This is a genomic window from Luteimonas huabeiensis HB2 (assembly GCF_000559025.1).
In the GTDB taxonomy this organism is placed as follows: domain Bacteria; phylum Pseudomonadota; class Gammaproteobacteria; order Xanthomonadales; family Xanthomonadaceae; genus Luteimonas; species Luteimonas huabeiensis.
In genome coordinates, this window is the sequence record NZ_JAAN01000014.1 from 1 (window position 1) to 57,217 (window position 57,217).

Annotated in this window: 45 protein-coding genes, 1 tRNA gene and 1 pseudogene (1 of these 47 cut by a window edge); 20 read left to right on the top strand and 27 right to left on the bottom strand. The window is 68.8% G+C overall.

The features are described from left to right. The coding region (locus tag Z164_RS23220) for an RHS repeat-associated core domain-containing protein (protein WP_236621743.1) at positions 1-661 on the top strand (661 nt) is incomplete at its 5' end. Positions 662-1,319: 658 nt separating this feature from the next. Here Z164_RS23220 and Z164_RS19995 read toward each other — a convergent pair. The 3 genes and pseudogenes from Z164_RS19995 to Z164_RS0104045 all read right to left on the bottom strand — a co-directional run bounded on the left by Z164_RS19995 (position 1,320) and on the right by Z164_RS0104045 (position 4,108). Then, positions 1,320-2,353 (bottom strand): annotated as a pseudogene (locus Z164_RS19995) (IS481 family transposase). Positions 2,354-2,579: 226 nt separating this feature from the next. Continuing rightward, positions 2,580-3,416 (bottom strand): S1/P1 nuclease, encoded by an 837-nt coding sequence (locus Z164_RS0104040; RefSeq protein ID WP_024889456.1) that lies wholly within the window; start codon positions 3,414-3,416, stop codon positions 2,580-2,582. Between the two features lie 71 nt (positions 3,417-3,487). After that, the gene (locus tag Z164_RS0104045; RefSeq protein ID WP_024889457.1) at positions 3,488-4,108 is read right to left on the bottom strand and encodes an OmpW/AlkL family protein; all 621 of its coding nucleotides are present in this window, start codon (positions 4,106-4,108) and stop codon (positions 3,488-3,490) included. Positions 4,109-4,290: 182 nt separating this feature from the next. Here Z164_RS0104045 and gap point away from each other — a divergent pair, with 182 nt between their 5' ends. The 5 genes from gap (at position 4,291) to Z164_RS0104070 (ending at position 10,300) form a co-directional block, all read left to right on the top strand. Beyond that, positions 4,291-5,295, top strand: coding sequence for a type I glyceraldehyde-3-phosphate dehydrogenase (gap, locus tag Z164_RS0104050; protein WP_024889458.1), 1,005 nt, complete (start codon positions 4,291-4,293; stop codon positions 5,293-5,295). A 411-nt stretch (positions 5,296-5,706) separates the two neighbouring features. Then, on the top strand, positions 5,707-6,882 hold the full coding sequence (locus tag Z164_RS0104055; protein WP_024889459.1) for a phosphoglycerate kinase: 1,176 nt from the start codon (positions 5,707-5,709) through the stop codon (positions 6,880-6,882). Further along, positions 6,879-7,523: an HAD hydrolase-like protein gene (locus tag Z164_RS0104060; RefSeq protein WP_024889460.1), complete on the top strand. Its 645-nt coding sequence runs from the start codon at positions 6,879-6,881 to the stop codon at positions 7,521-7,523. Before Z164_RS0104055 ends, Z164_RS0104060 begins: the two co-directional genes overlap by 4 nt. 97 nt (positions 7,524-7,620) lie before the next feature. After that, complete coding sequence (pyk, locus tag Z164_RS0104065) at positions 7,621-9,090, top strand: pyruvate kinase (RefSeq protein ID WP_024889461.1); 1,470 nt, start codon at positions 7,621-7,623, stop codon at positions 9,088-9,090. Between the two features lie 199 nt (positions 9,091-9,289). Beyond that, entirely contained in the window at positions 9,290-10,300 is a 1,011-nt protein-coding gene (locus tag Z164_RS0104070; protein ID WP_024889462.1) for a class I fructose-bisphosphate aldolase, read from the top strand. A gap of 364 nt (positions 10,301-10,664) precedes the next feature. Here the strand turns inward: Z164_RS0104070 and cysK are convergent, their stop codons facing one another. Continuing rightward, on the bottom strand, positions 10,665-11,624 hold the full coding sequence (cysK, locus tag Z164_RS0104075; protein WP_024889463.1) for a cysteine synthase A: 960 nt from the start codon (positions 11,622-11,624) through the stop codon (positions 10,665-10,667). A 242-nt stretch (positions 11,625-11,866) separates the two neighbouring features. Between cysK and Z164_RS0104080 the strand changes: the two genes are divergently transcribed. The 5 genes from Z164_RS0104080 to Z164_RS0104100 all read left to right on the top strand — a co-directional run bounded on the left by Z164_RS0104080 (position 11,867) and on the right by Z164_RS0104100 (position 19,178). Then, positions 11,867-12,919 carry an efflux RND transporter periplasmic adaptor subunit gene (locus tag Z164_RS0104080; RefSeq protein WP_024889464.1) on the top strand — a complete coding sequence of 351 codons (1,053 nt, stop codon included), beginning with the start codon at positions 11,867-11,869 and terminating at the stop codon, positions 12,917-12,919. Next, positions 12,916-16,050: an efflux RND transporter permease subunit gene (locus Z164_RS0104085; RefSeq protein WP_024889465.1), complete on the top strand. Its 3,135-nt coding sequence runs from the start codon at positions 12,916-12,918 to the stop codon at positions 16,048-16,050. The genes Z164_RS0104080 and Z164_RS0104085 overlap by 4 nt, the downstream gene beginning before the upstream one ends. A gap of 84 nt (positions 16,051-16,134) precedes the next feature. Beyond that, complete coding sequence (locus Z164_RS0104090) at positions 16,135-16,692, top strand: GNAT family N-acetyltransferase (RefSeq protein ID WP_024889466.1); 558 nt, start codon at positions 16,135-16,137, stop codon at positions 16,690-16,692. A 111-nt stretch (positions 16,693-16,803) separates the two neighbouring features. After that, positions 16,804-18,300, top strand: a complete 1,497-nt coding sequence (locus Z164_RS0104095) for an alanine/glycine:cation symporter family protein (protein WP_024889467.1) — start codon at positions 16,804-16,806, stop codon at positions 18,298-18,300. After that, positions 18,276-19,178, top strand: a complete 903-nt coding sequence (locus Z164_RS0104100) for a TrmH family RNA methyltransferase (protein ID WP_425477211.1) — start codon at positions 18,276-18,278, stop codon at positions 19,176-19,178. The genes Z164_RS0104095 and Z164_RS0104100 overlap by 25 nt, the downstream gene beginning before the upstream one ends. A gap of 15 nt (positions 19,179-19,193) precedes the next feature. Here the strand turns inward: Z164_RS0104100 and Z164_RS0104105 are convergent, their stop codons facing one another. The 4 genes from Z164_RS0104105 to Z164_RS0104120 all read right to left on the bottom strand — a co-directional run bounded on the left by Z164_RS0104105 (position 19,194) and on the right by Z164_RS0104120 (position 22,188). Next, positions 19,194-20,585 (bottom strand): M28 family peptidase, encoded by a 1,392-nt coding sequence (locus Z164_RS0104105; RefSeq protein ID WP_024889469.1) that lies wholly within the window; start codon positions 20,583-20,585, stop codon positions 19,194-19,196. 74 nt (positions 20,586-20,659) lie between these two features. Further along, positions 20,660-21,097 carry a large-conductance mechanosensitive channel protein MscL gene (gene mscL / locus Z164_RS0104110; protein WP_024889470.1) on the bottom strand — a complete coding sequence of 146 codons (438 nt, stop codon included), beginning with the start codon at positions 21,095-21,097 and terminating at the stop codon, positions 20,660-20,662. Positions 21,098-21,128: 31 nt separating this feature from the next. Further along, positions 21,129-21,842 carry a fumarylacetoacetate hydrolase family protein gene (locus Z164_RS0104115; RefSeq protein ID WP_024889471.1) on the bottom strand — a complete coding sequence of 238 codons (714 nt, stop codon included), beginning with the start codon at positions 21,840-21,842 and terminating at the stop codon, positions 21,129-21,131. A gap of 58 nt (positions 21,843-21,900) precedes the next feature. Further along, positions 21,901-22,188, bottom strand: coding sequence for a hypothetical protein (locus tag Z164_RS0104120; RefSeq protein WP_024889472.1), 288 nt, complete (start codon positions 22,186-22,188; stop codon positions 21,901-21,903). Positions 22,189-22,297: 109 nt separating this feature from the next. On the opposite strand from Z164_RS0104120, the gene Z164_RS0104125 reads away from it, so the two are divergent. Next, complete coding sequence (locus Z164_RS0104125; protein WP_024889473.1) at positions 22,298-22,621, top strand: Rieske (2Fe-2S) protein; 324 nt, start codon at positions 22,298-22,300, stop codon at positions 22,619-22,621. A gap of 30 nt (positions 22,622-22,651) precedes the next feature. On the opposite strand, the gene Z164_RS0104130 is transcribed toward Z164_RS0104125, so the two are convergent. The 3 genes from Z164_RS0104130 to Z164_RS0104140 form a co-directional block, all read right to left on the bottom strand. Continuing rightward, a complete protein-coding gene (locus Z164_RS0104130) occupies positions 22,652-24,490 on the bottom strand; it encodes an SLC13 family permease (protein WP_024889474.1) in 1,839 nt (612 codons plus the stop codon). Positions 24,491-24,655: 165 nt separating this feature from the next. After that, complete coding sequence (gene trmB, locus Z164_RS0104135; RefSeq protein WP_024889475.1) at positions 24,656-25,414, bottom strand: tRNA (guanosine(46)-N7)-methyltransferase TrmB; 759 nt, start codon at positions 25,412-25,414, stop codon at positions 24,656-24,658. After that, complete coding sequence (locus tag Z164_RS0104140; protein ID WP_024889476.1) at positions 25,414-26,202, bottom strand: thiazole synthase; 789 nt, start codon at positions 26,200-26,202, stop codon at positions 25,414-25,416. The genes trmB and Z164_RS0104140 overlap by 1 nt, the downstream gene beginning before the upstream one ends. A 149-nt stretch (positions 26,203-26,351) precedes the next feature. On the opposite strand from Z164_RS0104140, the gene Z164_RS0104145 reads away from it, so the two are divergent. Then, positions 26,352-28,835 carry a TonB-dependent receptor gene (locus Z164_RS0104145; RefSeq protein ID WP_024889477.1) on the top strand — a complete coding sequence of 828 codons (2,484 nt, stop codon included), beginning with the start codon at positions 26,352-26,354 and terminating at the stop codon, positions 28,833-28,835. Between the two features lie 44 nt (positions 28,836-28,879). Further along, positions 28,880-30,355 (top strand): CehA/McbA family metallohydrolase, encoded by a 1,476-nt coding sequence (locus Z164_RS0104150; RefSeq protein WP_024889478.1) that lies wholly within the window; start codon positions 28,880-28,882, stop codon positions 30,353-30,355. A 148-nt stretch (positions 30,356-30,503) separates the two neighbouring features. Here the strand turns inward: Z164_RS0104150 and thiS are convergent, their stop codons facing one another. Then, on the bottom strand, positions 30,504-30,704 hold the full coding sequence (gene thiS / locus Z164_RS0104155) for a sulfur carrier protein ThiS (RefSeq protein WP_024889479.1): 201 nt from the start codon (positions 30,702-30,704) through the stop codon (positions 30,504-30,506). A gap of 164 nt (positions 30,705-30,868) precedes the next feature. Here thiS and Z164_RS0104160 point away from each other — a divergent pair, with 164 nt between their 5' ends. The 3 genes from Z164_RS0104160 (at position 30,869) to Z164_RS0104170 (ending at position 34,966) form a co-directional block, all read left to right on the top strand. Continuing rightward, positions 30,869-32,674 carry an autotransporter domain-containing esterase gene (locus tag Z164_RS0104160; protein ID WP_024889480.1) on the top strand — a complete coding sequence of 602 codons (1,806 nt, stop codon included), beginning with the start codon at positions 30,869-30,871 and terminating at the stop codon, positions 32,672-32,674. Between the two features lie 89 nt (positions 32,675-32,763). Then, a tRNA-Gly gene (locus Z164_RS0104165) sits at positions 32,764-32,837 on the top strand. Between the two features lie 224 nt (positions 32,838-33,061). Next, positions 33,062-34,966 (top strand): tyrosine-type recombinase/integrase, encoded by a 1,905-nt coding sequence (locus tag Z164_RS0104170; RefSeq protein WP_024889481.1) that lies wholly within the window; start codon positions 33,062-33,064, stop codon positions 34,964-34,966. Here Z164_RS0104170 and Z164_RS21720 read toward each other — a convergent pair. After that, positions 34,941-35,546 carry a LysR family substrate-binding domain-containing protein gene (locus Z164_RS21720; RefSeq protein WP_081770062.1) on the bottom strand — a complete coding sequence of 202 codons (606 nt, stop codon included), beginning with the start codon at positions 35,544-35,546 and terminating at the stop codon, positions 34,941-34,943. The genes Z164_RS0104170 and Z164_RS21720 overlap by 26 nt on opposite strands. 105 nt (positions 35,547-35,651) lie before the next feature. Here Z164_RS21720 and Z164_RS21725 point away from each other — a divergent pair, with 105 nt between their 5' ends. Further along, positions 35,652-35,945: a helix-turn-helix domain-containing protein gene (locus Z164_RS21725; RefSeq protein ID WP_081770063.1), complete on the top strand. Its 294-nt coding sequence runs from the start codon at positions 35,652-35,654 to the stop codon at positions 35,943-35,945. Between the two features lie 19 nt (positions 35,946-35,964). Here the strand turns inward: Z164_RS21725 and Z164_RS0104180 are convergent, their stop codons facing one another. The 14 genes from Z164_RS0104180 to mobH form a co-directional block, all read right to left on the bottom strand. Then, on the bottom strand, positions 35,965-36,855 hold the full coding sequence (locus tag Z164_RS0104180) for a LysR family transcriptional regulator (protein WP_024889483.1): 891 nt from the start codon (positions 36,853-36,855) through the stop codon (positions 35,965-35,967). A 204-nt stretch (positions 36,856-37,059) separates the two neighbouring features. Continuing rightward, positions 37,060-39,537 (bottom strand): heavy metal translocating P-type ATPase, encoded by a 2,478-nt coding sequence (locus tag Z164_RS0104185; protein ID WP_024889484.1) that lies wholly within the window; start codon positions 39,535-39,537, stop codon positions 37,060-37,062. 114 nt (positions 39,538-39,651) lie between these two features. Beyond that, positions 39,652-40,233, bottom strand: coding sequence for a cation efflux transmembrane domain-containing protein (locus Z164_RS0104190; RefSeq protein ID WP_024889485.1), 582 nt, complete (start codon positions 40,231-40,233; stop codon positions 39,652-39,654). Continuing rightward, positions 40,230-43,469, bottom strand: a complete 3,240-nt coding sequence (locus tag Z164_RS0104195) for an efflux RND transporter permease subunit (RefSeq protein ID WP_024889486.1) — start codon at positions 43,467-43,469, stop codon at positions 40,230-40,232. The genes Z164_RS0104190 and Z164_RS0104195 overlap by 4 nt, the downstream gene beginning before the upstream one ends. A gap of 10 nt (positions 43,470-43,479) precedes the next feature. Beyond that, complete coding sequence (locus Z164_RS0104200) at positions 43,480-44,742, bottom strand: efflux RND transporter periplasmic adaptor subunit (protein WP_024889487.1); 1,263 nt, start codon at positions 44,740-44,742, stop codon at positions 43,480-43,482. After that, positions 44,739-45,998 (bottom strand): TolC family protein, encoded by a 1,260-nt coding sequence (locus Z164_RS0104205; RefSeq protein ID WP_024889488.1) that lies wholly within the window; start codon positions 45,996-45,998, stop codon positions 44,739-44,741. Before Z164_RS0104205 ends, Z164_RS0104200 begins: the two co-directional genes overlap by 4 nt. Positions 45,999-46,055: 57 nt before the next feature. Next, positions 46,056-46,565, bottom strand: coding sequence for a hypothetical protein (locus Z164_RS22340; RefSeq protein ID WP_152540855.1), 510 nt, complete (start codon positions 46,563-46,565; stop codon positions 46,056-46,058). A 127-nt stretch (positions 46,566-46,692) separates the two neighbouring features. Next, positions 46,693-48,297, bottom strand: coding sequence for a phosphoethanolamine transferase (locus Z164_RS0104210; protein ID WP_024889489.1), 1,605 nt, complete (start codon positions 48,295-48,297; stop codon positions 46,693-46,695). 131 nt (positions 48,298-48,428) lie between these two features. Further along, positions 48,429-48,767, bottom strand: a complete 339-nt coding sequence (locus Z164_RS0104215) for a lipid-A-disaccharide synthase N-terminal domain-containing protein (protein ID WP_024889490.1) — start codon at positions 48,765-48,767, stop codon at positions 48,429-48,431. Further along, positions 48,764-49,495 (bottom strand): glycosyltransferase family 2 protein, encoded by a 732-nt coding sequence (locus Z164_RS0104220; RefSeq protein ID WP_024889491.1) that lies wholly within the window; start codon positions 49,493-49,495, stop codon positions 48,764-48,766. The genes Z164_RS0104215 and Z164_RS0104220 overlap by 4 nt, the downstream gene beginning before the upstream one ends. Before the next feature lie 112 nt (positions 49,496-49,607). Continuing rightward, complete coding sequence (locus Z164_RS0104225; RefSeq protein ID WP_024889492.1) at positions 49,608-50,780, bottom strand: nucleotide sugar dehydrogenase; 1,173 nt, start codon at positions 50,778-50,780, stop codon at positions 49,608-49,610. Further along, positions 50,777-51,769 (bottom strand): NAD-dependent epimerase/dehydratase family protein, encoded by a 993-nt coding sequence (locus Z164_RS0104230; protein WP_024889493.1) that lies wholly within the window; start codon positions 51,767-51,769, stop codon positions 50,777-50,779. Before Z164_RS0104230 ends, Z164_RS0104225 begins: the two co-directional genes overlap by 4 nt. 220 nt (positions 51,770-51,989) lie before the next feature. Beyond that, on the bottom strand, positions 51,990-53,690 hold the full coding sequence (locus Z164_RS0104235) for an ArnT family glycosyltransferase (protein ID WP_024889494.1): 1,701 nt from the start codon (positions 53,688-53,690) through the stop codon (positions 51,990-51,992). 755 nt (positions 53,691-54,445) lie between these two features. Beyond that, positions 54,446-56,224: a MobH family relaxase gene (gene mobH / locus Z164_RS0104240; protein ID WP_024889495.1), complete on the bottom strand. Its 1,779-nt coding sequence runs from the start codon at positions 56,222-56,224 to the stop codon at positions 54,446-54,448. Positions 56,225-56,489: 265 nt separating this feature from the next. Here mobH and Z164_RS0104245 point away from each other — a divergent pair, with 265 nt between their 5' ends. Next, a complete protein-coding gene (locus tag Z164_RS0104245) occupies positions 56,490-56,810 on the top strand; it encodes a type II toxin-antitoxin system PrlF family antitoxin (protein WP_024889496.1) in 321 nt (106 codons plus the stop codon). Continuing rightward, positions 56,810-57,217: the 5' portion of a type II toxin-antitoxin system YhaV family toxin gene (locus Z164_RS0104250; protein ID WP_024889497.1), read on the top strand. It continues 51 nt past the right edge of the window; 408 of the gene's 459 nt are visible here — the first part of the coding sequence; its start codon is at positions 56,810-56,812; the stop codon falls past the right edge of the window. Before Z164_RS0104245 ends, Z164_RS0104250 begins: the two co-directional genes overlap by 1 nt.

Below are 57,217 nucleotides of genomic sequence, written 5' to 3' on the forward strand. Positions count from 1 at the left end.
CCTGGTGTACATGCAGCAGCGGTATTACGATCCGATGCTGGGGGTGTTCCTCAGCGTCGATCCGGTGACGGCATACGAGCAGCCGATCGGCCAGTTCCACCGCTATCGGTACGCGAACAACAATCCCTATCGCTTTATTGATCCAGATGGGCGGCAAGCTTGCGGATCGAGTCCGGATTGCATTGAGGCGAAAAACTACAATGCAAGTAAGGCCGGAACGCAGACTGTCGTGCAGAGCCAGAATATTGATGCGGCGGCCGTAATTAATCTTCCTAGCTACGAGAGTACCGGCAACGTTGAGAATGCAGTGCGCTTCGATGAAAGTTTTTCCGGAAGCGTAACTACGACTCCACTTTCCGTAACGTCAGCAGTAAATGGCGGTGTAATCGAGTCAACGATTAGCGGTACAGCAGGGGCTGATGCAATTGGGCATAGCCACCCTGTTGGAACATCCGATCCTAGCCCGGGGCCTCGCGATGACATCGCAGTAAACGCGAACTTCCCAAACAACATCGTTAACAACGGCAATGTGGTGGTAGTGGAGAAGGTGAGCGGGCAATTCAGAGTTCGAGTTCTCAATGACGCAAATCTGTCTCCAAAGGATCGAACGGAAATTCAAAGAGATGTCAATCGATTCCAAAAGAGGGCCCAATCACCATGAGAATGATTACTCTTGTGCTTCCATTGCTCGGGGCGGTTTCATGTTCATCCACGGGTCAAGCTGTGGGCAAAGAATGTGAAAGTGTTACGCAGGTGCTATCGAATTCAGCCTCTGTGAGCGGCGCCGATGTGGCTGTCTGTGGCGTTATAAAGTACGAATTTGAGGACAAGAATTTGTATGCATCCAATGCGGAAGCGGAAGAGCAATCGGATATGAATTGCATATCTCTCGGTAAGGATGACGACTTTGTGGGAGATCTAGAGAGATTTAGTGGGAAATGGGTAAGAATTTCTGGGAAGATTGTTACAAACTTTTGCCCTGAAGGGGTGCTCTGCACGTCTTCATGTTCGGATACGGGCATTCTCGTTAAAGAAATATCGGTTAAGGGGTAGCGGATTCGGTTCATTTCGTGCAGCCCAATAAAGCACACGGCCAAAATCGCTGCGGATCTTATTGTTGTTACAGCGCGCCCCACTGGGGCACCCAATCGACGGTTGGAACCAATATCAGGGAGCCTCGGGAGGCTCGTGCACGACACTATCTGGCGGCTGTTGACCTCGTTCCCTGTTGCGCTCCTCTTCGTTGGATGCGCTCACGACATCGCGCGTGCGTTTACAAGTTGAGTAATTACCCGACACTGGGCCGTCGGTAGCAGCGGTCAGGCGATGAGTTTCTCAGCTTCGTTTTCGGTTGTCTGCTCGGGCTCTGGAACGATCGGTGGCAGGGTCTTGCGCTTGAGCGCCTCGCGCAGGGCTTGAGCCGGCGTGCGGCCCTTGAGGCGGTAGCCCTGATGGCTGCGTTCGAGGTTGTAGTAGCGCAGGAAGGTGTCGAGGTCGCGCTGGATCTCGGCGGGGGGGGTGTACCAGGTCTGGCGTCCGGCGATGCAGGAGCACGCGTCCAGCAGCGTACGGTTCATGCGCTCGACGAATCCGTTGGTGCGCGGGGTGGCGATCTTGGTGGTGCGATGCTCGATGCCCTCCATGGCCAGCAGCAGCTCGTAGGGATGGCTGTCGGGCTTTCCGCAGAACTCGCGGCCGTTGTCGGTCAGAATCGCCTGCACCGGCACGTCGAGCGCCTCGTAGAACGGCAGCACGCGCTCGTAGAGGGTATCGGCGGCGGTCACCGGCATCTTGCTGGTGTAGACCTTGGCGAAGGCCAGCGAGCAGAAGGGTATCGACCACGACTTGGACGTAGACCTTGCCCACGCCCTTGAGGGTGCCCCAGTAGAAGGTGTCCTGGTTGAGCAGTTCCCCAGGGCCATTGGACTCGACGTGCTGTGGCAAGGCGTCGCTGCCGGCCTTCTCCAGCAGGCGCATCTGCTCGTCGGACAGGACGAAGGTGGTGTCGCGGGCGGCGGCTTCCAGTCGAAGCAGGCGCTGGCGGCGTCGCAGTAGATTCGTGACGCTGCCAGACGCCGCGCACGCCGGACTGGCTGACCTCGACGCCTTGCGGGCGCAACTGGTTGGCGACGAACTGCGAGCCCTTGGTGGGGTGGGCCAGGCAGAAGTCGAGGATGGCTTGCTCGACATCGGGCGAGGCCCGATTGGGGTGCGGCCCGCGCGGACCTCGTCGCTGTTCGACCAGGGCGGCGACGCCACCGGTTTGGCAGGCGGGCTTGATCTCGTAGAACGAGTCTCGGTGGTAGCCCATGATCTGGCAGGCCTTGGAGACGTTGCCGAGCTCCTCGGCCAATTACAGCAGGGACAGCTTGCGCTTGGTCCGCTGGGATGCAGCGGACATCTGGGTTCTCCGGTGAGGTTGATCGGTGTGGTAACCCCAATCTACCGAAGACCCAGGTGTCCGCCCCTCAGGAAGCTATGAGGGGCGGACTTTCGGATAAATACTCAACACAAACAGATTGATTTTTCGCGGCAATGCGAGGGTCTGATCCTGTGTGCGGTCCCGACCCAATCCTCATTTACGGCCCCCGCGCTGCCGGATCCAGCGCAGCATTGAGCAGCGCGGCCAGCCGCGAGCCGCCGAGCGCGATCTGGCGCTCGGCGACGGGGCGCCAGGTGGCGATGTAGCGGCCGTCGATCCGCGGGCGGGGCGGGTACACGCCTTGAGTGGTGGCGATGCGGCAGGCGGCCTCGGCCCAGGCCGCGGGATCGCCGGGGGCGGCGGCGACCGGGCCCTGGGACGGGCCGAGCAGGCGGGTGCGCTGGTCGGCCTCGCGCTCGTCCATGCCGCGGAACAGGCCGCTGTCCCACAGCGCGTGCAGGTTGGTGCCGTAGCCGTCGCGGGTGCCGTCGGGCTGGTTGATCTGCACGGTGTTGCCGCCGCGGTCGCGGGCGTAGCCGGCGTGCATGGGCTGGTGGACGTCGCCGACGAAGTGCACGACGAACTTCAGCGCCTGCCGGCGCGCTTCGACGGGCTGCGCGGCATCGCCCAGGATCGCGGCCTGGGCACGGATCGCCTCGACCACGCAGTCGCCGCCGGGGCAGTCGCGCGCGGCGTCGTAGCGGCAGCCGGACTCGGCGATGTTGACGTAGTGCCAGCGCGCGCTGCGGCGGCCCAGGTCGGGATCGTGCTCGCGCAACTGGTCGGCCCAGTTGGCGACGCCGGCGAGGGTCGGCTCGGGTTCGCCCTTCAGCAGCGCGTCGACCTGCACGCGGGCGGTGGGGGTGAGTCCGGCTTCGGCGATGCCGGCGACCAGGCGGTGGCCGCGCGGGCCCCAGGCCAGGGCGTCGCCGCAGGCCAGGGCGAGGCCGCACAGGACGAGGGCGGCGGTACGGAACGGAAAAGGACGGGTCATGCCGGCAAGTGTACCGGCACGACCCGCCCAGCCCCTTGTCGGAGCCGCCCGGCGCAGGCCGGGCGGAGCGGTCAGAACGTCATCACGTAGGCGGCGCCGTAGACCCACGGGTCGATGTTCACGGTGCCGATCTTGGCGCCGTCCAGGCGCACGCTGCTGTCGATGTCCATCCAGCGCACGTCCACGCGGATCGCGCCGCGCTCGCCGACCTTGAAGTCCAGGCCCGCGTGCGCGGCCAGGCCCCAGGAGTCGCCCAGCTCGAGCTCGCTGCCGGCCAGCGCGCCCTCGGTGTCCTCGCTGAAGAACTTGGTGTAGTTGACGCCGAGGCCGAGCAGCGGCGAAACGGCGCCGCCCTGGTTGAAGTGGTACTGCAGGCTGACCGTCGGCGGCAGGTGCTTGGTGCTGCCCACGGTGCCGAGGCCGTCGATGTCGATGTCGTGCTGGAACGGCAGCGCGGCCAGCACTTCCAGGCCGAGGTTGTCGCGCAGGAAGTACTCGAAGGCGATGGTCGGGCGCACGCTGGAATCCACCGAGACCGGCAGGGTGCCGTCGGCGAGGCTGCCGTTGTCGGACTTGGGGTCGACGCTGTGGGCGCCGATGGCGAGGGTCCATTCGCCTGCGGACTGGGCGGCGGCCGGCAGCGCGGCGCCTGCGGCGAGGAGGGCGAGGAGGGAGGCGGAGAGCAGTCGCATCGTCGGTGGCTCGTGGTTGGGGGTAACGCCAGTGTCATCTTGCGCGCGCCCGTTCACCTTGATCGGGATCAAGGCGCGGGCACGGCGAACCTGCCGGGGCTGCTAAAATCCGCGCTCCCCGGCGGTCCCCCGCCCGCCTCCACCCATCGTGCCGCGCCGCGCGGCTGCAGGAGTCATCCAACATGGCGATCAAGGTAGGCATCAACGGCTTCGGCCGCATCGGCCGCAACGTGCTGCGTTCTGCGGTCCAGAACTTCGCGGACGACATCGAGATCGTCGCGATCAACGACCTGCTCGAGCCCGACTACCTCGCCTACATGCTGCGCTACGACTCCGTGCACGGCCGTTTCGACGGCAGCGTGGAGGTGGACGGCGGCACGCTGGTGGTCAACGGCAAGCGCATCCGCCTGACCCAGGAGCGCGACCCGGCCAACCTCAAGTGGGACGAGGTCGGCGCGGACGTGGTGATCGAGTCCACCGGCCTGTTCCTGACCAAGGAAACCGCGCAGAAGCACCTGGACGCCGGCGCGAAGAAGGTGATCCTGTCGGCGCCGTCGAAGGACGACACGCCGATGTTCGTCTACGGCGTCAACCACGAGACCTACGCCGGCCAGGCGATCGTTTCCAACGCCTCGTGCACCACCAACTGCCTGGCGCCGGTGGCGAAGGTGCTCAACGACAAGTGGGGCATCAAGCGCGGCCTGATGACCACCGTGCATGCCGCCACCGCCACCCAGAAGACGGTGGACGGCCCGTCGAATAAGGACTGGCGCGGCGGCCGCGGCATCCTCGAGAACATCATTCCCTCGTCCACGGGCGCGGCCAAGGCGGTCGGCGTGGTGATCCCGGAACTCAACAAGAAGCTCACCGGTATGAGCTTCCGCGTGCCGACCTCCGACGTGTCGGTGGTGGACCTGACCGTGGAGCTGGAGAAGCCGGCGACCTACGAGGAGATCTGCGCGGAGATGAAGGCGCAGAGCGAGGGCGCGCTGAAGGGCATCCTGGGCTACACCGAGGACAAGGTGGTGGCCACCGACTTCCGCACCGATCCGCGCACCTCCATCTTCGACGCCGACGCCGGCATCCAGCTCGATCCCACCTTCGTCAAGGTGGTGAGCTGGTACGACAACGAGTGGGGCTACTCGAACAAGTGCCTGGAGATGGTGCGCGTGGTGGCGGCCGGCTGAGCGCGCCGCACCGCCGAACCGAAGAAGCCCCGCGCAAGCGGGGCTTCTTCGTTCCGCGCCCGGATCGGGCGATGTGGGCGCAGGAGGACCGTCGCCGTCGGAGGCGAGCGGCGTCTCCGCGGTTTGCCGTGGCGTGCGGGGCGGCCGACAATGCGCGTCCGCAAGGCGCCCACCCATCCGAGAGGGAACCGATTCCATGTCCATCCTCCGCATGACCGACCTCGACCTGTCCGGCAAGCGCGTGCTGATCCGGCAGGGCGAGCCGGGCTGACGCGGACCGCCCTATCGGCGGTCCGCGCCGGCGAGCGCCCGGCCAGGGATGGCCGGGCCGGGCGTTCCGAAGCCGGGATGCATCGCCAGGGATGGCATGTGTCCGTGGATCTTTTCCCCAATTCGAGAGCGAGCGATTCCATGTCCATCCTCCGCATGACCGACCTCGACCTGTCCGGCAAGCGCGTGCTGATCCGCCAGGACCTCAACGTCCCGATCGAAGACGGCCGCGTCGCGTCCGACCAGCGCATCGTCGCCTCGCTACCCACGCTCCGGCACGCGCTGGACCAGGGCGCGGCGGTGATGGTGATGTCCCACCTGGGCCGCCCGAAGGAGGGCGAGTGGAGCGAGGCCGATTCGCTGGCGCCGGTGGCGGCGCACCTGGGGGCGCTGCTGAAGCGCGAGGTGCCGCTGGTGCGCGACTGGGTCGATGGCGTGGACGTGCAGCCGGGCGAGATCGTGCTGCTGGAGAACTGCCGCATGAACGTCGGCGAGAAGGCCGACGACGAGGTGCTGGCGAGGAAGTACGCCGCGCTGTGCGACGTCTTCGTCATGGACGCCTTCGGCACCGCGCACCGCGCGCAGGCCTCCACCCACGGCGTGATCCGCTTCGCGCCGGTCGCCGCCGGCGGCCCGCTGCTGATGGCCGAGCTGGACGCGCTGGCGCGCGCGCTCGACGAGCCGGCGCGGCCGCTGCTGGCGATCGTCGGCGGCAGCAAGGTCTCCACCAAGCTGGAGCTGCTGACCCGCCTAGTGGACCAGGTGGACCAGCTGATCGTCGGCGGCGGCATCGCCAACACCTTCATCGCCGCGCAGGGCCATGCCGTCGGCAAGTCGCTGCACGAGCCGGAGCTGCTGGAGACCGCGCAGCGCATCCTCGCCGAGGCCCGCGCCAAGGGCGCCGAGATCCCGATCCCGGAGGACGTGGTGGTGGCCCGGCAGTTCCTGCCCGATGCCGAGGCCACGGTGAAGCCGGTGGAGGCGGTGGAGGCGGACGAGCTGATTCTCGACATCGGCCCCAGGACCGCGCGCCGCTACGCGGAGATGGTCGGCGAATCCGGCACGGTGGTGTGGAACGGGCCGGTCGGCGTGTTCGAGTTCGATGCCTTCGCCAAGGGCACCGAGGCGGTGGCCAAGGCCATCGCGCACAGCCATGCGTTCTCGATCGCCGGCGGCGGCGACACCCTGGCGGCGGTGGACAAGTACCGCATCGCCGGCGACCTGAGCTACATCTCCACCGGCGGCGGTGCGTTCCTGGAATTCCTGGAAGGCAAGACGCTGCCGGCGGTCGCGGCGCTGGAGGCCCGTGCGGGGTGAGCCGCGACACGCTGTTCTTCGATCTCGACGGCACCCTGGTCGATTCCGAGGCCGGCATCCTGGGCGGCATCGCCCACGCGCTGGCGGCGATGGGCGAGCCGGCCCTGCCGCGCGAGGTGTTGCGGGGCTGGATCGGGCCGCCGCTGGTGGACAGCTTCGACCGCCTGTTCGCCGGCGACGCCGCCCGCACCCGGCGCGCGCTGGCGCTGTACCGCGAGCGCTACGACCGTCAGGGCTGGCGCGAGGTGCGGGTCTACCCGGGCATCGCGGCGGCGGTCGAGGCGCTGCGCGCGGCCGGCCACCGGCTGGCGGTGGCGACCTCCAAGAACGAGCGCTTCGCCCGCCGCATCGTCGAGGCGCTGCCGTTCGGCGCGGCGTTCGAGACGGTCGTGGGCGCGAGCGAGGACGGCAGCCGCCGCTACAAGGATGCGCTGATCGCCGAGGCGCTGTCGCGGCTGTCGCTGGCGCCGGCCGCCTGCCGGATGATCGGCGACCGCCGCATGGACATCGAGGGTGCGCGCCACCACGGCATGCGCAGCATCGGCGTGCTGTGGGGCTTCGGCGACGAGGCCGAGCTGCGCGCGGCGGGCGCCGACGCGCTGGCCGCAGCGCCCGCGGAACTGCCCGCGCTGGCGGTCTGAGCGCGGCGCCGGCCCCGGCGGCTCGACATCCGCCGGGGTACTGAATCGGCGACATCGGCCTGTGCTAGCTTTCCCGGTTCGCCGGAGAAGAGCGCCCATGACCCCGATCCAACGCCGCCGCACCCGTATCCTCGCCACCCTCGGCCCCGCCACCGACGCGCCCGGCGTGCTCGACGCGATCCTGCGCGCCGGGGTCGACGTGGTCCGGCTCAATTTCTCGCACGGCGATCCGGCCGCGCAGAAGGCGCGCGCGCAGGCGGTGCGCGAGGCGGCGCAGCGGGTGGGCACCGAGGTCGGCATCCTCGCCGACCTGCCGGGGCCGAAGATCCGCATCGAGCGCTTCGCCGAGGGCAAGGTGCAGTTGCGCGCGGGCGAGCGCTTCGACCTGCTTGCCAGCGAGGACGCGCCGCCCGGCGACGCGCGCCAGGTGGGCGTTAGCTACCTGGGCCTGCCTGCCGATCTGCGCGCCGGCGACATCCTGCTGCTCGACGACGGCGTGGTGCAGCTGCGGGTGGAGTCCATCGAGGGCCCGCGGATCGTCACCACGGTGCTCAACGACAGCGTGCTGTCGGACCGCAAGGGCCTCAACCGGCTCGGCGGCGGGCTGTCGCTGGGCGCGCTGACCGACCACGACCGCGCGCTGATCGCGGTCGCCGCGGAGCTCGACGTCGATTTCATCGCCGTGTCGTTCTGCCGCAACGCCGCCGACATGGAGGAGGCGCGGACGCTGGCGCGCGCGGCCGGCAGCGACGCCGCGCTGGTGTCCAAGATCGAGCGCGCCGAGGCGATCGAGAACCTGGGCGAGATCATCGACGCCAGCGACGTGGTGATGGTCGCGCGCGGCGACCTGGGCGTGGAGATCGGCGATGCCGAACTGCCGGGCCTGCAGAAGAAGATCATCCGCGAATCGCTCGCCCGCGACCGCGTGGTCATCACCGCCACCCAGATGCTGCAGTCGATGGTGGATTCGCCGATCCCGACCCGCGCCGAGGTGCTGGACGTGGCCAACGCGGTCATCGACGGCACCGACGCGGTGATGCTGTCGGCCGAGACCGCCGCCGGCAGCTTCCCGGTGCGCGCGGTGGAGGCGATGGCGCGGGTCTGCCTGGGCGCCGAGCGGCAGTTCAGCCACGACACCGATTTCGAGCACGCGCCGCGCAACCTGGAGCGCGCCGACCAGGCGATCGCGATGGCGGCGATGTTCCTCACCGAGCACATCGGCGTGCGCGCGATCGTGGCGATGACCGAGTCCGGCGGCACCGCGCGCTTCCTTTCCCGTTTCCGCTCCAACGCGCCGGTGTACGCGTTCTCGCGCCATCCGGGCGCGCGCCGACGCATGCGGCTGATGCGCGACGTGTTCGCGTTCGACTACGACAGCCGCGGGCAGACCCCGCGCCAGGCCGCGCGCGGCAGCATCCAGCAACTGGTGGAGGCTGGCATGCTGTCGGCGGGTGACCGGGTGGTGTTCACCAGCGGCGAGCACATGGAGACCCACGGCGCCACCAACACCCTGCGTCTGCTGCAGGTGGGCGCGGACGGCCGCGCCGAGGGGCTGGGAGAGCTGTAGGGCGCGCCGATTCGCCTCGCCTCGGGCGCGGTCGGCGCCGAGGCCCCCGGCGCCGACCGCGGCAGCGGACGCCAGCCTGGCTGCCGGCCGGCCACGACCGCCCGCAGGCGGTCGAGCGCGCCTGCGGCGTCGCGGCAGGCCGCGGCGCGGGGCCGGGCTATAATCGCGGGCCTTTCCCAGCCCGAGCCGGAACCACGACATGAGCATCGAACAGCTTGCCGAAACCGCCCAGGCCATGGTCGCCGCGGGCAAGGGCATCATCGCCATCGACGAATCGACCTCGACCATCGCCAAGCGCTTCGCCGGCGTGGGCATCCCCAACAACGAGGAGAACCGTCGCGCCTACCGCGAGCTGCTGCTGACCACGCCGAAGCTGGGCGACTACATCAGCGGCGCGATCCTGTTCGACGAGACCATCCGCCAGTCCACCAAGGACGGCGTGCCCTTCACCAAGGTGATGGCCGACAACGGCATCATCCCGGGCATCAAGGTCGACAAGAGCACCCATCCGCTGGCCGGCTTCCCCGGCGAGGTGGTGACCGAGGGCCTGGACGGCCTGCGCGATCGCCTGAAGGAGTACTACAAGCTCGGCGCGCGCTTCGCCAAGTGGCGCGCGGTCATCACCATCGGCGAGGACATCCCCTCCGGCACCTGCATCGAGGCCAACAGCCACGCGCTGGCCCGCTACGCCGCGCTGTGCCAGGAGAACGGCCTGGTGCCGATGGTGGAGCCGGAGGTGCTGATGGACGGCGACCACGACATCGAGACCTGCTACGAGGTCACCGAGGTCACCCTGCGCTCGCTGTTCGACGCGCTGTACAACCACAACGTCATGCTCGAGGGCACGATCCTCAAGGCGTCGATGGTGCTGCCGGGCAAGGACAGCGGCGAGACCGCCAGCGTGGACGAGGTCGCCTCCTCCACCCTGATGTGCCTGAAGTCGGCGGTGCCGGCGATCCTGCCCGGGATCGTGTTCCTGTCCGGCGGGCAGTCCGACGAGGACGCGACCGCGCACCTGGACGCGATGAACCGCATGGGGCCGAACCCGTGGCCGCTGTCGTTCTCCTACGGCCGCGCCATGCAGCAGGCCGCGCTGAAGCTGTGGTCCGAGGACCTGGTGGGCAACGTCGCCAAGGCGCAGGAGACCGTCTACGCGCGCGCCCGCGACAACGGCCTGGCCGCGCTCGGCCAGTGGTCGCGCGGGGCCTGATTCCCCCGATCCGTGCGGTCCAGGACGCCGGCGCTCGCGCCGGCGTCTTCGCGTTCAACCTGGGCGGCGGTGCGTACCGGAGACCGCGGCCTGGCCCCCGTGCCCGCCGGCCCCGGCCGGCTGCACGTCGCGCTCGCGGTCCGGGACGCGGCGCCGGGGCCGCCCGCCGCGGCCGCCGCGCTGGCCTGGGAGCTGGCCGCTAGGAGCGTGGGCGGTAGAAACGTTCGAGGCGAGAAGTCGCCTGCGCGAGGCCAGGTTATCGCCGCTTCGCCGGCCTGTAGGGGGGACTACAGGCCAATAAGCGGCGGAAAGCTGGACCGCGCAGGTGGCTTCGCAGCCCGGACGGCTTCTGCCGCCCACGCTCCTAGGGCAGCCCGGCCAGCCAGTCGTCGTCGGAGCCTTCGTTGATGCCCTCGAACAGCGGGGTGGAGAAGTAGCGCTCGCCGGTGTCGGGCAGCATCGCCAGCACCACGGCGCCGTCTTCGGCCTCCTTTGCGACGGTCAGCGCCGCGGCCAGGGTGGCGCCTGCGGAGATGCCGACGAAGATGCCTTCCTCGGTCGCCAGCCGGCGGGCGGTGTCGATGGCCTCGGCATCGGTCACAGACAGCAGCCGGTGTGCGGCCTCGCGGTCGAGCACCTCGGGCACGAAGTCCGGGGTCCAGCCCTGGATCTTGTGCGGCGCCCAGTCCTTGCCCTGCAGCAGCGAGGCCGAGGCGGGCTCGGCCGCGGTCACCCGGACCTCCGGCCGCGCCACGCGCAGCACCTGCGCCACCCCGGTCAGGGTGCCGCCGGTGCCCCAGCCGGTGACGAAGTGGTCGAGCCGGCGGCCCGCGAAGTCGCGCAGGATCTCGGCGGCGGTGGTGTTGCGGTGGTAGGCCGGGTTGGCCGGGTTCTGGAACTGGCGGGCCAGGAACCAGCCGTGCTCCTTGGCCAGCTCCTCGGCCTTGCGCACCATGCCGCTGCCGCGCTCGGCGGCCGGGGTCAGGATCACCCGGGCGCCGTAGGCGCGCATCAGCTTGCGGCGCTCGATCGAGAAGGTCTCGACCATCGTGGCCACGAACTTGTAGCCGCGCGCGGCGCAGACCATCGCCAGGGCGACGCCGGTGTTGCCGGAGGTGGCTTCGACCACGGTGTCGCCGGGCTTGAGCAGGCCGCGGCGCTCGGCATCGAGGATGATGGCCAGCGCGAGGCGGTCCTTCACCGAGCCGCCGGGGTTGAAGCTCTCCACCTTGGCGTAGAGTTCGACGTGGCCGGGGCCGATCCGGTGCAGGCGGACGACGGGGGTGTTGCCGACGGTATCGAGAATGCTGTCGTACAGGGCCATGGTCTGCCTCGTGGGAGCGCGGTGCGCGGTCCGCCCAGACTGGGGCAAAACGCGCCAGCGGGCGAGCGGTTGACATGGAACGCTGTTTTTTCCGCACCAGCTAATGGCATGCTCGGCGTCACGGCGCGGCGGGTAAGATCGGCCGGTTTTCGCGGCTCGTGAAGGTTTTCCCCTTGTCCCAGGCTGTCTCCCGCCTCCGTCCCGGCCCATGCGCCCGCCGGGCCCTCGCGCTACTCGCATTCATGGCCCTGGCGGGCTGCGGCGGCGGGGGCGAATCCGGAGCGGCGCAGGGCGCCGCCGCGGTGCCGGTGACCACCACCGTGGCCCAGCCCCGGCAATGGAACGACAGCGTCGCGGCGCTGGGCACGGTGCAGGCGCGCGAGTCGGTGACCGTCACCGCCAAGGTCAGCGAGACGGTGCAGCGCGTCCACTTCGACAGCGGCGACGAGGTCGCGGCGGGCACCGTGCTGGTGGAGCTGACCGGCAACCAGCAGCAGGCCACCCTGCAGGCGGCCGAGGCGGCGCGGGTGGAAGCCGAGCAGCAGTACCTGCGCGGGCAGGAGCTGGCCGCGCAGCAGCTGATCGCGCGCGCCTCGCTGGACACCTTGCGCGCCACGCGCGACGCCGCCCGCGCCAATGTCGCGGAGATGCGCGCCAACATCGGCGACCGCACCATCCGCGCGCCCTTCGCCGGCGTGCTGGGCCTGCGCCAGGTCAGCCCCGGCGCCCTGGTCACCCCGGGCACGCCGATCGCCACCCTGGACGACATCGGTTCGGTCTACGTGGACTTCCCGGTACCGGAGACCCAGTTCTCGCGCGTCATGCCCGGGCAACGGGTGATCGGCCGCACCGCGGCCTGGCCGGGGCAGGTGTTCGAGGGCGTGGTGCAGACGATCGATGCGCGCATCGATCCGGCGTCGCGCGCGGTGGTCGTGCGCGGCGCGTTCGACAATCCCGACCGGCGGCTGCGGCCGGGCATGCTGGTGCAGGTGAGCCTGCAGCAGGCCAGCCGCGAGGCGCTGATGATCCCGGAGCTGGCGGTGGTGCAGGTCGGCCGCGACACCTTCGTCTACCGCGTGCTCGAAGACGAGACCGTCGAACAGTTGCCGGTGGCCATCGGCGTGCGCGGCGAGGGACTGGCCGAGGTCGTCGAGGGGCTGGAGCCGGGGACCCGCATCGTCGTCGACGGCGTGGGCAAGCTGCGGCCGGGCATGCGGATCGTGGAGGGCACGGTGCAGGAAGCGCGGGCCCAGCAGGCCGAGCCGCCGGCCGTCGCGCCGGCGGAGCCGGAATGAAGCTCTCCGATCTCTCGATCCGCCGGCCGGTGTTCGCGGCCGTGGTCAGCCTGCTGCTGATCGCGCTGGGCATCATGGCCTTCACCCGGCTGACGGTGCGCGAGCTGCCCAACATCGACCCGCCGATCGTGTCGGTCGAGGTGCGCTATCCCGGCGCCTCGGCGGCGGTGGTCGAGACCCGCATCACCCAGATCCTCGAGGACGCCCTGGCCGGCATCGAGGGCATCCGCACGATCGAGTCGCGCAGCCGCAACGGCAGCTCCGACGTGACCATCGAGTTCAACGTCACCCGCGACATCGAGGCGGCCGCCAACGACGTGCGCGACGCCATCAGCCGGGTCATGGACCGCATGCCGGAAGAGGCCGACCCGCCCGAGGTCTCCAAGGTCGAGGCGGACGCGGACGCGATCATGTGGCTGAACATGCGCTCCAGCGCCATGGACACCATGGAGCTCAGCGACTACGCCGACCGCTACGTGGTCGATCGCCTGTCCGCGCTCGACGGCGTGGCGCGGGTGCAGCTCAGCGGCGCGCAGCGCTATGCGATGCGCATCTGGCTCGACCGCGACGCGATGGCCGCGCGCGGGGTCACCGCCGCCGACGTGGAGGCGGCGCTGCGCAGCGAGAACGTCGAGCTGCCGGCCGGCCGCATCGAGTCGCAGACCCGCGACTTCACCCTGCGCGTGGAGCGCGGCTACCGGGAACCCGCGCAGTTCGCGCAGATCCCGTTGCGCCGCGGCGACGACGGCTACGTGGTCCGCCTGGGCGACGTGGCGCGCGTCGAACTGGGCTCGGCCGAGCGCCGTTCCTACATGCGCAGCAACTCGGTGCCCAACGTCGGCCTGGGGATCGTGCGCACCTCCACCGCCAACGCGCTCGACGTGGCGCGCGCGGCGCGCGCGGAGGCCGAACGCATCCAGCAGACGCTGCCCGAGGGCACCGAGATCTTCGTGGCCGCGGACAACACGGTGTTCATCGACGCCGCGATCGGCCGCGTGTACTGGACCCTGGCCGAGGCCATGGCGCTGGTGTTCGTGGTGATCTGGCTGTTCCTGGGCAGCCTGCGCGCGGCGATCATCCCGGCGGTCACGGTGCCGGTGTGCCTGGTCGCGGCCTTCATCGGCCTGTACGCGTTCGGCTTCTCGATCAACCTGCTGACCCTGCTGGCGCTGGTGCTGTGCATCGGGCTGGTGGTGGACGACGCGATCATCGTGCTGGAGAACGTGCAGCGCCGCGTCGACCTCGGCGAGCCGCCGCTGGTGGCCGCGCGCCGCGGCACCGCGCAGGTCGCCTTCGCGGTGATCGCCACCACGGCGGTGCTGGTCGCGGTGTTCCTGCCGGTGGGCTTCATGGAGGGCAACTCGGGCCGGCTGTTCCGCGAGCTGTCGGTGGCGCTGGCCTGCGCGGTGGCGCTGTCGGCATTCGTGGCGCTGACGCTGACGCCGATGATGTGCTCCAAGCTGCTGCGCCCGCACCGCAGCCCGCGGGGGCTCAATGCCTGGGTGAACCGCCAGCTCGCCCGGCTCAGCGACGGCTACGGGCGCGGCGTGGGCCGGGTGGTGGGGCTGGCGCGCGGGCGCCTGCTGTTGCTGGTGGGGCTGGCGATGGCCGGCTGCGCGCTGGTGGCGGCGTTGCTGATGGCGCGGGTGCCGGCCGAGCTGTCGCCCGCCGAGGACCGCGGCCGCTTCGCGGTCGGCATCGACGCGCCGGAGGGCGCCGGCTTCGACTACACGGTGTCGCAGATGCAGGAGGTCGAGCGGATCTTCCAGCGCTACGTCGGCGAGAACGGGCCGATCGAGCGGGCCAACTCGCGCGTGCCGCGCGGCTGGGGCGGCAGCGAGGACATGCACACCGGGCAGATGATCGTGTTCCTGAGCGACTGGCGGGAACGCGACGCCAGCACCAGCGACGTGGTCGAGCAGCTGCGCGCGGAGTTCGCCGCGCTGCCGGGCGTGCAGGCGCGCGCCAACGTGCCCGGCGGCCTGGTCAGCAGCCGCGGCCAGCGCTACCAGCTGGTGCTGGGCGGGCCGGACTACGCCGAGCTGGCGCTGTGGCGCGACCGCATGCTGCTGCGCATGCGCGACAATCCCGGCATCCAGGATCCGGACTCCGACTACAAGGAGACCCGTCCGCAGATGCGGGTGGACATCGACCGCGCGCGCGCGGCCGACCTCGGCGTGTCGGTGCAGGAGATCGGGCGCACGCTGGAGACCATGATGGGCCAGCGCCAGGTCACCACCTTCGTCGACAACGGCGAGGAATACGACGTCGTCCTGCAGGCCGACCGCGAACGGCGCATGTCCCCCGACGACCTCGCCGGCACCTACGTGCGCGGCCGCGACGGGATGCTGGTGCCGCTGTCGAACCTGGTCGCCATCAGCGAGATCGCCGAGCCCGGCAGCTTCAACCGCTTCAACCGCATGCGCGCGATCACCATCAGCGCCGGGCTCGCCCCCGGCTACACCATGGGCGAGGCGCTGGAGTGGACCTACCGGGTCGCCGCGGAAGAGCTGCCGGACTACGCCCAGGTGGACTGGAAGGGCGAGAGCCGCGAGTTCCAGGAGGCGGGCGCCGCGGTGCTGCTGACCTTCGGCATGGCGCTGCTGATCGTCTACCTGGTCCTGGCCGCGCAGTTCGAGAGCTTCGTGCATCCGTTCTCGATCATGCTGACCGTGCCGCTGGCGGTGGTCGGCGCGCTGCTCGGCCTGTGGGCGACCGGCGGCACGCTGAACCTCTTCAGCCAGATCGGCATCGTCATGCTGATCGGCCTGGCGGCGAAGAACGGCATCCTGATCGTGGAGTTCGCCAACCAGCTGCGCGACGAGGGCAAGAGCGTGCGCGACGCGATCGTGGAAGCCTCGGCGGTGCGCCTGCGGCCGATCCTGATGACCTCGATGGCGACCATCATGGGCGCGATCCCGCTGGTCGTGGCCGGCGGACCCGGCTCGGCCAGCCGCGCCACGATCGGCGTGGTGGTGATCTTCGGCGTGGCGTTCTCGACCCTGCTGTCGCTGTTCGTGGTGCCGGCGTTCTACGCGCTGCTGGCCCCGTTCACCCGCTCCCCGGAGGCCCTCGCGCAGGAGCTGGCGCGGCTGGAGGCGGAGACCCCGCCCGTCGGCGGGCACGCCTGAGCCGAGCCGGATCGGGGCCGGAGTGCAACTCCCGGCGAAAAATTGCACTCTGGGCCCGATCCGACCCGACAGGAGACCCGACCGATGGCGTCCTCGCGCTGGGACCATGTGCGCCTGGAAGGCGAAGGCTTCGCGCTGCGCCGCTGGCGCGCCGGCGACCTCGACGCGCTGCTGCGGCACGCCGACGACCCGCTGGTGGTGCGCGGGCTCAGCGACCGCTTCCCGAATCCCTACACCCGCGCCGACGGCGAGGCGTTCCTGGCCGGGCGGGTGGTCGACCTGGACGAGCCGGTGCTGGCGATCGAGATCGGGGGCGAGGCCTGCGGCAGCATCGCCATCCGCCAGGGCCGGGGCGAGCGCGACCATAGCGGCGAGCTCGGCTACTGGCTCGGCCGCGCGCACTGGGGACGCGGAGTAATGCGCCGGGCGGTCGCCCTGTACCTGCCCTGGGCCATGCAGGCGCTGCGGCTGTTGCGGGTGCAGGCGACCGTCCTCGACATCAACCCGGCCTCGGCGCGGGTGCTGCAGCTCAACGGCTTCGTCGAGGAGGGGCTGCTGCGCGGCGCGATCCCCAAGCCCGACGGCCTGCACGACCTGCGCGTGTTCGGCCTGCTGCGTCCCCCGGAAGGCACGGACAGATAGCGTGGCCGGCGCGCCGCCGCGCCCGCGGCATCGCATTCGACGGCCCGATTGTGAAAAAATCGGACTTTCGCGCGTCGCCCGCGTCATACGCCCCAGCCGGAGCCAGGATCGATGGACCAGTTGCTCACCGCCCTCAACGGCCTGATCTGGAGCAAGGCGCTGATCGCGCTGTGCCTGGGCGCCGGCCTGTGGTTTTCCTTCCGCACGCGCTTCATGCAGGTGCGAGGCTTCGCCGAGATGACCCGCTTGACCTTCAAGGGCCAGAGCTCGGACGCGGGCGTGTCCTCGTTCCAGGCGCTGGCGCTGTCGATGTCCGGCCGCATCGGCATCGGCAACATCGCCGGCGTCGCCACCGCGATCGCCTTCGGCGGTCCCGGCGCGGTGTTCTGGATGTGGGTGATGGGCTTCCTGGGCGCCTCCACCTCGTACGTCGAGTGCTGCCTGGCGCAGATCTACAAGGAAAAAGACAACGAGGGCCGCTATCGCGGCGGCCCCGCGTACTACATCGAGAAAGGCCTGGGCCTGAAGTGGTACGCCTGGGCGTTCGCGCTGGCCACCATCGTCGCCACCGGCGTGCTGATGCCGGGCGTGCAGGCCAACGCGATCGCCGATAGCGCGGTCAACTTCTGCCAGGGCACCACGCTGTGCCCGAGCCTGCAGGGCCAATGGTTCGGCGTGGACGCGGTGTTCGCGCTGAAGCTCGGCATCGGCATCGTGGTCGGCCTGCTGCTGGCGGTCATCATCTTCGGCGGGGTCAAGCGCATCGCCGCCTTCGCCGAGGTGGTGGTGCCCTTCATGGCCATCGGCTACATCCTGATGGCGGTGGTGGTGATGGTCCTCAACGCGGAGTTCGTGCCGCAGATGTTCCGGATCATCTTCGAAAGCGCCTTCGGCGTGCACGCCGGCTTCGGCGCGATGCTGGGCCTGGCGATCGAATGGGGCGTCAAGCGCGGCATCTACGCCAACGAGGCCGGGCAGGGCACCGGCCCGCACGCCGCCGCCGCGGCCGAGGTCTCGCACCCGGCCAAGCAGGGCTACGTGCAGGCCTGGGCGATCTACTTCGACACCATGCTGGTGTGCACCTCGACCGCGTTCCTGATCCTGGCCACCGGCATGTACAACGTGCAGCTGCCGGACGGGCAGATGCTGCAGGAAGCGCTGCCCGGCGTGCAGGCGGGCTCCGGCTTCGCGCAGGCGGGCATCGAATCCGTGCTGCCGGGCTGGGGCGCGGGCTTCGTCGCGATCGCGCTGTTCTTCTTCGCGTTCACCACGATCATGGCCTATTACTACATGGCCGAGACCAACCTGACCTACGTCAGCGGCCACAAGGTGAAGCCGTTGGCGCGCCTGGCGCTGCGGCTGGCGCTGGTCGGGATGACGATCTTCGGTTCCGTGCGCACCGCGGAGATGGCCTGGACCTTCGGCGACCTCGGCGTGGGCGCCATGGCCTGGCTCAACATCGTGGCGATCCTGCTGCTGCAGAAGCCGGCGTTGCTGGCGCTGCGCGACTACGAGGCGCAGAAGAAGATGGGGCTGGACCCGGTGTTCGATCCGCTGAAGCTCGGCATCCCCAACGCCGACTTCTGGGTCAAGCGCGGCCAGGCGTGAGCGGGCAGGGCCCCGGCGGCGGAGACCCCTGGCGCCGCGGCGGCGGGCGCCGTGCCGCGGCCGGGCCGTCCGACGCGCCGCGCCCGCCGCGTCGCGAACCGGAGCCGCGGTCCGCGACCGCCGAGGCCGCGCCCGCGCATCCGGCCCGCCGCGACGAGCAGCGCGTGTACGGCTTCAACGCGGTGCAGGCCGTGTTCGCGCGCCGGCCGGAGGCGATCCGCAAGCTGTACCTGGCGCAGGCGCGCATCCCGCAGCTGCAGCCGCTGCTGAAGTGGTGCGTGGCGCAGCGCGTCGGCTACCGCGTGGTCGACGAGGCCGATCTCGGCAGGCTCGCCGGCAGCGGCCACCACGAGGGCGTGATCGCCGACGTGCTGCGCGCGCCGGTGCCGCCGCTGGCCGACTGGCTGCCGGCGCTCGGCGCCGGTCGGCAGTGCCTGCTGTGGCTGGACGGGGTGGGCAACCCGCACAACCTGGGCGCGATCCTGCGCGCGGCCGCGCACTTCGGCGTGGCCGCGGTGCTGCTGCCCGAGCATGCGCCGGGGCTGTCCGGCGCCGCCGCGCGCGTGGCCGAGGGCGGCGCCGAAGCGGTGCCGCTGGTACGCCTGGGGCCGCCGCGGGACTCGATCGAGCGCCTGCACGGCGCCGGCTTCCGCCTGGCCGCGACCGTGGTGCGCGGCGGCGACGATCTCTTCGCCGCCGCGTTGCCGGCGCGGCTGGTCTACGTGCTCGGCGCCGAGGGCGAGGGCATGGACCCGGCGCTGGCCGCGGCCTGCGACCTGCGGCTGTCGATTCCCGGTACCGGCGCGGTCGAGAGCCTCAACGTGGCGGCCGCGACCGCGGTACTGCTGGCCGCCTGGCGCGGCGCCGCGGCCGGGTAGCGGCCCGGCGCGGCGTCAGTCCGCGCCGCCCATCGCCGCCGCCGGCGCGAAGTCGCCCTCCGCTTCCGCGGCGAGCCAGGCGAACACCGCGTAGGCGGCCACGTTCTGCCGCACGGCCTCGGGATCGACCTTGTCCAGGGTGTCGTCGGCGTTGTGGTGCAGGTCGAAGTACTGGGTGCCGTCCTGGCCGAGCCAGGCCCAGTGCACGCCGCGCTGGGCCAGCGGGACGATGTCCGGGCCGGGGCCGCCGCGGTCGGGCGCGAACTCGATCCCCAGCGGCGCCAGCGCCTGCGCGATCTGCGCCGACAGCGCGTGCGAGGCGCTCTTGGCGCTGGTGTTGAAGGCGTAGATGCGCCCGGCGCCGAAGTCGCTCTCCACCCCCACCACGTGGCCGGCCAGCGCGCCGGCGTAGCGCTCGGCGTACTGCCGCGCGCCGATCAGCCCTTGCTCCTCGTTGGCGAAGGCGATGACCCGCAGCGTGCGCCTCGGCCGCTGCGGCAGTTGCGCCACCAGCCGGCCGGCGGCCATCGTGATGCCGATGCCCGAGGCGTCGTCGACCGCGCCGGTGCCCAGGTCCCAGGAATCGAGGTGGCCGGCGATGACCACGATCTCGTCCGGCGCCTCGCGCCCGCGCAGTTCGCCGATGACGTTGCGCGAGGTGTATTCGCCGTTCCAGCCGCAGTCCAGTTCCAGGCGCACGCGCACCGGCCCGCGTTCGAGCAGGCGGCCGAGCTGGTCCGCGTCGGGCAGTGAGGTGGCCGCGGCCGGGATCGGCGTCGCGCCTTCCTCGAAGCGGGTCAGCCCGGTGTTGGCGACGCGGTGCGCGCTGGTGCCGATCGATCGCATCAGAAAGCCCACCGCGCCCTTGCGCGCGGCCACCGACGGCCCGCGCCCGCGCACCGGCCCGGCCTCGTCGTAGCCGGCGCCGTCGCGGCTGCGGCGCATGCGGAAATCGACGAAGACGATCTTGCCGGCCACCTCGGCGTCCGCCGCGGCTTCCAGCGCGGCGAAGTCGGCGAAGCGCACGATCTCGGCCTCCACCGTGCCGCCGGGGCTGCCGCCCAGCGCGGTGACCAGCAGCGGTTGCGCGTGCGCGCCCAGCACCGCGGCGCGCTCGCTGCGGCGCTCCCACTTCGGGAAGGTCACCGGCTCGGTCCACACCCGGTCGAAGCCCAGCTCGGCGAACTTCGCCTCGGCCCAGGCCACCGCGCGCGCGTCGGCCTCGCTGCCCGGCAGGCGCGGGCCGATCTCGGTGGTCAGCGATTCGATGATGCGGTAGCCGGTATCGTCGGCCAGCGCGCGCTCGCGCAGCTGCGCGGCGACATCGAGCGCGGCCTGCGGCAGCGGGGCCTGCGCATGGGCCGCGCAGGCGGCGGACAGAACGATCAGCAGGGCGGCGAAACGCATGGCGGGCTCCGTGAAACGCGACAGGCCGCGAGCTTAGCAGCCCGCGGCCCGTGCGCAGCCCGCCTGCGGGCGGCTCAGCCGATGCGCTCGCCCGGAGCCTGCTGCTTGAGCGCGTCGCGGATCTCGCGCAGCAACAGCACGTCCTCGGCCGGCGGCGGCGCCTCGGCCGGCGCCTCTTTCTGCTTGCGCTTGAGGCGGTTGATGAACTTCACCAGCAGGAAGATCGCGAAGGCGACGATGACGAACTGGACCAGCGTGTTGAGGAAGGCGCCGATGCCGATGGCGACCGCGGGCACTTCCGCGCCGCTGGCATCGACGGTCGCCTCGCGCAGGGTGATGACCCAGTCGGAGAAATCGATGCCGCCGATCAGCCAGCCGATCGGCGGCATGATGATGTTGTCCACCAGCGCGGTGACGATCTTGCCGAAGGCCGCGCCGATGACCACGCCGACGGCGAGGTCGATGACGTTGCCGCGAACGGCGAACTCCTTGAATTCGGCCAGTACGCCCATGCGGGATTCCTCGTGTGGAGAGACCGCGCCACTATACCTGCGGCGCGGCGATCCGGAACTCGAGCGCGCCGACGCCTTCCAGCTCGGCGCGGCCGCGGTCGCCCGGCGACAGCGCCGCCACCCCGGCGGGCGTGCCCATGAAGACCAGGTCGCCCGCGCATAGGCGGTAGAGCTTCGACAGCTCGTGCAGGATCTCGGCCACGCTCCAGATCATGTCGTCCAGCGTGCCCTGCTGGCGCGGCTGGCCGTTGACGCTCAGCCGCAGCACGCGACCGCGCAGGTCGCCGGCCTCGGCCGCGGGCACCAGCTCGCCGATCGGCGCGGAGGCGTCGAAGCCCTTGGCGATATCCCAGGGCAGGCCGGCCCGCTTGGCCTCGGCCTGCAGGTCGCGGCGGGTCAGGTCCAGGCCGACGGCGTAGCCGAAGACCAGCGCGGGCGCGTCCTCCACGGCCAGCGGACCGGGCGGCGCGTCGCGGCCGAGCGCGACCACCAGCTCGACCTCGTGGTGCAGGTCGGCGGTGGCGGGCGGGTACGGCACCTCGCCGTCGACGACCAGCGCGTCGGCGGGTTTCATGAAGAACACCGGGCGCCCGCGCGCCGCGGGCGAGGCGGGCGCCTGCGCGCCCATTTCGCGGGCGTGCTCGGCGAAGTTGCGGCCCACGCAGTAGATGCGGCGCACGGGGAAGCGGCCGCCGCCGCGGACCGGCACGCGCGGCGCGTCGGGGGCAGGGATCACGTCGGTCATGGGAAACGCTCGTGGGCGCGGCGCATCGCGCCGCGGGTGGGCAGGCGCGACGGGCGGCTCAGCGCAAGGCCGGCTTGTCGACGATGCGGAACTCGCCCTCGAGGGCGCTGGCGCCGGCGCGCGGCCGGCGGTCGCGCTGGGACAACAGCCGCGCGACCAGGCCCACCGCCAGCATGCCGGCGCCGATGATCACGCCGAACACCAGCAGCACCGCCAGCAGCGCCAGGCCCAGCACGCCGAGCCCGGCCCGCAGCAGCGGATGGCGCGGCTTGCGCGGCGAGAACACCGCGTCGAACATGGACGAATGCAGGCGCAGGCGCAGGGTGTGCAGAAGGCTGGAGATCATCGTGGCGGGGCGTGTGACAATGTGAAGACCGTGTGTTCGACAGTATCCGTCGCCAAAGGTTCGCAGTTGTAATGAGACCGTTAAGACCCGCCCCGCCCGGGGCCTGCGCATGATCGCCCTCGCGGACCTGCCCGACGGCGGTTTCGCCGAGATCGAGGCCGAGATCGACGGCGCCCCGGAGTCGTTGGTGCTGCACCGTCAGGGCGATGCGGTCCGCGCGTGGCTCAACGTCTGTCCGCATGCCGGCCGGCGGCTGGACTGGGCGCCGGGGCAGTTCCTGAAATCGAAGGACGGGCACCTGGTGTGCGCCGCGCACGGCGCCAGCTTCGAGACCGCCGACGGCCTGTGCGTGGCCGGGCCCTGCAAGGGCGAGCGCCTGCGCGCGGTGCCGGTGCGGGTGCGCGACGGCGTGGTGGCGATCGGCGCCGCGTAGGCGCCGCGTGGGGCGGGCGCGTGCGCCGCCTCAGAACAGCAGGTTGACCATCAGCACCACGATCAGCGTGTAGGCCAGCGACAGCGGCAGGCCGACGCGCCACAGGTCGCGCGCGGTATAGCCGGCCGGGCCGGTGACCATCGACATCACCGGGTTGGACTGGGTCATGAAGTTGTTGGAGGCCGACAGCGCCACGATCAGCGCGAACGCGGTCGGGTCGGCGCCCGCGGCCAGGGCCAGGTTGATCGCCAGCGGCACCACCACGATGGTCGCGCCGACGTGGCTGATGACCAGCGAGAACGCGGTGGTCAGCAGCGCCACGGCCAGTTCCAGCACCCAGACCGGCAGGCCGGTCGGCAACTGGTCGATGGTGTGCCCGGCCACCCAGGCGGCCGCGCCGCTGGCGTCCATCGCCCAGCCCAGCGGGATCAGGCAGGCCATCAGGAACACGGTCTTCCAGTTGATCGCCGCGTAGGCCTCGTCCATCTTCAGCACGCCGCACACCAGCATGCCGGCCACGCCGGTCATCAGCGCGATCGAGGTGGGGATGCGCGAGGACAGCGCGATCAGCACGGTCACCGCGAAGATCGCCATCGCGATCTTGAACTTGTGCGGCCGCTGCTCGCCCTTGGGATAGTCGGTCACGACGACGAAGTCGCGCTCCTTGGAGTTCTCCGCCAGCGCCTGCCAGAAGCTGTGCAGCACCAGCATGTCGCCGGCGCGCAGCGGCACGTCGCGCACGTTCTCGGTGAGCACTTCCTTGTCGCGGTTGATCGCCAGCAGGCGGATGCCCTTCTGCCGCCGCAGCTGCAGCTCGTTGGCGGTCTTGCCGATGAAGCTGGAGGTGGGCGGGATCACCGCCTCGGAGATGCCGGCGCGGCTGGGGTTGAACAGGTCGCCGAAGTGGCGCAGGCGCCCGCTCATGCGCAGGAACTGGTTCTGGGCGAAGTCCGCCACCTGCTGCCGCGGCCCCATGACCCCGATCACGCTGCCGACCCAGATGCGCGAGTCGGCGGCCGGCGCCAGCTTGGCGTCGTCCTCGGCCTTGAGCGCCAGCATCACCGGCGCGTCGTGCAGGGATTCCGCCTCGCCGAAGGTCATGCCCACCAGCGGGCTCTCGGCGGTGACGGTCAGCTCGTAGACGTCGCCCTCGATGCCGTAGGTGCGCGCGAAGTAGCTCTGGGTGCGGCCCGGGGTCACGCTGGCGTCCTTGCCCTCGCGCATCACCCGCGCGCCGAAGAAGTGGAAGTACGCCAGGCCGAAGGCCAGCAGCGCCAGGCCGATCGGCAACGGCGCGAACATGTTCAGCGGCTCCAGCGTGGCCACGCCCGAGGGCAGGTTGGCGTTGGCGGCCACCAGCAGGTCGTTGAGCAGGATCAGCGGCGAGTTGCCGACCATCGTCAGCGAGCCGCCCATCACGATCGCCACCGCCAGCGGCATCAGCATGCGCGACAGCGGCAGGCCGGTGCGCGCCGACAGCCGCGAGGCCACCGGCAGGTATAGCGCCATCACCGACGGGTTCTGCATGAACGACGAGTTGAGGCCGGCGATCGACGAGGTCAGCAGCAGCAGCCGGCGCTCGATGCCGTGCGCGCGCCGCAGCAGCCAGGCGGCCAGGCGGTTCAGCGCGCCGGTGCGGTCCAGGCCCATGCCCAGGATCATCGTCGCGATGACGCTGATGACCGCGTTGGAGGAGAAGCCGTTGAACAGGTCCTCCGGCGCGACCTGCCCGGTCAGGCCCAGCAGCACCAGCACCACCAGCGCCACCAGGTCGGCGCGCACCCGCTGGAACACGAACAGCAGCATCGTCAGGCTCACCAGCCCGAGGACGATCTTCATGTCGGTGGTCAGCGAGAGCCCGGTGTCCATCAGGGCGGCGATCGGCGATGGCCGGACGTTCGTGCGCTGAAGGCGCGGGGCGGGGACCGGAGGCCGGGAACGCGACGCGGCCGCACGCGGCGCGTTCGCATGTCGGTGGCATGCAGCGGGACAAACCAGCGATGACGCGCCTTGTCCAACCCGAATCCCGAATCCCTAAACCCGGTCGTAGACCAAATCCCAGACGTCGTGGCCCAGGCGCTGCCCGCGGGTCTCGAAGTGCGTCTGGGGACGCCAGTGGGGGCGCGGCACCCGCCCGCGGGCGCCGGCGCGGTTGCGCAGGCCTGCGGTGGCGTCGAGCACGTCCCACATCTGCTCGGCATAGTCGTGCCAGTCGGTGGCCAGGTGCAAGCGCCCGCCGGGCGCGAGCTTGCGCACCAGCAGCGCGGCGAAGTCCGGCTGCACCAGCCGCCGCTTGTGGTGGCGCTTCTTGTGCCACGGATCGGGGAAGTAGATGCGCGCCTCGTCGAGCGCGCCGTCGGCGATCTCGTGGGCCAGCACCTCGACCGCGTCGTGGCGGTACACGCGCACGTGGTCGCTGCCGTCCTCGGCCAGGGCGTTCAGCAGCCGGCCGACGCCGGGCGCATGGACCTCGATGCCGATGTAGTCGCGCGCCGGGTCCTGCGCGGCGGCGAAGCGCAGCGCCTCGCCGTTGCCGAAGCCGATCTCCAGCACCCGCGGCGCCCGCCGGCCGAACACCGCGTCGAGGTCGCGCGGCGCGCCGGCGTAGTCCAGGCCGAAGCGCGGCCACAGCGCGTCGAACGCGCGCTGCTGGGCCTCGGTGAAGCGGCCCTGGCGCAGCACGAAGCTGCGCACCGCGCGGTGGCCGGGGGCGCGGGTGAAGGGCTTGGCCGCGAGCCGGTCGGCGGCGGCCGGGCGCGGCGCCGGGGCCGCCTCGTCCTCGGCCTCGGCCATCAGCCGATCAGCCCGTCCACCGGCGAGGAGGCGCTGGCGTAGCGCTTGCGGGGGATGCGCCCGGCCAGGAAGGCTTCGCGGCCGGCCTCGACCGCCTTGCGCATGGCCGAGGCCATCAGCACCGGGTCGCGGGCGCCGGCGATGGCGGTGTTCATCAGCACGCCGTCGCAGCCCAGCTCCATCGCGATGGCCGCGTCGGAGGCGGTGCCCACGCCGGCGTCGACGATGATCGGCACCCTGGCGTTCTCGACGATCTCCAGCAGGTTGTAGCGGTTCTGGATGCCCAGCCCGGAGCCGATCGGCGCGGCCAGCGGCATCACCGCCACGCAGCCGATCTCCTCCAGGCGCTTGGCCAGGATCGGGTCGTCGGAGGTGTAGACCATGACCTCGAAGCCGTCGGCGACCAGCTGCTCGGCGGCCTTGAGCGTCTGCACCACGTCGGGAAACAGCGTCTTCTGGTCGCCCAGCACTTCCAGCTTGGTCAGGTTGTGGCCGTCGAGCAGCTCGCGCGCCAGGCGGCAGGTGCGCACCGCCTCCTCGGCGGTGTAGCAGCCGGCGGTGTTGGGCAGGATCGTGTAGCGGTCGGGCGGCAGCACGTCGAGCAGGCTGGGCTCGTCCGGGTTCTGGCCAATGTTGGTGCGACGGATCGCCACGGTGACGATCTCGGCGCCGGCGGCCTCGGTGGCGCGGCGGGTCTCGTCGAGATCCTTGAACTTGCCGGTGCCGGTGAGCAGGCGCGAGCGGTACGCCTTGCCGGCGATGAGGAGGGAGTCGGGGGAAGCGGCCATGCGGGCATTATCGCTCATTGCGCACGCGAGGCGCCGCCCGGCGTGCGGCGGCGTCATCGTCCTGCAACGCGGCACGCACACCATGCCGGCCTTTCGTCGCCGGCATGGACTGGCTCGGCGTGTCCCCGTCACGAGCCAGGACCCCACGCATGCCGTTCCGACCGCGCCGCCTGCCGGCCTCGATCCGTTCCGCCCTGCTGGCCGCCTGCGCGGCCGCCGCCGCCGCGCCCGCGGGCGCCTTCGCCCAGGATGCCGCCGCCACCGCGCAGGAGCTCGATACCGTGGTGGTCACCGGCCGCGCCGGCGCCGGCCTGCGCACCAAGGCCGAGACCAGCTACTCGATCACCAACATCGAGGAGGAGGCGCTGCGCCTGCAGGCGCCGACCAGCGTGACCGAGGCGATGAAATCGGTCCCCGGCTTCTGGGTGGAGTCCTCCGGCGGCGAGGCCAGCGGCAACATCCGCGCCCGCGGCGTGCCGGTGGACGGCTACGGCTCGGTGCAGCTGCTCGAGGACGGCATCCCGGTCCAGCACGACCCGGCGCTGGGCTACCTCAACGCCGACCAGGCCTTCCGCCTCGACGAGACCATCGAGCGCATCGAGGTGGTGCGCGGCGGCCCGTCCTCGGTGTTCTACTCCAACGCGCCGGCCGGGGCGATCAACTTCATCCCGCGCACCGTGGGCGAGACCGCGGAGGGGCTGCTCAAGCTCACCGTCGGCGACCACGGCCTGTTCCGCACCGACTTCTGGTACGGCGCCCCCGCCGGCGACTGGACCCTGGGCGTGGGCGGCTTCTACCGCAGCCACGACGGTGTGCGCGACCCCGGCTTCACCGCGAACCAGGGCGGCCAGCTGCGGCTGTCGCTGGGCCGCGCGTTCGAGCGCGGCCGCGTCGCCTTCGACCTCAAGCGCCTCGACGACACCGTGGCCTTCTACACCGGCATCCCGATGCGCACCGGCGCCGACGGCGAGATCCGCGCGGTACCGGGCTTCGACGGCCACCACGGCACCCTGGCCGGCCCCGAGACCTCGCTGCTGCGCCTGACCACCGGCGACGGCGGCGACTACGTGTTCGACAACACCCGCGGCACCGAGGTCGAGCGCACCCAGCTCACCGGCCGCTTCGAGTTCGACCTGGGCGCGGGCTGGCAGCTGCGCGACACCCTGCGCTACAGCGACACCACCACCCAGCGCAACGGCGTCTACCCCAACGTGCTGCGCAGCGCCGCCAGCTTCCTGGAGGAGACCGCCGGACTCGCGGCCGGCATCCCCGGCGCCGCCGGCCTGCAGCTGCGCTACGCCACCAGCCCCGACCAGGTGTTCGACGTCGCCGATCAGAACGGCAACGGGCTGATGGTGCTGGGCGGCCTGCGCGGCATCACCATGCCGGTCACCGAGGTCATGAACGACCTGCAGCTCTCGCGCGCCTTCGAGGCCGGCGGCCAGCGCCACGACCTCACCTTCGGCTACTACTACGCGCACCTGGAGGAGGATTTCGACCGCTACTCCTCCAACGCGCTGCTGGACGTGCGCGACAAGGCGCGCCTGCTCGACCTGGTGGCGGTGGACGCCGCCGGCAACGTGCTGGCCACCATCACCGACCACGGCATCTGGCGGCACGGCTACGAGTGGGAGCGCGCGTCCGGCGAGCAGACCACCCACGCCTTCTACCTCGCCGACGAGTGGCAGGTGGCCGAACGGCTGCGCCTGGACGCCGGCCTGCGCTGGGAGAAGATGACCGCCCGCGGCCGGGTCGAGCGCAAGACCCAGGTCGACCTGGGCACGCCCGCCACCTCGCAGATCTGGACCGGCACCGGCGAGTTCGCCCACTACGACGACAGCTTCGACAAGCTGGGCTGGACCGTCGGCGCCAACTGGCAGTTCGCCGGCCAGTCCGGGCTGTTCGCGCGCTACACCGCCGCCAGCCGGCTGCCCGGCCTGGGCAGCTACATCACCAACGCCGCCGCCACCCCGGACATCCAGACCATGGACCTGGCCGAGGTGGGCTACAAGTTCGGCAGCCCCGCGTTCGATTTCTACGCCACCGCGTTCTGGACCAAGTACGACAACGTCGGCTTCAGCAACTACCGGGTCGGCCTGGACGGGGTGGTCGTCAACGAGGCGCGCTACGCCGACACCCGCACGCTCGGCCTGGAGCTGGAAGGCAGCTGGCGGCCGAGCGCCTGGTTCGACCTCTCCGCCACCGCCACCGTGCAGGATCCGGAGTACCGTGGCCTGCGCTATACCGACAGCGCCGGCGTCGAGCACGACTACGACGGCCACCAGCTGATCCGCGTGCCCAAGCACAGCGTCCGCCTGGTGCCCGGGCTCAACCTCGCCGACGGCCGCCTGCGCCTGCAGGCCGCCTACGAGCGGCAGGGATCTCGCTACGTGGACACCGCCAACTCGGTGCGCCTGCCGTCCTACGACGCGCTCAACCTGAGCGCGCGCTTCGAGGTGGACGAGCGGCTGTCGGTGTACGCCTACGTCGACAACGCGACCAACTCGCTCGGCCTGACCGAGGGCAACCCGCGCGCCGGCGAGCTGTCCAGCGGCGACGCCGGCGCCAACACCTTCATCGCGCGGCCGCTGCTGGGGCGCAGCTACCGCCTCGCCCTGACCTACCGCTTCTGATGGCCGGGCGGGCGGAGGCGCGGATACGGCGCGCGCCGCGGGCGATGCGTCTGGCGGCGGCCGCGCTGTGCGCGCTGGCGGCCGCCGCGGCGCAGGCCGCCGGCGCGCCGCCCGACGTGGTGCTGGAAGGCGAGCTGCGCGGCGCCGACCACCAGACCTACCGCGAGGTCCCGTTCGAGGTGCCCGCGGGCACCCGGCGGATCACCGTGGAGTTCGACTACAGCGGGCGCGAGGACCGCACCACCGTGGATCTCGGCCTGATCGGGCCGGATGGCTTCCTCGGCCGCGACGGCTTCCGCGGCTGGAGCGGCGGCAACAAGCGCCGCTTCACCGTCGCCGCCACCGACGCGACGCCCTCCTACCAGCCCGGGCCGCTGGCGCCGGGGCGCTGGGCGCTGCTGCTGGGCCTGCCCAACGTGCGGCCGCAGGCGCGCGACCGCTACACCGCGCGCATCTGGTTCGACGAGCGCGCCCCCGCGCCCGCGCCGCTGCGCGACGCGCCCGGCTGGTACCGCGGCGACCTGCACGCCCACGACGCCCACAGCGACGCCGGCTGCCCCAGCCAGTCCGGGCAGCGCGTGCCGTGCCCGCTGTTCAAGACCGTCGAGCGCGCCGCCGAGCGCGGGCTGGACTTCATCGCGCTCACCGACCACAACACCGTCTCCCAGGCCAACGCCATCGCCGAGCTGCAGCCCTACTACGACCGGGTGCTGCTGCTGCCCGGGCGCGAGGTGACCACCTTCAGCGGCCACGGCAACCTGATCGGCCCGGTGGACCCGCTCGACTTCCGCGTCGGCAGCGCGGCGGTGCCGGACTGGAACCACCTGCTGCGCGCCGCCGCCCCGCTGGGCGGCGTGTTCGCCATCAACCATCCCATCCGCCCCTCCGACGAGACCTGCATGGGCTGCGGCTGGACCGCCGCCCCGCCGGTCGACTACGCGTTGGTGCAGGCGGTGGAAGCGGTCAACGGCGCCGATGCCGACACCCCGTACTCCGGCATCCCGTTCTGGGAACGCCTGCTCGACGCCGGCCACCGGGTGACCGCGATCGGCGGCAGCGACAACCACGACGCCACCCTGCGCGGCGCCACGCCCGGCGGCGCCGAGATCGGCACGCCGGCCACGGTGGTGCACGCGCGCGCGCTGTCGATACCCGCGATCCTGGCCGGCCTCCGCGCCGGGCGCGCGTTCGTGGACGTGCAGGGCGATCCCCGTCGCGGGCTGCGCTTCTCGGCGAGCGCCGGCACCACGCGCGCGGACATGGGCGACGCGCTCGCCGCGCCGGCCGGCGCCGACCTCGGGTTCGAGGCGACGGTGACCGGCGCCGCCGGCGGCCGCGCGCAACTGGTCGAGGACGGGCGCATCGTGGCCGAGCAGGGCGTGGACGGCGACGAGGCCATGCTGCGCTTCCCGCGACGCGGCGACGGCCGCCGGCACTGGGTGCGTCTGGACGTGCGCGGCCCCGATGGCCGCCTGTGGCTGCTGGGCAACCCGATCTACGTGAACCACGACGCGCCGTAGGCGCGCGACCGCGCCGGGCGCCACCGGACCTCAGGCAGAAGACGAACGCAGCGCCACGCGCGGCCGCGCGCGAACGACGGCCGGCATCGCCTTGATTCCTGCGCAGGAACCGAAGCGTCGCGCGCGAGGAGCGCGCGCCCCGCAGCGCTCAGCCGCCGCCCATCGCCTGCACGATCTCCACCCGGTCGCCCTCGGCCAGCCGGTGCTCGCCGTGGCGCCCGCGCGGCACGATCTCGCCGTTCACTTCCACCGCCACCCGGCGCCCGGCCAGCCCGCGCAGCAGCAGCAGCTCGGAGAGGGTGGGGGCGTCGTCGAGGGCGAGCGGTTCGCCGTTGAGAAGGATCTGCATGCGCGCATTGTCGCCGCTTCGGCGCGCGGGCGCATCCGCCGCCGTGCCGCATGACACTTTCATGACGCACTGCGGCTTGAGTCCCCGCGGGGCGGCGCCGAACATGCGCCACCACACGCCCGCGCATGGCCGCGGGCGCGCCGTTCCCGCATCCCGGAGGTTCCATGCGCTTCGCCCGTACCACGCTCGCGGCCGCCCTCGCGCTCGCGGCCGTTCCCGCGCTCGCCCAGCAGGGCCCGTTCTCGCGCACCGTCTTCTTCGGCGACAGCCTGACCGACGCCGGCTTCTTCCGGCCCCTGCTGCCCGCCGAGGCCCGCCCGGCCACCGGCCAGTTCACCACCAATCCCGGCTGGGTCTGGGCGCAGCACGTCGCCGACCACTACGGCACCGACGGCGGTCCCAACGGCAACGGCCAGGACGGAGACAACTACGCCGTCGGCGGCGCCCGCGTCGCGCTGGACCGCGGCGGCGCGCTCGGCGAAACGCCCTCCGTGGCCACCCAGGTCGCGCGCCACCTCGCCGGCGGCGGTGCCGATCCCGACGCGCTCTACACCGTCTGGGCGGGTGCCAACGACCTCTTCGCCATCGCCGGCGGCGAGCCCGCGCAGGCCACGCTGGCCAGCGCCGTGACCGCCCAGGTCGGCCTGATCGGCACCCTGCAGGGCGCCGGCGCCCGCTACGTGCTGGTGCCCACGCTGCCCGACATGGGCCAGACGCCCGACGCCCGCGCCGCCGGCCCCGCCGCCCAGGCGCAGCTCACCGCGTTGTCCTCGGCCTACAACGATGCCCTGTACGCCGGCCTCGACGCCGCCGGCCTGCGGGTCATCCCGCTCAACACCTTCGCCTTCCTGCGCGAGGTGACCGCCAGCCCCGGCAGCTATGGCCTCGCCAACGTCACCAGCCCCGCCTGCACCGTGACCCAGTCGCTGCTGTGCAACCCCGGCACGCTGGTCGAACCCGGCGCCGACACCGCCTACCTGTTCGCCGACGGCGTGCATCCGACCCGCGCCGGCCACGCCGCGCTGGCCGACCTGGCGATCTCGGTGCTGGAAGCCCCCGCGCAGATCGCCGCGCTGCCGCGCTCCGCCGCCGCCGTCGGGCGCGCCCGCGCCGAACGCGTCGCCTGGCACCTCGACGGCCGCCCGGCCGGCGACGGCGCCGGGCTCTGGTTCGACCTGCGCGGCGACTACCAGCGCCGCGGCGACGGCGACGACTACGACGGCTTCGCCCCCGCGCTTACCGTCGGCTTCGACTGGGCCCGCGGCAACACCGTGTTCGGCGTGTTCGGCGGCTACGGCGTGACCCGGCAGGACTGGGGCCTGAGCCGCGGCGACTTCCGCCACAAGGACGCCACCCTCGGCGGCTTCGTCGGCTGGCGCGGCGACACCGGCGCCTGGGTCGCGGGGCAGGTCAGCTGGACCTCGCTTGACCTCGACACCCACCGCACCGTGCACCTCGGCCCCGCCGTGCGCCGCCACGCCGGCTCCGCCGACGGCGAGAACCTGACCCTGGCCGCCCACGCCGGCTGGAATTTCGAGGCCGGCACCCTGCGCCACGGCCCGGTGCTGTCGCTGGTCTCCCAGCGCATCGACATCGACGGCTTCGAGGAAAGCGATCCCACCCTGTCCACCGCCCTCGGCTATCCCGACCAGCGCTTCGACTCGCTGGTGGGCAGCGTCGGCTGGCAGATCGCCGCCACCCAGGGCGGCCTGCGCCCCTACGCCCGCGCCACCTGGGACCACGAGTTCGAGGACGCCCCCGGCGAGGCCTACGCCCGCGTGCTCTCGCTGCCCGCGACCGGTGAGTACGCCGTGCCCGCGCTGCCGCACGACGACGGCTACGCCACCGTAACCCTCGGCGCCCGCGCCGGCCTGTACGGCCTGCACGCCGACTTCGGCCTCAGCACCACGCTCTCGCACAAGGACGGCGGCGACTCCACCGTCTTCGTCAGCCTCAACCGCGCGTTCTGAGCGCCGTACCTCGCGCCGCCCGGTGGCGGCGCGCCGGCGGGGGCCGCGGCGTTGCCAGCGCGGCCCCGCCGTCCTAGACTTCCGCCCACGCGGGTGTAGCTCAATGGTAGAGCAGAAGCTTCCCAAGCTTACGACGAGGGTTCGATTCCCTTCGCCCGCTCCAGTTTAGGTTCCATGGAAATCCAAGGAGTTCCATAAACCCCTGTCAGCCAAAGGACTTTTTGCTAGGCAGGCGTCCAGTGAGAGCCACCGAAAGCCACCCGAAGCCACGACTTTTAAGTCCAAGCTTAAGTCCAAGTAAGCGGGTTGGTTGAGGTCCGGTTTGTTGCTGGGGCGGAGCGGGCCATGCGAAGAGGATCTGACTCCTGACTCTGTTCAGGAGCAGACATGGCACTCACCGATGCAGTCGTCCGGCACGCCAAGGCGACCGGAAAGGACTACACCCTCCCTGACTTCGACGGCCTCACGCTGTCCGTCTCCGCGGTCGGCACCAAGGCTTGGTACTTCCGCTATTACTGGCTGGGTCGGCAGAAGCGAATGTCCTTGGGGCACTACCCCGAGATCGGCCTGCGCGAGGCGCGCATCGAACGGGACAAGGCGCGCGCCTTGGTCGCCAAGGGCATCAACCCGCAGCGTCAGCGCACGAAGGATCGGCGCTTGGCGACCGATGCCGAGCAGTACACGTTCCAGGCCGTCTACGACAAGTGGTTCGCGTTCCGCCAGCAGAGCCGTCTGAAGAAGACCGGGCGCAACGTCACGCTCGGGACGCTTCCACGCATCTTCAGCAACGACGTCCTCCCATCGCTGCGCAAGCGCTCGATCTACGAGATCAACCGCGCTGACCTACTCGAAATCGTCGGGCGGATCGAGAAGCGCGGTGCCCCGTCGATCGCCGAGAAGGTCCGGACCTGGCTCAACCAGCTCTTCCGGTACGCGCTGGTGATCGTACCCGGGCTGGAACGCAATCCGGCCTCCGACCTGGATGTGGTCGCCATGCCGGCGCCGCCCGTGCGCCACAACCCGTTCCTGCGCATGCCCGAGGCACCCGAGTTCCTGCAGCTGCTGCGCAAGTACCCCGGCCGGCTGCAGACCCAGGTCGGCGTCCGCATGCTGTTTCTGACGGGTGTGCGCACGGGCGAGCTGCGGCTGGCGACCCCGGATCAGTTCCACCTCGATGACGCTCTGTGGATCATCCCGCCGGACGTGGTCAAGCAGCTCGAACTGAAGATGCAGAAGGAGAACCTGCGCACGGAGGATATCCCGCCCTACATCGTGCCGCTGTCGGTGCAGGCGGTCGAGATCGTCCGGCACATGCTCGACCGGTTCAAGAAGTCGCAGAAGTACCTCTTCCCGGGCGCCAAGAGCCTGAAGCAGCGCATCAGCGAGAACACGCTCAACGGCGCGATCAAGCGCCTGGGATACGCAGGTCGGCTCACGGGCCATGGCATCCGCGCCACGATCTCGACGGCGCTCAACGAGCTGGGCTATCCGGACAAGTGGATCGACGCGCAGCTTTCCCACGTCGACCCGAACCCGGTCCGTCGAACCTACAACCATGCCGAGTACGTCGACCAGCGCCGGCACATGATGCAGGACTGGGCCGATCGACTGGACCTGCTCGAACAGGGCGAGGTCGAGGCGGCCTGCAGCCCTCTGAACATTCAACTGGAAGGCTTGCCCGTCCTGGAGGCTGGCATGAGCCTGCCGGCTCCGCCGGCGACCGCGGGAATGCAGAAGCTGGTGCTGTCCACACCCGCTGCCGTTGCCGCTGCGCCGCAGCCCGTCCAGGTGCAGCCCATCTCCGTACGGCGCCTGTCCGCGGTGCGGGTGCCCAAGACGGAGCCGGCCATCTCCAATGTCCAGCGCGAGCGCATGATCCTGCTCGACATCCTGGAATCGCCCCACAACCTCTCCGTTGCCGACTACGCCAAGCTCGCCGGCAAGTCGCGTCGCTGGATCACCTACGAGGTCACGGCCGGGAACCTGTTGTCGATCAGCCTGGGCAATCGCGGGCAGCGCGTGCCGGACTGGCAGCTCGACCCGCTCAAGCGTCGCCTGGTCCAGACCGTCCTGAAGCAGACGGCGCGCGGCGTGGACCCGTGGGAGATCTATCACGCGCTCATGCAACCGTGCGCCGAGTTCGGCGGCGAGTCCGCCGTCGAAGCGGTCACCGCCGAGAATCTCGGGGCAGCGGTCAAGGCGGTTTGCCGCACGCTCGCCATGCAGGTGTTCGATGGCCCTGTTCCGCACCGCGAGGGCTATCGGTCTACGCGACCGTCTGCCCTCGTTTGAAGAAGCGGTCGATCGCTGGAGAGTCGGCGCGCTCGGGCCGGATCAGATGGGTTCCGACCCGGTATGTGCTGTCCGCCAGCGAACGCATGACGACACCCCAGTTCCGCGACCGTTCGAGGAGCGGTCGCGGAGCGATGCCGACCCCATAACCAGCCGCCACCTGTACGGCCATCAGCGCAAACGAGGTCGACCGATAGGGAATAGCTGGCTGCGGGCCGAACAACGCTTCGCAGGCGCGTGGGCAGCACTCGAACAAGGTGTACGGTCGGAGCTTGTCCACTGGAACCGCCGGATAGCTGAGCAGGGGTGATCGCTCTGGTAGGGCGACGGCCAGTTCATCCTGCCAAAGCAGGTCGGCCCGCAGGTGCGGCGCCGGCGTGTCTGCCATGACTATCCCGATGTCGTAGCGGCCATCCGCCAATCCCTCGAAAAGACTGGCCTCGGATGCCTCGTGCACAACGACGGATGTTTCCGGCTCCTCAGCCCGCTGCAGGGCAAGCAATGATGCCAAGCGTGGCGACGACGGCACGCAGGATGTGACGCAGAGCTTAAGCGCAGAAGCTCGACAAAAGGCTTGCATGAAGGCCCGTTAGGTCATGGCTTGAAGCGATTGTCGCAACCGCCATCATAAAATGAGTTAAATTTACCGTGGTTTAACTTAGCGCGCTGAACGACGCTTTTGCCGATGCAGAAGCGCTCCGTCCAGCGAGGCCGCCCGGTCGGCACGACCACCTACGAGCCTGAGCCCGCGTTGGCGTTCGGACAGGCTGTTCGCGCTGCACGCCTGGAGCGAGGGATCGCCCAGGAAGAACTTGCAGCGGTGGCGGAAATCGATCGTTCGCACATCGGCAAGATTGAGAGGGGCGAACATATGCCAACCTTGGCGTTGATCCTCAAAATCTCAAACGCGCTGCGCATGAGTGCGGCTGATTTGATGTCGACGACAGTAGCTAACCTGCAATCGGGCAGAAAAACCTAAGCCCAAGTGTCAACCCGGTTTAACTGTCCGGATGGGCGTGCAGGTACGTGAGGAACTGCTGTAATGCGACGCACGGCTCGTTACCCGCCAGGTGCAGCAGATAGGTTGTGAGCACGGCTGATTCGCTGGCTAGCGGTCGGACCACGATGTCTGGATGTTTGCAGAGCGCCATGCGGGTGGTGCTTGTAAACCCGACGCCGTAACCTGCAGATACCAGCGTGAGCATCATGTCCGACGAGCGTACATGCTCGACGACTTTCAGATCCTGCTCCAGCGTGCGAAGCAGCAGCGTCAGTTCGCGAGAACATCCCTCGTAGGTCTGCGGATCACACATGACCAGCGGATATCGGGCCAGTTCCTCGAGGGGTATCTCCTTGTACGCCAGCAGTGGGTGGTGCGTCGGGATCGCCGCGAGCAGCGTGTCGCGCCAGACGGGCTCGGCGCAGATGCCGTCCCCGACGTTGGCGGTATGCGCAAAGCCTGCCCTGAAGTCCCCCGCGCGAAGCCCCCGCAACTGTTCCTGCAGAGGTACTTCGCAGATACGTATCTCGATCTCTGGCGCATCTTCCCGAAAGCGCGCCAGGATCTCGGACAGGCGGGGGTCGATGGCGCCATCTGAGATGGCGATGCGCAAGCTACCGCGATATCCGGTCGCGATCGCCCTGACGTTCTCGCCAGCCTGTTCCAGGAGCGCCAACACCCGACGAACTTCGTCGAGGTAGACGGTACCTGCTGCGGTCAGACGGGTACCCCTTCGATTGCGATCAAAGAGCACCACGCCTAGATCTTCTTCCAGCTCCTTGATTGTCCTCGACAAAGGAGATTGCTCGATGTGCAAACGCTCGGCTGCGTGCGTGAAGTTCAGCTCCTCACCTAGAACGACAAAACAGCGAAGGTGTCGCAGTTCCATAGGCCATACTCCGAGTCAACCTCGAAACCTTCCTATGCATGGTTGAGCTTTCATTGCCTGAACCGCTGCATCATTCATGGGTAGTGCCCCGGTTGTGGATCAGTCGCGACGAGTTGGCCAGGATGCCGATATCCGGGATGGATTGAAGCTCCGCCGCGTAGAAGGCCACCGCAGCAGTACGATCAAAGTGCAGTCGATGTTTGGCTATGTCGTGCGTGGGTCGCGATATGCGAGCAACCTGAGCGCATTGAACACCACCAGTAGCGTGGACCCCTCATGGATGGCGACGGCCGGGCCGATGCCCAGGCCGAAGATCGTGGCAGGCACCAGGAATGCCACGATCCCGAGGCTGACGTAGACGTTCTGCCGGATCACGCCGCGGGTATGCCGGCTCAGGCCCACCGCGAATGGCAGGTGGCGCAGGTCGTCGGCCATCAGCGCGACGTCGGCAGTTTCCAGCGCGACGTCGGAACCGGCCGCACCCATCGAGATGCCGACCGTGGCGTTGGCCATCGCCGGCGCGTCGTTGACGCCATCGCCGACCATCGCGACCTTGTCTTGCTCGCGCAGCTTGCGGATGGCTTCGACCTTATCCTCGGGCATCAGGTCTCCCCAGGCTTCGTCGAGACCCACTTCCGAGGCGATCGCCTCGGCGACGCGCTGATGGTCGCCGGAGATCATGATCATGCGCGTGATGCCGAGCGCGCGCAGTTCCTTGAGCGCCTCCGGCGCACCCTCGCGCGCAGTGTCGAGCAGGCCGATCGCGCCCAGGTCGCGCGTGCCCTGCCTGACCACCATCGAGGTGCGGCCGGCCTCGCGCAGCTGCGCGATGGCGGCCGCCGCGGACTCGCCCAGCGGCGCAACGCCGTCGGCACCGAACATCTCGGCCTTGCCGATCCACACCGTCTCGCCGCCGAGCGTGGCGGTAACGCCGCGGCCGATGAGGTTTTCCAGTCCGCTGGCGGACGGGATCTCGCGCCCACCCAGTCGTTCCCGGCCATCCCGGGCGATGGCCGCGGCTAGCGGATGGTCGCTGAGCGACTCGACCGCGACTGCGACGGTGAGCAGTTCCTCCTCCGTGACACCGTCCACCGCAACGACGTCGGTGATGCGAGGCCGGCCTTCGGTGAGCGTGCCGGTCTTGTCGAAGGCCATGGCGTTGAGCGAACCCAGTTCCTCCAGCGGTGCGCCGCCCTTGATCAGCACGCCGCCGCGTGCCGCACGGGCGATGCCCGAGAGCACCGCACTGGGCGTGGCGATGGCGAGTGCACAGGGGCTGGCAGCGACGAGGACGGCCATCGCGCGGTAGAAGCTGTCGCGGAAGGGCTCGTCGACGACGACCCAGGCGAATAGCAGGAGGACGGCCAGCATCAGCACCGCGGGCACGAAGATGCGCTCGAACCGGTCGGTGAAGCGCTGGGTCGGCGACTTGCGTGTCTCGGCCTCGCTGACCATCTTCACCACGCGCGCCAGCGCCGAATCGCTGGACTTGCGCGTGACCTCGATCTCGATCGCGCCGCTGCCGTTGATGGTGCCGGCAAACACGCGCGAGGCGGCATCGACGCCATCGGGCCGTGCCCGCGCCGTCACGGCGTCGTCCACGGGGCGCTTGTCGACCGGAATGCTCTCGCCGGTCACCGGCGCCTGGTTCACGCTGGAGGTGCCCAGCACAAGGAAGCCGTCGGCTGGCAGGCGCTCGTTGGGTTTGACCAGCACCACGTCGCCGACGACGAGATCCTCGACGGCGATGTCCTGCACCTGGCCGTCGCGGCGCACGATGGCCGTGTCGGGCGCCAGTTCGGCCAGCGCCTCGATCGCGCGCTTGGCGCGACCCATCGCGTAGTGCTCGAGCGCGTGTCCGAGGCTGAACAGGAACAGCAGCAGCGCGCCCTCAGCCCATGAACCGAGCGCCGCGGCGCCGGCGGCAGCGACCAGCATCAGCGTATCGATCTCGAACCGCTTCATGCGCAGGTTGTCGATCGCCTCGCGCAGCGTGTAGATGCCGCCGAAGAAGTACGCCGCGACGTAGCAGGCGAGCGGGAGCCAGCCAGGCGCACCGGCGACCAGCTTCTCGATGGCGTACCCGGTGATCAGTAGACCGCCGCAGACCAGAGCGAAGATCAGCTCGGTGTTCGGGCCGAGCAGGCCGCCGTGCGCGTGCCCTTTGTGATCGCCGGCTTCATGATCGTGGTCGTGATCCCCTTCGGCATGGGCATGCTGTTCCTTGGCCGGTTGCCCACGCGGCACCACCTTGAGTTCCGCCAGCGCCTTCCGCAGGTCCTGCTCAGAGGTTCGCTCACGGTCGAACTCGATGGCGACCCGACCCGCGGCACTGGCCTCGGCTTCCAGGACGCCCGGAAGCGCCCGCAGGCGCTCGCCGACCGTCCGCGCCCGGCGCTGGTGGACGATGCCGTCCACCTCCCAGGAGGCGTGGCCGTAGCGGCCGCTGATCGCAGCGCCAGCCCCCTCGACGATCTCGCGGATGCGCGCCAGCGGAAGCATCTCGGCGTTGTAGTGGATGCACACCTGCGCCGGCGTTCCATCCTCGCCGTCGCGGACGTGGACCTGCTCGATGCCGTCCCGGCCCTCAAGATCACGGATCAAGCGTCCGACGCAGGCGTCGGCCTGGTCGGGAACATGTGGAAGCAGGATCTGCAGATCCAAGCGTAGCTTTTCAGTCATGGCGTTCTCCTTGGGTCTGCTGGAGAGGGAAATTGACGGTCGGCCCGTTTGCGAGGAAGGTCAGCGTATCTTCGGAGTCGCGTCCCGAAACTGGGCATCGCAGACATTGTCGTTTCATCCTGTCTTGGCCTCCTCCCGGACGCTACGCAGGATTTCGATGCCGCCGAGGGAAGCAACCACCGCGATCAGCGCACCCGCGACCAGGTCCGGCCAGGACGAACCCAACCACAACACCAGCGCGCCGGCGACGATCACGCCGCCATTGGAGACGAAGTCGTTGAAGCTGAAAGTCTCCGCGGCCTTCATGTTGACGTCGTCGGACCGCATGCGGCGCAGCAGCACCAGGCACCATAGGTTGATCGCGGCCGCGACCAGCGCCAGCCCCATCATCACCGGGCCCAACGGCTCGGCGCCGTACAGCCAGCGCCTGACCACGTCCGCCATCACCGCGACCGCGAACAGCAGCAGCATCACGCCGGACACGGCGGCCGCCCCGCGTTTCCACGCGGGACGGCGGTCGATGGCGAGGTAGCTCAGCAGATAGACGGCTGCGTCCGATCCGTTGTCGACGGCATTGGCGAGCAGGGCGCTGGAATCGGCCATCCAGCCGGCCGCGCCCAGCCCGGCGAACAGCGCCAGGTTCCACAGCAGCACCTGCCGCAGGACGCTTTTCTGCCGGGCCGGATCGAGCGTCACGTCGCGTGCCGCCTGGGTCGATGCTTCGCGGTCGCGCGTGCCGCGAAGGTGGGTAGTACGAGCAGCGTCAGCACCGTCGCCGTGATCAGGCCGCCGATGACGACGGTCGCCAGCGGTTTCTGCACCTCGGCACCGGATCCGGTCGCGATCGCCATCGGGACGAAGCCGACGATGGCCACCAACGCGGTGGTCAGCACCGCCCGCAGGCGGTTGGCGGCACCGGTCGCCGCCGCTTCCAGAGGCTCGTCCCCCGCGGCCAGGCGTTCACGGATGGCCTGCATCAGCACCAGGCCGTTGAGCGTCGCAACGCCGGAGACCGCGATGAAGCCCACCGCCGCGGACACCGAGAAGGGCATGCCGCGCACCAGCAGCGCCAGTATGCCTCCGACCAGCGCCAGCGGGACGCAGACGAAGACCAGCGTCGCCTCACGGATGGTGCCCAGTGCCATATACAACAGTGCGCCGATCATCAGGAACACGACCGGGATCACCAGCGCCAGCCGCGCCTCGGCACGCTGCAGGTTCTCGAACTGCCCGCCCCAGTCAAGGTAGACGCCGCTGGGCAGAGACACATCGGCCACGGCTGCCTGCGCCTCCCCGACGAAGCCGCCCAGGTCACGGCCACGGACGTTGGCCTGCACCACGATGCGACGGCTGCCGTTGTTGCGGCTGATCTGGTTGGGTCCTTCGCTGACCTCGATGCGCGCGACCGAGGACAGCGGCACCACGGTGCCGTCGGGAGCTACCACGGGCAGTGCAGCGAGCCGGGCCGGATCATTCCGAGCGTCTTCATCGAGCCGAACTACCACGTCGAACCGGCGGTCGCCCTCGAAGATCTTGCCGGCGGCAGTGCCACCAATGCCAGTTGCCAATGCCTCGCTTACGTCCGCTGCGGTCAAGCCATACTGTGCGGCAGCGGCATGGTCGACCCGCACGGTGAGCGTCGGCAGGCCCGACACCTGCTCCACGCGCACGTCCGCCGCGCCGTCGATGCTGCGGAGCTTGAGCGAAATCTGGTCGGCGATCGGCTGCAGGACGTCGAAGTCGTCGCCGAACACCATCACAGCCAGGTCCGTGCGCACGCCGGAGATCAGTTCGTTGAAACGCAGTTCGATCGGCTGGCTGAACTCGAACGCATTGCCGATCTGGTTGCCGACGATGCCCTCAAGCCGGCCGATCAAGTCTTCCTTGCTTAACGACTTGTCTGGCCACTCGGATTTCGGCTTGAGCACGATCACGCTGTCCGAGATGTTGGTCGGCATGGGATCGATGGCCGCCTCCGCCGTACCAGTACGGGAGAAGACAGTCTTCACTTCGGGTTCGCTGGCGAGGGTCTTCTCCAGGGCCAGTTGCATCGCTAGCGACTGCTCCAGCGAGGCGGAAGGAACCCGCAGCGCCTGCATCGCCAGGTTGCCCTCGTCGAGGGTCGGCATGAACTCCCGGCCCAGCGAAACGAATGCCGTGAAGCCGATCGCAAGCATGGCGACCGCGCCGAGCAGGACCGTGCGGGGCCGCGCAACCGCAGCGCGGATGACCGGCTCGGCTTTGCCGCGTACGAAGCGGATGATGCGGGTCTCGTGTTCGCCGTCGTGACCATGCTCCTTTTCTGATATCGACGCATGTGCAGGTTTCGGCTTGGGATCACGCACAAACAAGGCAGCCATCGCCGGCACGAAAGTAAAGGAGAAGATGAACGCTCCGACCAGGGCGAGCATGAAGGTCGCGGCCATCGGCTGGAACGTCTTGCCCTCTACGCCTTCCAGCGTGAGGATCGGCGCGAACACCAGCAGGATGATGAGCTGGCCGAATGCGGCCGGCCGCACCATCTTGCGCGCCGCCTGGATCGCGACGCCGAGGCGCTCCCCGGCGGAGAGCGACCGTCCCAGTTCGGCCTGCTTCTGGCCGAGCATCAGCAGCGTGGCCTCGATCACGATCACCGCACCGTCGACGAGGATGCCGAAGTCCAGCGCGCCCAGGCTCATCAGGTTGCCGCTGATCCCGAAGCGGTTCATGCCGATCACCGCGAACAGGAACGACAGCGGGATCACCAGCGCGGTGATCGCCGCGGCACGCATGTTGCCGAGCAGCAGGAACAGCACCACGATGACCAGCAGCGCGCCCTCGGTGAGGTTCCTGGCGACGGTCTTGATCGTGGAGTTGACCAGCATGCTGCGGTCGAGCACGGGTTCGGCGACGATGCCCGGAGGCAGGGAGCGGTTGACCTCGGCCAGACGCTCCGCCGCTGCCTGCGCCACCGTGCGGCTGTTGCCGCCGGCAATCATCAGTGCCGTCCCGAGCACCGCTTCATGGCCGTCGCGCGTGGCGGCGCCCAGCCGCGGCGCCTGTCCCAGCTCGACACTGGCCACGTCCGAAACGCGGATCACCACGCCGCCGCGATTGGCGACCGGCGACTGTGCGAGGTCGTCGACCGTCTGCGCCAGGGCATCGGCCCGGACGATCAGGCCTTCGCCGGCACGCTGGACGAAGCCTGCGCCGGCCTGGACGTTGGCGCGTTCCAGCGCTTGCACCAGATCGCCCAGGCCAAGACCGTAGGCGGCCAGCCGCTCGGTGTTCGGGCGGACGGCGTATTCCTTGACGTAGCCGCCGATCATGTCAACGCCCGCCAGGCCCGGCGTCGTGCGCATCTGCGGCGCGATGATCCAGTCCTGCACCGTGCGCAGATAGGTGGCGCGTTCTTTCGCCGTCGCGAGCCGGTCGCCCTCCGGCGTGAGATAGACCTCGCCGGCCTGCCATCCGGGCGTGTTCGGCTTGCCGACGTTCTCCGGGTCGAACGGGACGAAGTCCACCGTCCACATCAGCACCTCGCCGAGGCCGGTGGTGACCGGCGACATCATCGGCACCACGTCCTCGGGCAAGTCTTCCTGCACCTCGCGCATGCGCTCGGCCACTTGCTGACGTGCGAAGTAGATGTCGGTCTGGTCGGTGAAGATGGCGGTGACCTGCGAGAACCCGTTGCGCGAGAGCGAACGCGTGCTGGTCAGGCCGGGGATGCCGGCCAGCGCCGTCTCAAGCGGGTACGTGACCTGTCGCTCGATCTGGCCTGGAGCAAGTGCGGGTGCGATGGTATTGATCTGCACCTGCCGATTGGTGATGTCCGGTACCGCGTCGATCGGTAGCTTGCCGAGCTGGAACAGGCCATACGCCGCGATGACCGCGGCGACGAAGACCACCGCCCAGCGGAAGCGCACCGCCGTTTCAATGATGAGTTTGAACATGGCGGGGTCCTCAGTGGCCGTGCTCGGCCTCGCCCTTGGCGAGTTCGGCCTTCAGCAGGAATGCGTTGGTGCCGGCGACGCGCTCGTCGCCCGACAGCCCGTTGAGGATCTCGATGCGCCCGCCCGCGCGGCGACCGGCGAGCACCGGGGTCGCACGGAAGCCCTTGCCGTTGTCGGCCACGAATACGACCGAGCGGCCCTCCACGGTTTGCACGGCGTCGGCAGGCACGGTCAACGTGTCGTCTTTGGCCGCCGCGACCACGACGCCGGACACCGGCGTACCTGCCGGCGGCAGCGGGCCGGATTCCGGGCGCGCACGGATGATCGCCATGCCACCCTGCTCGCGGACATCGGCGGCGGAGCCGATCACGATGGCACTGAAGCTGCCGTTCGTGCCGGTGACTTCGATGCGCGCGCCGGGTTCGACTTGCGCCGCGAGCGCGGGCGGGGCGGAAAACACGAGTTCTGTCTGCGCTGGATCGGCCACGTTGGCCACGATGTCACCCGCGGCGACGAAGCCGCCGGGCGTCACCTGGACCGCGCCGACCACGCCTGGTACCGAGCTGGTAATGGTCACGCGCCCACCTGCGTTCGGCGAGCCGGCCGCGACGACCTGGGCTGCGGCCGCACGGGCCGCCGCTTCGGCCGATAGCGAGCGTGCCCGCGAGGCTTCGAGTTCCTGTTTTGCGACCACGCCCTGAGTTACCAGCGCCTGGTCGCGCTGATACACCAGCCGTGCCGCTTCCGCTTCGGCGCGTGCCGCATCCGCATTCGCACGCATCGTTGCGGCTTCGCCGCTGACAATCACTGCCAGAGGCTGGCCGACGCGAACCCTGGTGCCGGGTGCGACGATGACGCGCTCCACGCGACCACCGATGGAAGCAGCAACGGCGGCACGTGCGCCAATAGCGGGCTCGACACGTCCACTCAGGCGTGTCTCGCTGCCACCACCGCGACCAACGGCAACCACCTGGATACCTGACGCTTCGATCTGCTGCTGGGTCAGGGCAACCAGGCCCTCCTCGCTCTCGGTCGCTTCATCGCCATGGTCGTCATGGCTGTCTTTCTCGTCATGGCCCCCTTCGGCGCCGTGATCTGCATGGCTTTCTTGTGTCTGATCGTCACCGTGCGATCCATGGCCGTCATCATCGGAGTGGGCAGCATGGGACGCTCCGGCATCCTGGCTGCTGGTGAGCCTCGCAAGGCCGAAGCCTGCGACGAGGGCGACCAGGAGTGCGGCGACGTAAATCAGCCGCTTAGTATTTGTTTTCATCGGGATTCTCCGAACGGGGCGCGGCCTTCCAGGAGCGCCAGGTCGATTTCGGCAAGAACGCGCGCGATCCGCGCGTCCACGGCGGCATTGCGCGAGGCGATCAACGCCGAGCGCGTGCTGCGAAGTTCAAGTTGCGAGATTCGGCCAGCCTCGAAACCGACGCGGGACAGGCGATAGGCCTCCTCGGCAGCTGCGACACCGCTATCGGCGGCGCGTGTCCGGCTGTTCGAGGCGGCTAGCGTGGCCTCTGCGGCCAGTCGCTCCGCCCGTACCTCCTGCTTCTGCGCGATCAGCCGGGCCTCGGCGGCCCGCTGCTCGGCATATGCGGCTCGAATGCCACCCCGATTGCGATCGAACAGTGGAATGGTCAACTCGAGGCCGACCGTAAATGCCTCATCGTTGGTTTCCCGGAACCGGGTCCTGCCAACGGCGGCGCTGACATCCGGAAGCGCGCGACGCCGTTCGACCGTCACCAGTCGGCTCGCGGCATCAAGTTCGGCCTGGGCAACCCGGACGGCGAGAGGATCGTCTGCACCGACTCCGGTCGGGTTGGAAGTACGGTCCAACAGGCTTGCACTGATGGCTTGGACGGGTCTTTCGAGCATGGCGATCGCCGACAACCGTGCGAACGCACCGTCGCGGAGGGCCTTGGTTTCATCGAGTGCCGCCCTGGCGGCCTCGACCTCGCTCTGTGCCTGGACACCGCGCAGGGTCGCCTCGCGGCCCTGTTCAACCATGGCCGCGACCCCGCGCGCGTCCTGCTCGGTCAGCGACAGGGCCTCAGCAGCGAGGTCGTAGCGTCGTGCTGCGGCTTCGGCCTCGGCATAGGCCAGTGCCAACTGGCCCGCGACCTGCCAGCGAGTCTGCACGCGCCGAAGGTCCGCCGCGTTGGCCTCGGAACGCGCCGCCTGGATTCGGGCGGAGCGCTGGCCAAACAGTTCAAGGGGCTGGTTGATCGACAGCGTCGTTTCGCCGTTGCCGGTACCGTTGTAGGGGCCGGTACCGTAGACGTTCTCTCGGCTGTAGGCGATTGAGGGATTGGGAAGGGCGCGGGCCTGCTCCGCACGGGCGGCAGCTGCGTCATAGACGGCATTGGCTTCGAGCGTCGACGGCAGCGCGTCGAGCCGGGCAACTAAATCATCGTAGGACGGGGCGGTCTCGACGACAGTGTCGTTCGCCATTGAAGGCGACGCCAATGCCAAGACAGCCACGGCCAGTCCGACCGCGATGAGCGGCCGTCCAAGCGGCGTAAACATGGGAACTCCGGAAGCAAAAGTTGACGTGGGAACCCGTCAGAACGGGCACTGAACACGTCAGCCTCGCGGAGGCCTCAGGGGTCCTTCGGATATTCCGGATGCGGGAGGATCATCCTGCGATACAGCCTGAACGGCGCGCACGGCGTCGTAGCCCACAGTCGTACTGGATGGGACGTTTGCTGTCGAGTGATGGCAATGGCCGTGGGCGCAGACGCCGTGGGCGTCGCCGGAGTCATCCCCCTTGCCGGCATCGTCGCTTGGCGATGACGCATGGTCATCCAATGCAATCGCCGTATGCGTATCGAGCGATTCGAACGAGCAAGCGAACGCATCGGCGATAGGCAAGATCACCAGCACTGCGACCAGCAGTGCGGCGATGGTGCTTTTCAGCTTGACGAGTGTCCGATGCATCGGGCAAAACATACCAGTCAAGGCTCCCCGGACACAATAACAAGCTGCCTTCCCCCTATAGAAATCCAACAGGGCCGCCAGCGCCTTGCTCAGGCCTCCCCAAAACTCTTGCAAAACCGAGGCTTGGCCGGCCTGCCGCACCGACTCGCCCAGCATGCTGGCGTGCTGATCTAAAGGGTAATCTTTGGGGTCTATTCAGCTAGAAACTATGAGCCCTTCTCCGGGGGGGGGGGGCTGGGGATCGAAGGAATGGCCGGTCGAGAATGTGCTCCTTCCAAAGCCCTCATGGGGCGATCTTCGAGTCGATGCACTCGGAAAAGACGTCTAGGTCAGGGTCATAGACTGAAGACCGGACTTGCATGAGACCAAGTACGGAGTGAAACAGGTTGTCGTGGCTGAGCGAATTGCCCGCCTGACGCTTGACGCAGCGCACATCGATGCCAGCGTTGTCGCGCATTCCCGGAGAAAGCCACACCACCATCGGCACCTTAATCTGGGTTTCCGGTGCGATCGCGTAGGGGAAGCCGTGCAGGTAAAGGTTTCCTTCACCTAGGGACTCGCCGTGGTCCGAGAGATAGATCATCGCGGTATCGTGCGATCGATCCTGCGCAAGCATCCGGATGGTCCTTGCCAGAAAGTCATCGGTCTCCAGGATGGCGTTGTCGTAGGCGTTGACGATCTCTTCCCGGCTGCATTTTCCGAGGTCCGGGCTCCTGCAGTCCGGGACGAAACGCCGCCGCGATGGTGAATACCGCTTGAAGTAGCTGGGGCCGTGGTTCCCGAGCTGATGGAGCACGACGACGACATCGCCCGGATTGTCGTCGATGGCATCGTGCAGTCCCTGCAGCATCACGGCGTCGCGGCACGCCTGATCGTCGCAAAGCGGGTCGGCGCGCGGTTCACGGTATGACTCGAACGCCAACCCGGCGCATACGCCCTTGCACCCGGTCTGGTTGTCGCGCCAGAGTGTCCTGATGCCTGCGCGCTCCAGTACATGCAGCAGGGATTCGGATCCACGGATGAGCTGCTGGTCGTAGTTCCGCCTTCCGGTGGCCGAGAACATGCACGGAACCGAGACCTCGGTGTTCGATCCGCAGGCCGTGACATCCGTGAAATTGATGACGTCCAGTGACGACAATTGCGGGGTCGTCTGCCGGCGGTAGCCGCTCAGTCCCCAGTTCTGGGCGCGGACGGTTTCGCCGACGACGATCACCAGCAGGTGGGGCTTGGTTGACGGTCCGTGGCCCACCAGTCGCGCATCGGCCCCGACGACGCGGCGGGGTGCATCCGCCACGCGCGCGTCTTCCCCGAGAACCCGGGGGATCGAGACGAGATAGTTGCCTGGCGCGATCAGGTAGCGCAGGGATTTGTGGTTCCGCATCAGTGACGACAGGTCGTCAAAACACGTCGCCAGCACCAGTCCGGTCAGCGCGATGACGGCGAGCAGGAACACCAGACGGCGAGCCAGACTGCGCTTCCACCCGTACGTCCTGATCCGCGTCCACCAGACGAGCGCCGAGGGCAGAACGCCCAGGGCGAGCACGGACAACGCCAGGCCCGGCGTCAGCAGCTCAAGGGCCTCCGCCGTATCGGTTCGCAGTACGTTCCGGATCATGCTGGGATCGAGATGGACCCCATAGCGATCCGCAAAGTAGGCGGCCGCCGCAGTCGCCATCAGAAGCAGCGTCAGCAGCGGTTTGACCGTCCAGCGGTTCAGTACGAGCCCGAGCAGGATCGCATGCAGGCCCGCGATCGCGAGACCGGCGCTGGCGAGCAGACGCCAGCTGCCGGGCTGATCCAGCACGCCCGTTTCCCTGACGCCCGACCAGAATGCCCCGTTTGCGGTGGCGACGAAGAACACGCTTGCGATGGCGATGAGGCCTTCCACGCTGATCGAGGGCCTGAGCCCCGCAAGCCGTCGATCAGCCGAGGAGTACAGGAGTCCCTGCGTCGCCGCTGAAAGCTCCGGCCTGCTCGGTCCGCGGCCTCCCTTTTGCGTTCTCCACAGTCGATGGCCGGTCACGGCAGAGCACCGTGATCCGGGCCGGAACCGTGTCCGCTGCGCGGGCGCAGATCCAGATAGAGACTGTATGCCGCAGTGAAGGCCGGCAGCAGGTTCTGCAGCACGCCGACCGCATCCTGCTTGCTCGAAAACAGGAAATAGGCAAGGGCCATGAGGCTTCCGGCCAGGCTCATGTACCAGAACAGGCGGGGAATGACCGGCCTGCCGGCGCGCCGGCTCGCCAGGAACTGGACGACCCAGCGGGCACCGAACATCAGCGCGCCGGTCACGCCGATGAGCTTCCAGGGTGTCAGGACGATCCCGGTCCAGGCGAGCCAAGCGATGGAGTCGTTCATGGCCGGGTCTCCTGGACGGGTCGGCTGTGTGCGCGCACATGGCGTGCGACGAGCCACGACACGCCAAGCAGGTCCCGGATGCCCACGAGCGCCCGTCCGAAGTTGGTGTACTTGGACCTTCCGGCTCCCCGGGGACGGTGGTTCACCGGCACACTGACCGTGCGCCAGCCCGCCCGCTGCATGAGCGCGGGCAGGTAGCGGTGCATGTGGTTGAATGCGGGCAGCGAAAGGAAGGCTTCCCGCTCGAACAGCTTGATCCCGCAACCCGTATCCGGTGTGCCGTCGTGCAGGAAGCTGCGCCGGATGCGGTTGGCCAGCCGTGACGCAATCCGCTTGGCCGGCCCGTCGTTGCGCGTGACGCGCCAGCCGGCGATCAGCTTCACGTCCGACGGCGATTTCTCTAGGTGAGCGATCAGCTTAGGGATGTCGGCGGGATCATTCTGGCCGTCGCCGTCGAGTGTCGCGATCCATGAGCCGTATGCGTTCTGCACGCCGGTCAGCAGGGCGACGCTCTGTCCATAGCACGCTTCGTGCTGGATTAGTCGCAACTCGGGGATCTCGTTCTTCAGCGCCAGGACCACCTGCGCGGTGCCGTCGCTCGAACCGTCGTCGACGCAGACGATGTCGAATGCAACGCGGCCATGCAGGTGCTGCGACACTTCGCGCACCAGCGACGCGATGTTGTCGCGTTCGTTGAGCACGGGGATGACGACGGAAAACAGATTCATGGGAGGGGTCTCGGTGTTGTGGGTGTAGTGGATCCGCCGTTATGAAGTCCCCTCTTCTCCCTCATCGGCGGGAGAGACGGAGCCGAGCAGCTTCGTTGCGACATCGCCATTTCTAGCGATCCACGCCGAACAGATCGCGGCTGTAGACTTTTTCGGCCACATCAGCCAGGTCTGCGTTCAAGCGGTTGCTGACGATCACTTCGCTGCGGCGCTTGAACTCGGCCAGATCACCGATCACTTCGGAGTTGAAGAACGCAGGCACGTGCAGCAACGGCTCGTGCACGACCACCTCCACGCCTCTGGCCTTGAGCCGCTTCATCACGCCTTGCACGCTGCTGGAGCGGAAGTTGTCGCTGCCAGCCTTCATCACCAGCCGGTGAATGCCGACCACGCGCGGCTTGCGGCGCAGGATGTCGTCGGCGATGAAATCCTTGCGCGTGGTGTTGGCATCGACGATGGCGCGGATCAGGTTTTGCGGCACATGGCAGTAGTTGGCCAGCAGTTGCCGGGTGTCCTTGGGCAGGCAGTAGCCGCCGTAGCCGAATGAGGGGTTGTTGTAGTGATCACCGATGCGCGGGTCCAGGCACACGCCGTCGATGATCTGGCGCGTGTCCAGCGCATTGATCGCGGCGTAGGTGTCCAGCTCGTTGAAGAAGGCCACGCGCATCGCGAGGAAGGTGTTGGCGAACAGCTTGATCGCCTCGGCTTCGGTGTTGCCAGTCAGCAGTACGGGGGCATCGCGATGCGTGCTGGCGGCCAGCAGCAGGTCGGCCAGTTCGCGTCCGCGTGCTGAGTGTTCGCCCACCACGATGCGCGACGGTTGGAGGCTGTCATGCAGCGCCGAGCCTTCGCGCAGGAACTCGGGCGAGAACACGATGTTGTCCGTGCGCAGTTCGCGTTTGAGCGAATCGGTGAATCCGACCGGCACGGTGGATTTGATGACGATCAGCGCGTTTGGACACAGCGCCGTGACATCGTGCGCCACGGTTTTCACCGAGTCGGTGTCGAAGCGGTCGGTTTCCGGGTCGTAGTTGGTCGGCGTGGCGACGATCACGTAATCCACGCCCGCATATGCCTGGCGTGCATCGCTCGTGGCGCGCAGGCGCAGCGGGTGGTTGCGCAGGTGTGCTTCGATGCCGGGATCGGCAATCGGCGAGGTGCGATTGTTGATCGCCGCCACGCGTGCCGTGTCGATGTCCAGCACGGTCACGTCGTGATCGCGTGCCAGCATCACCGCGTTGGCCAGTCCGACGTAGCCGCCGCCTGCTATGGCGATGCGCTTCATGCGGCGGCTCCCGTGCGATGCCCGTAGTAATCGCGGTGCCAGGCGACGAAGCGTTCCAGCCCCTCGGCAAGACTGGTGCGTGGCGCATAGCCCAGATCGCGTGCGGCCAGCGAAATATCGGCGCGCGTACTCAACACATCGCCCGGTTGCATCGGCAGCAGGATGCGTTTGGCGGATCGACCGAGCAGGCGTTCGAGATGGCTCACCATCGCGTCCAGCCGCTCGGGACGGTCATTGCCGAAGTTGTAGACGCGGTGCGGTGCGCCGCCTTCGGCGAAAACCGGCTCGCTTTCCAGCAGGCGCACGACGCCATCCACCACGTCATCGACGAAGGTGAAGTCGCGCTCCATGTCGCCACCGTTGTAGAGGTCGATGGCCTCGCCGCGCAGGATGGCGTTGGTGAACTTGAAGTACGCCATGTCCGGGCGGCCCCACGGGCCGTAGACGGTGAACAGGCGCAGGCCGGTCATCGGAATCCGGTACAGGTGCGCGTAGGCGTGGCCGATCAGCTCGTTGGCCTTCTTGGTGGCGGCGTACAGCGACACCGGCGTGTCGGTGCGGTCCTCCAAGCAGAACGGCTGCTTGACGTTGGCGCCATAGACCGAGGACGAGGAGGCATAGACCAGATGCCGCACGCCGTGGCGGCGTGCGCCTTCGAGCACGGTCAGGAACCCGGTGAGGTTGCTGTCGATGTAGGTGAACGGCGCGTCGAGCGAATAACGCACGCCGGCTTGTGCGCCCAGATGCAGGATCGCGTCGAAGCGGTGGGCATCGAACAGTGCGGCCATCGCTTCGCGGTCGGCCAAGTCGATACGTTGAAACGTGAGGCCGGGCTGGCCTTCAAGCTGTGCTAAACGGTGGTGCTTGAGGGCCACCTCGTAGTAGGTGTTGAGATTGTCGATGCCGAGCACGCGATGCCCGTTCGCCAGCAGGCGGCGTGCGCTGTGGAACCCGATGAACCCGGCTGCGCCTGTCAGGAGGATGTTCATGCGATGCGGCCTTCGCTCGCATTCGATGTCCGATGCCTAGCCGGCAGGCACGTCGCAGCCGGAGAGCCAAGCGTTCTTGAGACCGGCAATAGGCAAACGATCTTGCGGGCCTCCTTGCGGGCCTCATTGCGCGCAGGGGGTACTACCGAGATCGAGTCCGGAGCCACCGATGATGTCGAGCTGGCCTGACAGGTGTCCGTATAGGGGAATGCAGCGTGCTTCATGGCTGACTCTCCATCCTGTCGGCGTCGCTCGCACGTCCGGGTAACAGCCACCACGTCCGCCGGTTGGCGACACCCAGCGCAACCAGCTCGCCGTCGCGAAATCCTTGCGGAATTGCCGAGCCCACGATGAGCAGCCACCTATCCTCTGGTGCCTGTGCCTGCCACGTGAGCGCGCTTTCGAGTTGATCTACCTCCGGCCGGTTGAAACCGAACTCCGTGGTCGGCGATTGACTCATCAGTAGCTGCTGCTCGCGCCATCCCACTAGACCGAGTTGCGCATCCGGGCCGATTTGTCGCGCAACGGTTTCCATAAGTCCGCGAGACGAGCTTGAATCGTTGAGGACAACGGCGCCGCCGATGCCGAATGCGATCCATATTCCCGCCAGACCGACGAGGGTGCCGGCAACGACCCGCTCGCTCATGGCGACGATGGCCCCGAACGCCGCCGGCAGCGCCATGGAGAGCACTAGCCAAGCTGCACCTTCCGAGCCTAGGGACATGCCGCGCGCCAGCAGGAGACGACTCTCAAAGCCCGGATCGGTGAACAGCATCGCAAGGCCCGCTACGAAGAGCGTAAGGGCCAGAACCACAATGAATCCGAGGAGCAGCAGGCGTGGCCCGTCGCGTCTCAGCAGCCCAGGAAGAAGCGGTGCGAACGCCAGGCATGCCAATGGCAGCGCCGGCAGGATGTACATGTCCCGCTTGCCCGACGGAATCGAGAAGAACAGGACGATCAGCAACCAACCTCCCAGCAGGAGCAGGTAGCGTGGATCGCCCCGGAAGATGCGTCGTTTCCAGGGCGCAAGCGCCCAAGGCACCGCCAGCATCAGCGGCAACCACGCACTCACCATCACGCCCGCGAAGTACAAGGGCGGTTTGATGTGCGTCCAGGACTCCGCATAGCGTTCGACGGTTTGCCTGAACAGGATGTCCCGGGCATAGGCCAGGTGTTCGGCGGAAGGTGCCAGCCGGACTGCTGCCAGCATGGGGCCCAGCCACAGTGAGATGGCCGCCAGTAGCGCGATCGGCCCCAGCCAGAACTTCCAGTCGCGCCACCAGGCGCTCGATATGCTGCGTTGCCACCATGTAGCGGCGATCGCTGGAATCAGCACCAGCAGCGCGATGATGCCGACGCCCTTGGTGATGACGCCTAGCCCCGCGGCGAACCACCCCAGCGTCCACATCTTCCAGTCGGGTCCCTGGAGGATGTGCCGCAGCAGGCCATAGTGCGCAAGCGTGACCCAGGCCACCAGCAGGGGATCGATCTGCGCGCGCTTCATCTGCAGGGTGAACTGCAGGGTGAAGAGCAACGCCCAGCCGGCATACAGCCCGATCTGCCGGTTCCACAGGCGGCGGCCGAGATCGTAGGTCAGCGCGATGGTCAGCAGGCCGGCCAGCAGCGACGGCAACAGGAAAGAAACCCGCAGGTTCCCCGTGGCCCAGTACAACGCCGCCTGCATCCACATGAACAGCGGTGGCTTGTCCGAGTAGAGTTCAAGTCCCCGATGTGGGAACAACCAGTCGCCGCTTTCCACCATCTGTTTGGCCACGAGCGCAAAGCGAGGCTCGTCGGCAGGCCAGGGGTCTCGTAGTCCTAGTCCGGCACCGAGCACCGCGAGGGCGGTGAGCAGCAGGATGCCAATGCCTGGCGAACGGAACTGATTGAAGTTCAGGCGAAGAGATGCGGCTGCCGTCATCGCACGCTCCCGCTTCCACCGGCTTCACGCCGGCAGGCAGGACGCGCGACAACGCAGCCACCGGTCGCCAGAGGCGACCAGCCGGTACGGTCGTACATGGGGATACCCGTGAGTCTGTCTAGATGGCAGTCAACGCGGCAGAACGCCGCGAAATACTTGCGTTCAGACTCTGGGTGGACGCATGATCCCATCGGGTAGAAGAGACTTCGGAGAAGGCTTCTCGGGAGTGACGAGAAGGATCTTGTCAATCGTTGCCGAGGAGAGTGGGGCAAATGGCGTGTGTCCCACCGTGTGGTGACAGTGCCCATGCGCACAATCTTCCGCATGATCTCCAGGGGCGGAATCAGGATCAGTAACGTGCGACTGCACCGTGTCCGGTTCGACCATGCAAGCAGTGCGTCAATCGCCGGCACGACCACGATGATTGCCAAAAGCAACATCATGACCAACCTTCGGCTCTGGACAAGGAACTCTGACATGCAAAGGATTCAAGACGATCTATGAGCCCGGCGATTCAAGACAAGCAACTGACTCTCCACCGCCAGATATTGCGCCCGGGAGAGGGCATCACTTTGCCGGGGGTCCCGGCCTAGCGTCAAGACTCATGTAGAAGAATTCGGTCGAGTTGGGCATCTCCGCCCGGCATCTGCAAAACAGTTGTTAAGTTCTGGTTTGGGCATCGTTAGGACGGTTGTCGTGGGCTGGCATGGTTCGCTTCAATCTTCGACCAGATGCAATAGCGGCCGCCCGACTCGTCAGCGCAGAACTGAGAGATATGGATTGTTCGGAGGTACGTCCTGGAACAACTGAGTCGGATCTTCCAACAGGTATCCATGCAATCGCCGGGACTTGCGAGGCCCGACCACGTCGCAGGTCCAGATGTTCAGGCCGCTGGGTTGCTTGCGATGCAATTGCAGTCGCTCGAATCGCTTCTGCACCCATTGCCAAGGCTGTTGCTGTTCCTGCTTGGCTAGCGGACCGATCAGCGGGTGCTCCTGGGCGTATCTTTGGAAGACGCCGGGGCTCACCAGGTAGGCGGTGTCGCTCACGGTGTGCACCAGTGCCTTGGCATCGTTGATGATGAGTCGACGCGACGCGATGCCGGCCTTCAGCCACGCCATGAAGTGCTCGCCCGAGGGCGTCGGCGGCTCACCGCTCGACTCGACGTGACTGGCCGCAGCCGGTGGCGCCGGGTCGTCGGATCTTCCTGGCGTGGAGAGCAGCTCGAGCAGCGCGTCCACCCCGTCCACGGCCGCCGCTTCGAGCGCGTGCATCGCCGCCGGTGACGCTTCGGCATGCGGCGCCGGCTGCGATGCGGTCGGGCGACCAGGGACGGCGGCAACGGGGGACGTTGGCTCGGCAGCGTCCGTCTCCGGCGTCGCATCCTGATCCACTAGGACCGTGCCGGCGAACGGCGCCGGCCGCTCGTTCGCCTCCCAGATCAATGCGGGAGAGAGCTTGAGCAACGTGAAGCTGTGCGACCAGCCGGCATTGCTCGTGATCGTAGCTTTCCAGATCGCCTTCCCGTCCGGAGTGGGCAGCGCGATGCCATGGTCCTGCAGCACGTTGAACACGGCCGTGTTGTTCGACGGAATGCCTTCGACCCCTTGCGACAGCAGGTGCGCCCGCAACTTGTCCGAGACCGTCTTGCTGACCAGCCACAGCGCCTCCTGCGTCAGCCAGCCGTCCGACGCCTGGGGCTGATTGATCTTGAACTCCTCCTTCAGCAGGTAGCGCAGGCCGTCGAGCAGCTTGCGTTGCAGCGCGTGCCGCGGAGCCGCCAACGCCTTGCTCGGATCGCCTCCCAGCTCCTGCGCAACCGAGGCTTGGTCGGCCTGGCGCACCAGCTCGCCCAGCATGCCGGCATGCTCGTACTGGCCGGCCAGCACGTACAGCAGCGCCGCCCACAGGTCGGGATACGCGCTGAGCCAGTCGAGGATTTCGGCGTCGAGCACCTGGGTGTAGAGCAGCCCGGTGGCGGCGCTGTGCAGCCGGTACTCGCGCTCCTTGCGATAGCGGAAGCGATACGGCCGCTTGATCGGCCCGTGCCACGGGTGCCAGGCCATGCCGTCGGCATGCTCGACGTGCAGGTCGACCGCGACCTTGCCGATGTCGTGCAGCAAGGCCGCATAGGCGGCGCCGGCGGTCCAGGCTTCCGCCTGCGCCGCCTGGACCTCGGGCGGTGCGCCAGCCGGCAGCAGATGGGACTGCCGCAGCTTCAGCGCATAGGCCACGATCTCCAGGCCGTGGTCGAGCATGCCGCCGGGGTATGCGTGGTGGTGGCTCTCCGAGGCGGGGAACTGCTGGACCAGATCGGCGTACCGTTCCAGCGGCGCCAGGTACAGCGAGGCGAACTGCCTGCGTGACAGCGAAGTGCGCTGCCAGATGTGTTCCAGCAGCCGCTGCCGGCGCGGGGTCGCCAGCAGCGACGCGGCCGACGCCGGTCGCGTCAGTCCTTTGGGAGGCTCGGTGGCGGGCGTCGGCGCCGGGCCGGCGGGCGGTGGAGTCCGTTTGCGCTGGAACAGGGAGAGCATGCTGATACCCGGGAGACGGACCGGCGGGAGCGCCTTTTGGCCTTTTCGGGTAGGGCCTTTCCCCTTGATGCCCCATTCCCTTGCCCCTTGCCGGCCCTTTGGCCTTTGACCCTTTGCGTATAGGGCTCGGGCGGGCCGGATGCCTGGATCAAAGCGATACCGGTCAACCCGGCATCCTGGGTCGGCCAAGCGCTCCCGAGCACCTAGATTGACGAGGTAAGGAAAAATCCTTACTATCGGACGCACTGAAGTCAGGAGCCCGACCATGCCGACCGTGCGCGAGCAGGCCACCATCACCTCCAAGGGACAGATCACCCTGCCCAAGCCCATCCGGCAGGCGCTGGGCGTCGATGCTGGCGGCAAGGTGGACTTCGAGCTGCGCGAGGACGGCCAAGTCGTGGTCACCCGCGTTGACGCGGAGCATGAGGATCCCGCCATCGGGGCCTTCCTGGATCTGCTGGCCCGGGACATCGAGGCCGGTCGCCATGTCCGCAACCTGCCCGAGGATCTTGCCCGCGCAATGCTGGAGCAGGCAGGTCGCGGCGCGAACCTGGACGAGGAGATCGACGGCGAAGTGGCGCTCTGATGCAGCGCCACGGCTGGACGCTGCTGTTCCACGCGTGCGTGATCGAGCAACTGCGGAAGCTCCACGCCGCCGTGCAGCGCGCCGAGCGGAGCGATCCGGAAGGCTTCGAGTCGAACGCCAACGTCAAGCTGTTCCGGGCCTTGAGCCAGCTGATGCTGGAGGCCGTGCCCGGCGACCCGGCACGGGACGAGTACCGCCAGGGCAACACCCTGGGACCGGCCCACCGCCACTGGCGGCGGGCCAAGATCGGAAGACGGTTCCGGCTGTTCTTCCGGTACGACTCCAAGGCGAAGGTGATCGTCTACGCCTGGGTCAACGATGAAACGACGCTGCGTTCGTCAGGCAGCAAGTCCGACCCGTATGCACTCTTCGAGAAGATGCTGGGCCGCGGAAATCCGCCCGACGAC

What these genes read in the sequence shown, in the direction of transcription:
- Z164_RS0104040 (WP_024889456.1), bottom strand. Translation starts at nt 3,416, where the DNA reads ATGACCCGTCCTTTTCCGTTCCGTACCGCCGCCCTCGTCCTGTGCGGC.
- Z164_RS0104045 (WP_024889457.1), bottom strand. Translation starts at nt 4,108, where the DNA reads ATGCGACTGCTCTCCGCCTCCCTCCTCGCCCTCCTCGCCGCAGGCGCC.
- gap (WP_024889458.1), top strand. Translation starts at nt 4,291, where the DNA reads ATGGCGATCAAGGTAGGCATCAACGGCTTCGGCCGCATCGGCCGCAAC.
- Z164_RS0104055 (WP_024889459.1), top strand. Translation starts at nt 5,707, where the DNA reads ATGTCCATCCTCCGCATGACCGACCTCGACCTGTCCGGCAAGCGCGTG.
- pyk (WP_024889461.1), top strand. Translation starts at nt 7,621, where the DNA reads ATGACCCCGATCCAACGCCGCCGCACCCGTATCCTCGCCACCCTCGGC.
- Z164_RS0104070 (WP_024889462.1), top strand. Translation starts at nt 9,290, where the DNA reads ATGAGCATCGAACAGCTTGCCGAAACCGCCCAGGCCATGGTCGCCGCG.
- cysK (WP_024889463.1), bottom strand. Translation starts at nt 11,624, where the DNA reads ATGGCCCTGTACGACAGCATTCTCGATACCGTCGGCAACACCCCCGTC.
- Z164_RS0104080 (WP_024889464.1), top strand. Translation starts at nt 11,867, where the DNA reads ATGGCCCTGGCGGGCTGCGGCGGCGGGGGCGAATCCGGAGCGGCGCAG.
- Z164_RS0104085 (WP_024889465.1), top strand. Translation starts at nt 12,916, where the DNA reads ATGAAGCTCTCCGATCTCTCGATCCGCCGGCCGGTGTTCGCGGCCGTG.
- Z164_RS0104090 (WP_024889466.1), top strand. Translation starts at nt 16,135, where the DNA reads ATGGCGTCCTCGCGCTGGGACCATGTGCGCCTGGAAGGCGAAGGCTTC.
- Z164_RS0104095 (WP_024889467.1), top strand. Translation starts at nt 16,804, where the DNA reads ATGGACCAGTTGCTCACCGCCCTCAACGGCCTGATCTGGAGCAAGGCG.
- Z164_RS0104105 (WP_024889469.1), bottom strand. Translation starts at nt 20,585, where the DNA reads ATGCGTTTCGCCGCCCTGCTGATCGTTCTGTCCGCCGCCTGCGCGGCC.
- mscL (WP_024889470.1), bottom strand. Translation starts at nt 21,097, where the DNA reads ATGGGCGTACTGGCCGAATTCAAGGAGTTCGCCGTTCGCGGCAACGTC.
- Z164_RS0104115 (WP_024889471.1), bottom strand. Translation starts at nt 21,842, where the DNA reads ATGACCGACGTGATCCCTGCCCCCGACGCGCCGCGCGTGCCGGTCCGC.
- Z164_RS0104120 (WP_024889472.1), bottom strand. Translation starts at nt 22,188, where the DNA reads ATGATCTCCAGCCTTCTGCACACCCTGCGCCTGCGCCTGCATTCGTCC.
- Z164_RS0104125 (WP_024889473.1), top strand. Translation starts at nt 22,298, where the DNA reads ATGATCGCCCTCGCGGACCTGCCCGACGGCGGTTTCGCCGAGATCGAG.
- Z164_RS0104130 (WP_024889474.1), bottom strand. Translation starts at nt 24,490, where the DNA reads ATGGACACCGGGCTCTCGCTGACCACCGACATGAAGATCGTCCTCGGG.
- trmB (WP_024889475.1), bottom strand. Translation starts at nt 25,414, where the DNA reads ATGGCCGAGGCCGAGGACGAGGCGGCCCCGGCGCCGCGCCCGGCCGCC.
- Z164_RS0104140 (WP_024889476.1), bottom strand. Translation starts at nt 26,202, where the DNA reads ATGGCCGCTTCCCCCGACTCCCTCCTCATCGCCGGCAAGGCGTACCGC.
- Z164_RS0104145 (WP_024889477.1), top strand. Translation starts at nt 26,352, where the DNA reads ATGCCGTTCCGACCGCGCCGCCTGCCGGCCTCGATCCGTTCCGCCCTG.
- Z164_RS0104150 (WP_024889478.1), top strand. Translation starts at nt 28,880, where the DNA reads ATGCGTCTGGCGGCGGCCGCGCTGTGCGCGCTGGCGGCCGCCGCGGCG.
- thiS (WP_024889479.1), bottom strand. Translation starts at nt 30,704, where the DNA reads ATGCAGATCCTTCTCAACGGCGAACCGCTCGCCCTCGACGACGCCCCC.
- Z164_RS0104160 (WP_024889480.1), top strand. Translation starts at nt 30,869, where the DNA reads ATGCGCTTCGCCCGTACCACGCTCGCGGCCGCCCTCGCGCTCGCGGCC.
- Z164_RS0104170 (WP_024889481.1), top strand. Translation starts at nt 33,062, where the DNA reads ATGGCACTCACCGATGCAGTCGTCCGGCACGCCAAGGCGACCGGAAAG.
- Z164_RS21720 (WP_081770062.1), bottom strand. Translation starts at nt 35,546, where the DNA reads ATGCAAGCCTTTTGTCGAGCTTCTGCGCTTAAGCTCTGCGTCACATCC.
- Z164_RS21725 (WP_081770063.1), top strand. Translation starts at nt 35,652, where the DNA reads ATGCAGAAGCGCTCCGTCCAGCGAGGCCGCCCGGTCGGCACGACCACC.
- Z164_RS0104180 (WP_024889483.1), bottom strand. Translation starts at nt 36,855, where the DNA reads ATGGAACTGCGACACCTTCGCTGTTTTGTCGTTCTAGGTGAGGAGCTG.
- Z164_RS0104185 (WP_024889484.1), bottom strand. Translation starts at nt 39,537, where the DNA reads ATGACTGAAAAGCTACGCTTGGATCTGCAGATCCTGCTTCCACATGTT.
- Z164_RS0104195 (WP_024889486.1), bottom strand. Translation starts at nt 43,469, where the DNA reads ATGTTCAAACTCATCATTGAAACGGCGGTGCGCTTCCGCTGGGCGGTG.
- Z164_RS0104200 (WP_024889487.1), bottom strand. Translation starts at nt 44,742, where the DNA reads ATGAAAACAAATACTAAGCGGCTGATTTACGTCGCCGCACTCCTGGTC.
- Z164_RS0104205 (WP_024889488.1), bottom strand. Translation starts at nt 45,998, where the DNA reads ATGTTTACGCCGCTTGGACGGCCGCTCATCGCGGTCGGACTGGCCGTG.
- Z164_RS22340 (WP_152540855.1), bottom strand. Translation starts at nt 46,565, where the DNA reads ATGCTGGGCGAGTCGGTGCGGCAGGCCGGCCAAGCCTCGGTTTTGCAA.
- Z164_RS0104215 (WP_024889490.1), bottom strand. Translation starts at nt 48,767, where the DNA reads ATGAACGACTCCATCGCTTGGCTCGCCTGGACCGGGATCGTCCTGACA.
- Z164_RS0104220 (WP_024889491.1), bottom strand. Translation starts at nt 49,495, where the DNA reads ATGAATCTGTTTTCCGTCGTCATCCCCGTGCTCAACGAACGCGACAAC.
- Z164_RS0104225 (WP_024889492.1), bottom strand. Translation starts at nt 50,780, where the DNA reads ATGAAGCGCATCGCCATAGCAGGCGGCGGCTACGTCGGACTGGCCAAC.
- Z164_RS0104230 (WP_024889493.1), bottom strand. Translation starts at nt 51,769, where the DNA reads ATGAACATCCTCCTGACAGGCGCAGCCGGGTTCATCGGGTTCCACAGC.
- Z164_RS0104235 (WP_024889494.1), bottom strand. Translation starts at nt 53,690, where the DNA reads ATGACGGCAGCCGCATCTCTTCGCCTGAACTTCAATCAGTTCCGTTCG.
- mobH (WP_024889495.1), bottom strand. Translation starts at nt 56,224, where the DNA reads ATGCTCTCCCTGTTCCAGCGCAAACGGACTCCACCGCCCGCCGGCCCG.
- Z164_RS0104245 (WP_024889496.1), top strand. Translation starts at nt 56,490, where the DNA reads ATGCCGACCGTGCGCGAGCAGGCCACCATCACCTCCAAGGGACAGATC.